The organism is Marinomonas atlantica (genome assembly GCF_001639725.1).
Taxonomy (GTDB): Bacteria; Pseudomonadota; Gammaproteobacteria; order Pseudomonadales; family Marinomonadaceae; genus Marinomonas; species Marinomonas atlantica.
In genome coordinates this window covers 57,672-115,342 of the sequence record NZ_LTAW01000009.1, presented here as the reverse complement: position 1 = coordinate 115,342, position 57,671 = coordinate 57,672, and the positions used below count along the sequence as shown (strand labels likewise).

Below are 57,671 nucleotides of genomic sequence, written 5' to 3'. Positions count from 1 at the left end.
GAATTTAGCCGCGGCGTTCAGTATTTTGATTGTACTGCCGGTGGGTATCTTACTGTTCTCATTCATCTGGTCTCGTATGCCAGCTGGCATACGTTGGATGGTACCTGAGGGGTGGCAACCATTGCTTCTTATTCCAGTCATTGTATTGCTTGGCTGGTTCTGTGTAGCAATGAGTCCAGTGATTGAGCTGAACTTCTTTGACGGTAACATTCGTGGCTTCATTACCAATGACCTCGGTATCACTTTCGACCAACGTAACGCGCTGGTAGTCGGCTTTGCCATGGGCTTTGCGGTGATTCCAACGATCTTCTCGATCACCGAAGATGCGATTTTCTCTGTGCCAAAAGCGTTAACTCAAGGCTCTCTAGCATTGGGTGCAACCTACTGGCAAACCATGACACGTGTGGTACTGCCTACGGCGAGCCCTGGTATTTTCTCGGCCATTATGATCGGTATGGGTCGTGCGGTCGGTGAAACCATGATCGTATTGATGGCAACAGGTAACACGCCAATCATGGACTTCAACATCTTCGAAGGCATGCGTACGCTGGCGGCCAACCTTGCGGTGGAAGTACCAGAGTCCGAAGTGGGCAGTTCTCACTACCGTATCTTGTTCTTAGCGGCGTTTGTGTTGTTCGTCTTTACCTTTGTTGTGAACACCATCGCAGAAACCGTGCGTCAGCACCTACGTAAGAAATACGGGTCGTTGTAATGAGTACAGAATTGAAGCAAAAGAAACAAACCGTATCCCAGTGGGTCAAGTCTGGTGATCCATGGGTATGGCTAAACGCCGGTGCTGTTGCGATCTCTGTGATCATGGTGCTGGGGTTACTGGCACTGATCGCCGTACGTGGTCTGGGCCACTTCTGGCCGGCTGATATTAACCAAGGGACGTACAGCTTACCGAGTTCTCAGCCGTACACTTTGATTGCTGAGCGTGTTGAGTCAACTGAAGTACCAGCGGCTCAGCTTCGCGAAGCGGGCATTGATGTGGCGGATCATCATGATTTGATGATGCGTTCACTGATGAAAACCGGTAACCGTGATGTTTATGGCTCGGACTTCCGTTGGATCATTGATGAATACTTCACTGATGTAACGAAGCCTGAAATGCTGTTTGCTGCAGAGCGTCATGAATGGGGTAACTTATATGGCTACCTTCAAGCGGTGAAAGAAGACGGCCAAGTGGTTGCCTCGACGACTGATCTAACGCCGACGGAGTCTGCTTTAGCAACTTGGGCGACATTCGAGCGCAGTATCGAACGTGCAACGACGATCTATGATGACATCCACGAAGTGGAAAAAGACGAAATTGGCGCTATTAACCACACGCTTGAACGTCTTCGTCTAGAGCAGCGTCGCCTTGAGTTAAACGATAAACTAACACCAGCGAAACAAGCAGACATTGATGCACAGCGTGCAGCAGAAGATGCTAAATACCAAGCTTTGCAACAGCGTCTGATTGATCTGTATGCAGAAATCAACCGGGATACGTTTGTGGTTCAAGTGATGGACGGCAGCGTTCACGAACTACAAGTAGCTAAAGTGGTTCGTGCTTACCGACCGAACTCGATGGGTATCGCGCAGAAGATGAGTTTTTACGGTTCGAAAGTGTGGGAATTCCTAAGCGCAGAACCACGTGAAGCCAACACGGAAGGGGGTGTCTTCCCTGCGATCTTCGGTACCGTAATGATGGTGTTGTTGATGACTGTGCTCGTGACACCGTTTGGTGTGGTGGCGGCGGTTTACCTACGTGAATACGCATCACAAGGTTTTGTAACGCGTACGATCCGAATCGCGGTAAACAACTTAGCCGGCGTACCGTCGATCGTGTACGGTGTCTTTGGTTTAGGTTTCTTCATTTACTTCTTAGGTTCTGGTATCGATCAAGCGTTCTTCCCAGAAGCATTACCATCACCAACCTTTGGTACCGGTGGTCTAATGTGGGCATCGATTACGCTGGCATTACTGACAGTCCCTGTGGTGATTGTGGCAACGGAAGAAGGTTTATCGCGTATCCCACGTAATGTACGTGAAGGTTCATTAGCCTTAGGCGCAACGAAAGCGGAAACCTTATGGCGTGTTGTATTACCAATGGCCAGCCCAGCGATCATGACAGGTGTCATTCTAGCCGTGGCTCGTGCCGCGGGTGAAGTAGCACCGTTGATGTTGGTAGGTGTCGTAAAATTGGCGCCGTCATTACCATTAGACGGTAATTATCCGTACCTACATTTGGATCAGAAGTTCATGCACTTGGGCTTCCATATTTATGACGTGGGCTTCCAGAGCCCGAACGTAGAGGCAGCGCGCCCACTGGTATACGCGACTGCACTATTATTGGTAATCGTGATTGCAACACTTAACTTAGCAGCCGTTACTATCCGTAACCACCTACGTGAAAAATACAAATCGCTGGAAATGTAAGACGGCGGAGAGAGACGATTATGAGCGAAACAAGCACACACTCAATTGATATTTCAGCAATGCAACGTAGCCATCAGGCGCTGCGCATTGAAGACGAAAACGTTTGTCTTTCCGTTAAAGACTTACACCTTTACTACGGCGAAAAAGAAGCGTTGAAAGGGATTGATATGATCATTCCTGAGAAAAAAGTCACGGCGTTTATCGGACCTTCTGGCTGTGGTAAATCGACGTTACTACGCTGCTTTAACCGTATGAATGATTTAGTGGATGGCTGTCGTATTACAGGTGAAATTAACCTGCATGACAATAACATCTACGCTAAGGGCACTGACGTAGCTGAGCTGCGTCGTCGTGTCGGTATGGTGTTCCAGAAGCCAAACCCGTTTCCGAAAAGTATCTATGAAAACGTTGCCTACGGTCTGCGTATTCAAGGCATTAACAAAAAGCGCGTGATCGACGAAACGGTTGAGTGGGCATTGCGCTCAGCCGCTCTGTGGGACGAAGTAAAAGATCGTCTACACGAAAGTGCACTAGGCATGTCGGGTGGTCAGCAACAACGCTTGGTCATCGCACGTACGGTTGCTGTGAAACCAGAAGTTTTGTTGCTGGATGAGCCAGCGTCAGCACTTGACCCAATCTCCACTCTGAAGATTGAAGAACTGATTCATGAACTTAAAAATGAGTTCACGATTGCCATCGTAACGCACAACATGCAGCAGGCCGCGCGAGTATCGGACTATACTGCGTTTATGTACATGGGAGATATGGTGGAATTTGGTGATACCAATAGCCTATTTACGAACCCATCAAAACAACAAACCGAAGACTATATTACGGGTCGTTACGGTTAGGATAAGGAACTGCCATTATGCGAGAACTTACTACGGACCATATCTCTCAACAGTTTAACGCGGAACTAGAAACACTGCGTCAGCACTTTCTAACCATGGGCGGTGTGGTTGAGAAACAAGTATCGGATGCGATTCAATCGTTGCTTGAAGGCCAAGGCGACTTAGCAGAAGAAGTGAAAGCCAAAGACAAAACCGTTAACCAATTGGACGCATTGATTGACGAAGAATGTACCCGCATTCTCGCAAAACGCCAGCCTGCGGCAACAGACTTGCGAATGATTCTGTCGATTGGTAAAGCCGTTTCTGAGCTAGAGCGCATGGGTGATGAAGCGAAGAAAATTGCCAATCACGCATTGAAATTGATCAATGAAGGTGAATCACCACGTGGCTATGTGGAAATCAGCCGCATTGGTCAAATGGTGACAAGCATGGTACGTGAAAGCTTAGATGCGTATGCTCGTTTAGACATCGACCTAGCGGTGAGTGTTGCCAAAGCGGACCGTAAGGTCGACCTTGAGTACAAAACAGCGATCCGCTCTTTGATCACTTATATGATGGAAGATCCGCGCTCGATTGGCCCAGTATTCAACGTGATTTGGATTCTACGTTCTTTGGAGCGTATCGGAGATCATTCACGTCATCTTTGTCAGCATCTAGTATACTTAATCAATGGTGTGAACGTGCGTCACGTACCGACTGAAGAGTTGGAAGCGTTGGCAACGGAAGATAAAAAAGTGTAATACTGTATTACATGTCAAAAGGGGCTAAGTTGATGACTTCGCCCCTTTTTTTGTGTCTGTGTTGGCTCAAATAAGCGTATCGATCTCCGCAACAGCTTGCTCATACTCATCTACTGCACTTAGATATAGGTTGCTCAAGTTTTCTGCTTGACCTTGAGAAGCATCCGATTCCATGTGTGCAAACACGCTTGCTAAGGTCGCGAGTGCAAGGTTAGAGCTAGAGGACTTTAAGGAATGACTGAGCTGTTCTACTTGGTGCAAATCGTTTGCTTCAATAGCCGTTTTTAGGTTGACTAGCTTTGTCTGGCTGTCACTAAAATAGCTTTGCTTTACGCGGCTCAGAGTATCGCGACCAATAATATCCATTAGCGTTTTTAGCTGTGCATGGTCTACTGACATAGTAAGGAACTCCTCATCCTAAGAAAGTAACAGGGCTTCAAGTTGGGTCGAGGTAACAGGGTAATAGTAGGTCTTATCCGTCTTAATGTCCGGAAAATTTTGTCTAACGGAGGCAGCGACAATAACTTGACTGCCGAGAGCATGTAGTTGCTCAATGAGCTCTATCTGCTCATCATCAATGACACTTTTATCGGTGATCACAATGCACTCAAAGGGGAGTGCCCGAAGGTTTTTCTGCTGCAACAGACGTACAAGATCCCCTTCAGTGAACAGGGTAACTTGATAATTAAGTTGTTGCAGTAGCGTTATAAACGGTTGATCTAGTAAACTGTCTGACTGCCATAAGGCCACCTTAGCCAGATAACTAGTTTTTTCGGTGGAAGGCGGATTCGTAGAGTCGTCTAACCCCATTGGCAGGTCGATCCAGATCTCGGTACCGGTTCCATAAGAGCTGGAAAAATGCAGTTCTCCACCTAATGCACGTATCAAGTAATGACAAAATGTAAAGCCCATACCCATTTGGTGAATCTGTCCAATGATCGTATTAGTTGGATTATAGGGGTTCTTACGCAAGCCGACTTGAACTTTGTTGGGTAGACCTTCACCAGAGTCGCGTAAGCTAATTTGAACCATCTTGATTGCTTTATTGCCGTGTTTTTCTGGTAAGTTGAAAATAGGTAAAGTCGATGGGCGTACCTGAATCAGCAGCTCAGCATGGTGACAGTAGGGAGCTAAGTTAGAAATTAAGGTGATTAGAATTTCATGCAAACGCTTGAAGTCAGTCTCTACAAACTCGGGCAGTCGTGAGTCAATTTGCGTGATGCCCCGAACCTGATGAGTCAAAAAAATATGTTCTAATGAGCTGATAGCAGAATTGATGCGCTCTCTTAGGTTCCCTTCACTAGTTACTGGAGACATGAGATCGGCCTCGATTAATGTGAGGTCATAATAGCAGTCAAGTTGATTTAGCAACTGATGATTTTGAGTACTTATATGCCCTAAGTGTTCTTGTATCTTTGTGTCTAATGCTATGTGTTTAAATGTGTTTATGTCGCTTATAACATTAGTAAGAACAGGCTTCATATCGTTCACAATGCGACTAATAATATCGACCTTACCAGCCTGTACATCATCGATTCGCTTTCCAAGCCGAGTATTGCGTGACAATGTTTGACGCAGTTCTTTAGAGACGTTGTAAGTAATGTATAACAAGGTCGAAGAGATAACGAAAAGTACCAATGAAACCATCTGGATATACTCCAGATGGATGTCTAAGTCATGCCGGGTTTCTGTGGCCAAATCATTTGCGCCTTGGTTCACAATGACGACAAAATCAGTGATTTGTGAATCCAGAGAACGCAAACGATCCATAATGATTTCTGTTTGATCCAACTGACCCTGTTCAAGACGTTGAATATTGAGACTGATCAGCTCAAGTTCTCCAGCAATAATATTGAGCAGTCGTACTGCTCGGCCATTAGCAAAGTTACGAATGTCACTGCCCAAATCCCCTTTACGTAATAGGTCCACGCGACTGAGTAGTAAGTCGTATTGAAAGTAAGCATTACCTGTGACGGGTAGGTCTGCTTCAGACAGGTCTGATAAATAGTTCATCAGGCGGTAGGTTTGCAATTGCAGTTGCAGTGAGTGCCAACGGGAGTTTTCAAAAACTTGCTGTGAGTTAAGGGTTGAACTGCTGTCAGAGAGAGGAATCAGAGCAAACGTCAGTAATGATGTGATCATCATAAAAACGATCAGCAAGTTTGCTAACCAACGTTTAAACCAAGGTCGTTTGGACTCTGAATCGACGTCCATAATCAGTGTTCTACTCGCATTACTTGAAGCTTATACACTTGCCAAATAGAGCGGCCATAGAAAGCTTCATTGGTTAATGCAGGGTTGTCATCAAAGTTATAAATAACCATTAATGGACCTTTACTACGCACAGGTATAGGTTGCCCATCCATTTCATAGGCAATGATGGCGCCTAATTGAGTAAAGTCTTCCAATGGTATTTCAGTGATGTACTGGTTAAAGGCTGTCAAACGAAGGACACTCCCTTCAATATTCTGCTGTTCAAACAGATCACTCGGTTTAAACCCTTTGAAGTGATGAGCACCTTCTTCCCAAGGGTTATGGGTCGTGATGCTGTGAGATGGTAGCTGTTTAAGTGCGGCTAAATCGAATGTTAATGTATCCTGATCATCGCTGAGATGATTCATGACAGTGAGAAGCGTATTGCCTAGCCTAGCATCACTGGCAGCAAGCGCCATTGTTGTTGTAAGAGTGATGCATAATGAGAATGACCACATGAAAAGACGCTTCATATTCATACCTGTCTTGAGCGAGTAAACGGTTATCAGCTCTGAGTGTATCAAATTTGCTTATAGTGAATAGGGTAAATAGCGTACTAGGCTGTATCTCAAGCGAACTATAGTCACATAGCGTAAGTAATTCGAGGCTTCTCTGGTGTAGCGAAGACATTTTTTTCTTTAAAAATATGCTTAAATAGGCGTCAATTATTCGTGCTACAAGCGTTGATCTTTATACAGGGGTTCAGTCAGTGATCACTCATCCATTTATCGCCGTAGGTTCATATATAGAGGCATTTCCGCTGCTTTTATCGAGTCGCCTACGTTTATTTCTACTCGCGCCTATTGTGGCTAATATTGCTTTAATGGCTCTGCTATATACAGTGGCATTGAGCTACATGTCGGTCGCCGTGGACGAAATGATGGGATACGTCCCTGACTGGATGTCTTTCCTAAACTGGCTTTTTTATCTACTGCTGAACATTGTCATAGGTTTGATGGTGTTTTATAGCTTCTCTGTTGGGGTCAACATCCTTGCTGCGCCCTTTATGGCATTTTTAGCGGAAAAGGTAGAGCAACAGCAAACGGGCAAAGTGTTCGATGAAGACATGAGCTTTACCGGATTGATGGCGATTACTGGGCGAAGTTTAAAACGTGAAATGCAAAAATTGGGATACTTCTTACCACGCTTTATTGCATTGCTACTACTGTCATTTATTCCAGTAGTGAACGTGGTTACCTCAGTACTGCTTGTGCTTTTTTCTGCTTGGATGCTGTCTTTGCAGTACATGGATTATGCATTTGATAACAATAAAGTCAGCTTTCATGAAATGCGTGCTTCTCTACGAGAAAAGCCGCTGTTATGTTGGGCGTTTGGCTTTATCGTGATGCTTGGTGTCACCATCCCTTTCTTAAACCTGTTTGTTATGCCTATTGCAGTAGTAGCTGCGACACTGTTGTGGATTAAGGTATTTAGTGAGCGCTTTGTGAATTACGCCGATCTTTTGTCACAGACTCGATAGGATTACATTTTGAAAATACTGGTTGTTGATGATGCGTCGTTTACGCGAGATTTGATTAAACGTACGTTGCGTAAAAGTTTTCCTGCTGTGACAGTCGAGGAAGCGGTAAATGGTCGCAAGGCACAGCAAATGCTACAAAAATCAACATTTGATATGGTGCTATGTGACTGGGAGATGCCTGAAATGACAGGTGTGGAGCTTCTGCAATGGTGCCGAGAGCAATCGCAATATAAGAAAGAAACACTGCCTTTTGTCATGATTACCAGTCGTGGTGATAAGTCTCATGTGGTTGAAGCTGTGCAGTCTGGCGTGACCGATTATTTAGGTAAACCCTTTTCAGCGGAACAGTTAGTACAGAAAGTAGTGACGGCGGCCAAACGTAATGGCATCGAGAAGAAGTTAGGTGAAGCGCCTAAAAAACCAACCGCTTCAAGTGGCGGCATTGCTTCTGGTTCACTGGATGTGTTGATGGCGACGACGGTTGCACCGAAAGCGACTTCGCCTAAAATCACGAACCCAACGGTGTCGGTCAAAGACGTCAAGATACCGACCAAAGTTCGTTTTGCCGGCAAAGAATTTCGTTGCATGGTGGTGCATTTCGCGAAAGACGAAGCCACGATGTTGATAAAAAGTGACGATGTGATTCCGACGGTGCTTGATCAAGCGGTGTTAGATTTGACGTTTGAGCAGAAGGTGAACCGTTTAAATTATTACGTGCAATCTGTCGCCACGACCGAGAAGAAGCCGGACTCTGCTTTTTTAACAGTCACTCTGCTATTGATTGACCAAGATGCTGAAAAAGAAGCGTTTATAAAAGTGTTGTTTGATTCATTATAAAGCGACGACATGATTATAAAAATGCCCACCATACAATTGTATGGTGGGCATTTTTTTGTAACCAAACGGAGGTTCTCTAGGAGGTCGAAGAGGTTTCGGTGATCGCGTCTTCTTGTTCTTGTGTATGCGCTAGCGGCTTAACTGGGGCTTCAATACTGTCGGCTTCCGTCGCCACCGTTGCGAGAAGTGCCTCTTGGCGAACACGGTCGGTTGGGAAGTGACACGAGAACGTGCTGCCAAAGCCAGGCTGGCTTCGAATTTGTAGCTTCGCATTATGGTGAATCAGTACGTGCTTAACGATGGCTAGACCTAAGCCAGTCCCCCCAGTATTTGAACCACGTCCTTTATCGACGCGGAAGAAGCGTTCGGTCAATCGAGGAATATGGCGAGGGTCGATACCTAAACCTTGATCTTCAACTGAGAATACGCCACTGAACTCATTCTGAACCCATTTAACGTGAATATCTCCGCCTTCAGGTGAGTACTTTATGGCGTTTACCACTAGGTTTGAGAACGCGCTGTAGAGCTCGCTGCTAGCACCATAAAGATAACTGTCTTCTGGCAAGTCAAAGCTAATCTGATGATCATCAGACATCATTGGTAGGGCGGTTTTTTTGACGGTTTCACAAATGTCATCAATTTTGAGCCACTGATGCGCTTCACGCCTATCATTGGTCTCTAAACGTGATAATAGCAGCAGATCTTCAATCAAATGCTCCATGCGCAATGACTGATCTGACATATTCACAATGCCACGTTGCATTGATGGTGGAAGGTTATCTTTAAACATAGCCAGTGTTTCGAGATAGCCCTTAATCACCGTAAGCGGGGTTTTTAGCTCGTGTGAAGCATTGGCAACGAAGTCTTTACGCATTTGTTCTAATAGGTGTAAGCGGGTGACATCACGAACAAAAATTAGGTGATCATTTTGATCGTACAAAGTAGTTTGTACTTCTAGATAGATACCATCTTTTGAGGGAGATTTGATGACCAAAGGCTCACCAAATCGCTTTTGCGAAAAATAACGAAAGAATTCTGGGTTTCGTAAAATGTTGGTGATCGGCTGACCCCGATCCGTAGGGCGCTGTAAACCAAGCAATAAGCCTGCAGAGTTATTCCACCATTCTAAATTGCCGTTGCTGTCCGCCATGATGACACCTTCTTTAAGGGCGGCGGTAGAGTTTTCAATGCGGTTGAGCGCTTGACGCATACGGCGTTTAGATTTGCGCTGTTTCTTTTGTAAACGATACACCGCATCAAAAATTTCACCCCAAATGCCTGAGGCTTCAGGGGGGGAAGCTTTACCGGAGCGGCGCAACCAACAGTGAAATTGATACAGCTGGTACAGCTGCCAGTAGAGAGTGCCCAGTACATATAGCAAGGCGAGTGCGAGAATATGGCCCAATACGAAACCTATGGCGATTACCGCCATAAGTCCACTCATCCATGTAATAAAAGCTCGTTGCCAAGTTCGCTTCATAAATATTAAGCCGTTCGTTTTGCAGAAAAACGGTATCCCGTACCGCGAACCGTTTGAATTAAGAAGTCATGTGATTCACCGATCGCTTTGCGCAAGCGGCGGATATGTACGTCTACAGTACGTTCTTCAACATAGACATTACCACCCCAAACTTGGTCCAATAGCTGTGCTCGAGAGTAAGCTCGCTCTTGGTGAGTCATTAAAAACTTCAACAAGCGATACTCCGTTGGTCCCATTTCAATGGGAGATGTGCCAATTGAAACACGTTGGCTAATCGGGTCAAGCAGCAAACCTTCAACTTCGATTGGATCATCAACACCTTGTGGCGTGGCACGACGTAGCACTGCCTTTAGGCGAGCCACCAATTCACGCGGTGAAAATGGTTTGGTGATGTAATCATCCGCACCCACTTCTAATCCTTGGATTTTATTGTCTTCTTCGCTTTTCGCCGTCAACATAATCACAGGGATTTCAGCCGTGGTTGGGTCTTTCTTAAGGCGACGAGTTAACTCGACACCGCTACCACCGGGCATCATCCAATCCACAAGTACCAAATCAGGTCGATGATCGACGATCATCTCATGAGCCTGTTGGCTATTTTCAGCTTCCATGTATTCGTAGCCTGCCATTTCCAGCGCGACAGCAATCATCTCGCGGATTGGGGCTTCATCATCAATAATTAAAACTTTTTTACCGGTCACAGGATTTATCCTCATCTCAGGAACGGTAGATATTAAAGCCTCTAAATGTGACAGCTGTGTTAAATTGTCACATCAGTGCCACATTCAAATGTAATACCCTAGTAATATTCCTGCAAATATACAGTAGCCGACGCGGTTATTATCTAGGAAAGAACGAAAACACGCTTGGCGATCTCGATCTTTCGCTTGTTGGTATTGCTGGTAAAACAGATACACAGCACCGAGTAAGCTGACAAAGTACAGCACGCCTAACTGAGCAATCACACCGATCCACATCATCAAGGATAGGGTTAATCCCTGTAAAATCAAAATCACTAGTAAGTCGTAGCGACCAAATAAAATCGCTGTGGATTTGATGCCTATTTTTAGGTCATCTGGACGATCAGTCATGGCATAGTAGGTATCGTAAGCGATGGTCCAGAGACAGTTTGCTACGAACAGCATCCACAGTTGCGGATCAAGTAAACTACCGCCTTGAGCACTGTAGGCCATTGGAATCGCCCAAGAAAAAGCCAGCCCTAAAAACAACTGCGGTAAATGCGTGTAACGTTTCATAAAAGGGTATAGCGCCGCTAAGAACAACGCCACTCCCGACAGCAGAATGGTTTTCCAATCAGTCAACAGGACTAGAATAAAGCTGAGTACAACCAACCCTGCAAATAAACCCAGTGCTTCTAGCTCGGAAACTCGGCCTGAAGGCAGAGGACGGTTTTTAGTACGCTCGACAAAACCGTCTACTTTGCGGTCAGCAAAATCATTAATCACACATCCGGCTGAGCGCATACTGAACACACCCAACACAAAAATTACGATTAAGTGCCACTCAGGCCAGCCATCAGCGGCTAACCATAGCGCCCACAAGGTTGGCCACATTAACAAGAGGGAGCCAATGGGGCGGTTAAAACGGGTTAAATCGGCGTAATCTTTTAGTTTACTCATGGTTGTAATCGCTTTATTTATAGTTGGCCTGCCGCTTGAGTAAAGCGGGTAATAGCAGGGTAGAACGCTTCATTGACTAGTATTCCCGGACCATATTCCATGAATACTGAGCGTCTTGCCCACAAGGGCTCTGCGCAGTTTAGAATCAATCCGGCGGGCAGTTTAACCACTTCAGTCTTACTGCGGCGCAATGCTTTAGATTTATACACGTAGCCACCTAGTGGACGGTTGTCTAAATACGGCAAATACCGCCAAGTACCTTTCAAAGAGCGAGCAGGAATAATAGAGCGAGCATAGACCACAGGTTCGTTATCGACAAATAAAATGACGCTACGAACCCTCGCCATCTCACGCGACTTTAGCCCTAAACGTATGCGTTCTCGCGGAGAAGGTGACTGCCAGGTATCTTCTAGTACCTCCACTCTCAGATGTCCTGCTTGGCGTAATTTAGCTGTAATCGAAAAGCGTGTCGTTAACCAAGGGTAAATACCTTTGGGAATACGTGTACGACGTACTTGAGCAACTGAGTGCCAACGGTAATCAAACTGTTTAGTGATTTTGTGATTCAACAGAGTCATTTGCTACCGCTTATTAAATCAACCATCTTGGTCAGTTCACTAGATGAACTTATGACTTTATTGTGGCAGTGCTTAGCTTCGTCTGCAGATAAACTAAGCGTCTTTAGTATGCTTTCGTCGAGCGGCTCGTCATTAAACAGCTGATGGCACAGTTGTAGTAAATGGGCTAATTTACTGTATTGGCCTTCATAATTTGTGGTTTTACTGTAGCGTACCGCGGTGTAAATGCTTTCTGGTAAGCCCCAGTGTTTGAGTAACCAAGCTCCCAGCTGTTCTTTAGTGAAGTTTAATGTTTGCATCTCGATGATATCAGATGCTAAATGCGCATTGGCTTCGATGTAGCGCGATAAAATACCAAAGTGCGGAGGCAATACAACAGCAATGGCAAGATAGCCAAAATTATGCAGCAGCCCAGATAAATAGGCATGTCCTAGGCGGGGACGACCGCCGGATGGCATTTTACGGACCAGTTCCTCCATCAAAACTGCATGCGATACGGCATTGAACCAAAAGTCTTCATAATGGCGAGGGCCATTTTTTGGCAATTGGAAGGCACTTCCCATTGATAAACCCAGTGCTAAGTTCATCACCATATCAAAGCCTAGTACGCGGATAATCGCATCTTCGACGGAATCAATCTCACCTTGCACACCATAGTAAGGTGAGGAGGCCCAACTGATGACTTGAGCAGACAAAGAGGGATCGATACTGATTACATCACATAGGTCATCTGTGCCGGCATTTTCGTTAGAACATAGTTGAATGATTCGATGAGATGATGCTGGCAGAGGAGGAACCTCAAGGGTCTCTTCTAAGCGTTGCTGTAGACGCATGGATTGGAATTTGCCCAGAGCCGATTGCATTTGCGCTGCATCTTGCGTCAGGTCTTCTACAGGGCGCCCAATCTTATCGACTGGAATAGCTATGTGTTCATAGCGCGCTAACGGGCCTCTGAAGCGAGATGTAAACTCTTCTTGAGTGTAGCTTTTATAACTTTGGGTTGCGCTGGAGCGTAGCTCTATGGCCTCACTAATGAGTAATGATGAATCAATAATGGTCGAGCAAGCATTCGGTTTGACGAGAGGGTCGCCTTCAATGTTGTAATTGGCCACTGGATCAAAACGGCGTTTGGTTAGACGAGACAACGCGGCCATATCCAACATGCTGTCGTACGGAAAAATCACCTGAAGTTTGCCAGTATGATCGGCTAGGTGAACGATACGTACACGAGTGCTTGTATTGGTCTCTATTGATTGTTCAGACACTCTACATCCCCAAATAAAACAATAATCTGTATTAGCGCATTATTATACAAACTAAAAAAGCCCCAGTAGGGGCTTTTTAGAGTTCATTTGTTCAAATAGCAAGGTTAGTGGTTCAAAATCTGGCTCAAGAACAACTGCGTACGGTCATGTTGCGGGTTATCGAAGAATTCATGTGGTGTATTCGCTTCTACAATCTCTCCGGCATCCATGAACACCACGCGATCGGCAACGGTTTTAGCAAAGCCCATTTCGTGTGTCACACACACCATGGTCATGCCTTCGTCGGCCAGTTGAATCATTACATCCAGTACTTCTTTAATCATCTCGGGGTCAAGTGCTGAGGTAGGCTCATCAAATAACATGATCCGCGGTTTCATGCACAAACCGCGAGCGATGGCGACACGTTGCTGCTGACCACCAGAAAGCTGGCCTGGGTATTTCAGTGCTTGGTTGGCGATTTTTACGCGTTCCAAGTAATGCATGGCCATCTCTTCCGCTTCTTTCTTAGGCGTTTTACGAACCCAGATCGGTGCTAGCGTTAAGTTCTCCAGAATGGTCAAATGTGGAAACAAGTTAAAGTGCTGAAACACCATGCCCACATCCTTACGGATTGCTTCGATGTTTTTCAGGTTATCGTTCATTTCGATCCCGTCTACCAAAATTTGTCCTTTTTGGTGTTCTTCAAGACGGTTAATACAACGAGTCATGGTGGATTTACCTGAACCTGACGGCCCACAAACCACGATACGTTCGCCTTTCTTGATACTGAAATCGATGTTTTTAAGAACGTGGAAATCACCGTACCACTTGTTAACGTCTTTGAACTCAATGATTGCTTCTTCGCCCGGCTCAAGTTGGGCAAGTGCCATATTTTGTTGTGTCATAATTAAGGCCTCAAATTCTCTTATTAATTCCGCTTATGTCCAGTATCTAACTTACGCTCAACCGCCATCGAGTAGCGGGACATACCGAAGCAGATCGCCCAATAAATTAAGCCAGCGAAGGCATAGCCTTCTGTGGTAGTACCTAGCCAATCACCATCGTGAGTGGCTGATTGAATACGTCCTAGCAAATCAAACATACCAACGATGTAGACCAGAGTGGTGTCTTTAAATAAGCCGATGAAGGTATTTACTATCCCTGGAATGACCAACTTCAATGCTTGAGGTAAAATCACAAGCAACATGGATTGCCAATAGGTTAATCCCATCGCGTCAGCGGCTTCGTATTGGCCTTTAGGGATGGCTTGTAAGCCACCACGAATAACCTCTGCCATATAAGCAGCGGAGAACAAGGTAATACCAATTAAGACACGTAGTAGCTTATTGAAGTTTAGGCCATCAGGTAGAAACAGAGGAATCATCACCGACGCCATGAACAGAATAGTGATCAGCGGTACCGCACGGACGGTTTCAATGAATACTACACAAACCGATTTTACGATCGGCATGTTGGAGCGACGCCCTAATGCGAGCACAACACCCAATGGCAAAGAAGCGACAATCCCAACAACACCTAATAACGTTGTTAGAAATAGGCCACCCCACAGTGATGTTTCCACCACTTCAAGACCAAAGATACCACCCGCAAACAGGAAGTAAGCAACGACTGGGTAGATCACCAAGATGACGATCGACAGAAACAGCTTATTGATGGATTTGATGGCAAACATACCAATCAGCACCGCCAGCATGATCGCCGCTAGGTTAATACGCCAATACTCTGATTGAGGGTAAAGCCCATACATAAACTGATCAAAATAGGCGACGATAAACGCCCAACATGCGCCACCTGCAGTACAGGCATCTTTGTTTTCGCCAGTCCATGTCGCATCTATGAATGCCCATTCAATAGTAGGTGGCACTAATAAATACAGAATGTATAAGCTAAATATGGTGAGAAAAATATTCAGCGGTGAAGAGAAAAAGTTTTTGCGTATCCAAGCAACTGCACCGACCGCGTTACTCGGAGGCGGCAGACTTGGAGAGGGTTTAAATTCAATAGCCATGTGTTTCTCCTAGCGCTCTACCAAAGACATTTTCTTGTTGTACCAGTTCATAAAAAATGAAATGGACAAACTTAGAGAGCCGTAAACCAACATACACAATCCAATGGTCTCGATTGCTTGGCCAGTTTGGTTAAGCGTTGTTCCCATTACCACTGCCACTAATTCTGGGTAAGCGATTGCGGCACCAAGAGATGAGTTTTTCGCTAAATTTAGATATTGGCTGGTCAAAGGCGGAATGATAACCCGCAATGCTTGTGGTAAGACGATCAGGCGTTGAGTGATGCTGTCTCGCATACCCAATGAGCGTGCTGCCTCGGTTTGTCCCCAGCTAACAGATAAAATCCCGGCACGGACGATTTCGGCGATAAACGCACCTGTGTAGGTTGATAACGCGACTAATACGGCAACGAATTCAGGCACCAGTACCATACCGCCCTTTACGTTAAAGCGACTGGCTTCTGGTAGATCAAAAGTAACAGGTGACCCCGCTAGTAGGTAACAGATAATCGTACCAAATATGATGATAGCAAAGGATGTCCAATAGGCAGGAAACCACTCCCCAGTTCGTGTTTGACGCTTTTTCGCCCACACTATTAAGGCAATTGCCGCAACGACACAGGCTAAAAAGCCAAATATGACAACGCCAAAGCCATCTTCAAAAATAGGATTAGGGGAATAAATGCCACGCTTATTTAAGAAGAAGTCACCAAAAATAATGCTATCACGTGGGTGAGGTAATGCCGCCAATACAGCGAAGTACCAAAAGAACATTTGTAACAGTAATGGGATGTTTCTCAGCGTTTCGATGTATACCGTGGCAAGTTTTGCAACCAGCCAATTTTGGGACAGTCGTGCTAAGCCCATAACTACGCCAATGATCGTGGCTAATGCAATGCCGATGAATGAAATTAACATCGTATTGATAAGGGCTACTAAGAATGCGCGTCCGTACGTGCCAGCTTCCGTGTATTCAATTAGGTGAATTAGGATCGGAAAGCCCGCAGGTTCATTTAAGAATGCGAAGCCTGTCGATATGCCTTGGTCTTGTAAATTTGCTTGTAGGTTATGAAAAAGATAATAACCAATAGCGACCACGGCCGTAAGAAGAACCACTTGAAACAATAGGGCGCGATTACCCGCATCGTTAAAAAAGCTCGTGTTAGTTGTCGTTTTTTCGCTCATCTTGGTTCAGGCAATGAATGCTCGTCAGATAGATATTCAGGCAGGAGATTCCCAGCGGCGAGTAGCCGCTGGGATCAGTCCCTAGGGTAGGTCAGGGAAAAATGTACGTATTAACGTACTGGTGGCGCGTAAAGTACGCCGCCTTCAGTCCATAGGTTGTTTACGCCACGAGGCAGGCCAACGCGAGTGTCAGGGCCAACGTTACGTTCGAAGACTTCGCCGTAGTTACCGACTTCAGCAATGATGTTGTAAGCCCAATCAGAGCCTAGACCAAGTGCTTCGCCCATTTTGCCTTCGGCACCAACAAGACGACGAATACCTGGATCGGTAGATTCCGCCTTGATTTTGGCAACGTTTTCAGAGCTAATGCCCATTTCTTCAGCATTGATTTGCACGAAAAGTGACCAAGTAACGATATCTTTCCATTGGTTATCACCGTGGCGAACAACTGGGCCCAGTGGCTCTTTAGAAATAGTTTCAGTTAGGATCACGTGCTCGTTTGGATCAGATAGTTTTGAACGGTGTGCTGCAAGACCTGATTTGTCCGTTGTGTATACATCACAACGACCAGATGCGTAAGCAGAAAGAGCCTCGTCCGCTTTCTGTACAACAACAGGAACATACTCCAATTTATGCTTACGGAAGAAGTCGGCCATATTTAATTCGGTCGTTGTACCTTGCTCAGTACAAACCGTAGCGCCATCAAGCTCCATTGCAGAAGACACACCTAGATCTTTACGCACCATGAAACCTTGGCCGTCATAGAAGTTTGTTGTTGTGAAATCTAAACCAAGAGAAGCGTCTCGGGTATAAGTCCAAGTTGTGTTACGTGACAAGATATCGATCTCACCAGATTGAAGTGCAGTGAAACGCTCTTTAGCTGAAAGGGGAGTATACTTTACCTTGTCTGCGTCACCGAAAATTGCGGCGGAAACGGCACGACATGCATCAACGTCAATGCCCGACCATTTGCCATTACTGTCTGCATTTGAGAAGCCAGGTACACCTGTACTAACCCCACATTGGATAAAACCTTTTGATTTCACATCGTCTAAGGTTGCTGCCGCAGCACCAGTACTGATTGTCGCAGCAATCGCAGCGGTAGATAGAATTTTCCCAACGTTCGATTTCATAATTCTGCCTCCAGGCATTACTAGTTGTTATGTGTGCAAAAAATTGATCCTGCTTTGAAGATCCTTTCATTTAAGAATCAAAGCAATTTTCTTGCCAACACTGTTAATTGTTTTTGTTGTTTCTCTAGTCTAGTGCAATCTTCTGAAATAGCACGGAACTCCCCTATGGAATTACTGTTATGCCCCTCTCGTCAAGGTTAAATCACTGTGTTCATGCTACTTTTTTCCTTTTTTAGTATGTTTAATAAATAAATTTGAGCTATATTGTTTTTTCAATAGTTTATAGCTATTGTGAGCTTGTTTTGTGCAGGATAAACAAGATTTGCACGCTATTGATGCAGAAAATAACTAGTTTCTGGTGGATAAATACACAAAATGACGCTTTTTGTTTTTATTTGGTGCTATCTGTTGCTTTTGGTTTTCATTTGGTGCGATGTTAAGGTGATATGTTGCAAAGCATACTGATCAGTTTTTAAAGAGGATTTAATAGGTTAATTTTTCCTAAGCTATTTGCCCCGTGGTAGAATCGCGTTAAATTAGATGACAGTTACCTTCGGAGAGAGTCTATTGATGGAAACGTCTGCAAAGCCTTTAGACAGGTTGGATAAGAAGATCCTGCGTGAGCTGCAAATTAATGGACGCTTATCAAATGTTGAGCTCGCCAGTCGCGTTGGTTTGAGTGCAACGCCTTGCTTAGAGCGAGTACGTCGGCTTGAGCGTAATGGCTACATTACTGGATATTGCGCGTTGGTAGACCCAAGTAAAGTGGATGCTGGCTTGCTTGTGTTTGTGGAGATTCGTTTGAAAACTACATCTCCCGAAGGCTTTAATGAATTTAAAGAAGCTGTTTCAGAGATTCCTGAAGTGCTGGAGTGTCATCTAATCGCGGGTGACTTTGAATATTTATTGAAGGCACGTGTATCGAATATGGATGCGTATCGTCACTTACTGGGTGACACTCTGCTGACATTGCCTCACGTAAGAGAGTCTCGTACTTACGTGGCGATGGAAGAAGTTAAAAATACAACTGTTGTGCAGATTTCTTAGTGCGCGATGATCTGAGCTGTTATTTCGTATTTAAAACCACGCTAATGCGTGGTTTTTTGTGTCTCACTATCGAGTTAGTTTAGCTTTAAACCATTGCGTAGCTTTTTTAGTAGCTTTGGCCCCATTCCCTTGATTAATAATACGGTATCCCAGGACGAGAAAGGGCGCTGTTCAATCATCTCGTTCACCACCTTCTTTGGGACCCCTTTAACGTTCAGCAATTCTTCTTTAGAGCCTTTATTGATGCTGACCTTAGTTTTTTTCTGAGAACCTTTCTTTTCAGTTGTCTTTTTTTCAGTGGGTATTTTCGGAGTTTTGGGACTAACAGGCGTACTTTTGGCATTAATGTTTACTTGGTCAACCGATGCGTCAGTTAACGGAATCTCCTCGTTCAGCGGAGTGGTGGAGCCTGAAGGGCTTGCCTCAGAAGAGCAAGGCGCTTCTTCGGGGATGTAATAGGGCTGAGCGAAGAACTGCTGGTCCATTAAACCGTACTGCTCACCCTCCCATTCATGAACTTCCAGAGCGAGCAGCCATGACCCAGCAGGAGGCATTTGGAAGACTAAGTCATAGTGACAATCGGCTAGCAAATGCTGCCCTGTCAGTTGACCAATCGTAGTACTGGCCAACACAAGATAGTGGCCGTCCGGATGATAGCCTCTAAGCTCAATCGCTAGCGTACCGCTAATGTTGTAAAGCGGACGATGGTTGGTAATCTGCGAGATGCTAAGGGTGACTCGGTCGTCTTGGATCTTGTAACTGTATTGGCCAGAGCAGGCGATGTCTCTGGATAGTTCATTGTTAGTCGTCACAGGCGATTCCTCTTATGTCCTTATGATAGCGCAGTTGAGTATCTTTCAGTCATCATGTGACAACTAGGTTAAAAAACCAACACTAACTTTAGGAATTATGATCAGACGTTGAGATACTGTTGGTGCTGAGGCAGCCATCGCGACAGCAAAGGCGAGACATGCTCCGGGTAATGCTGATAAAGAATCGCGGCGGCTTTTTGAACATCGTCTAGCAAAGACTTATCGCGTTGCAAATCGGCCACTTTGAATTCAAGCAACCCTGTTTGACGTGAACCAAGCAGCTCACCTGGTCCGCGTAATTCTAAATCTTTCTCTGCGATCTTAAAGCCATCGGTGGTTTCACGCATCGTCGATAAACGCGCTTTGCCTTGCTGACCTAAAGGGGCATGGTACAAGAGCACACAATGACTGGCGGTTTGCCCTCGACCCACGCGCCCGCGTAACTGGTGTAGCTGAGCTAACCCCAAACGTTCAGGGTTCTCGATGACCATCAAACTTGCATTGGGTACGTCGACACCGACCTCGATCACGGTCGTCGCGACTAGAAGCTGAATCTCACCGGCTTTAAAGCGTGCCATGATGTCGGCTTTTTCTTGTGCTTTGAGCCGGCCATGAACCAAGCCGATGGTTAACCCCGATAAATGCTCTTGCAATAAAATGGCGGCGTCTTCTGCGGCTTGGCATTGTAACGCTTCAGATTCTTCAATCAGTGTACACACCCAGTAGGCTTGTTTCCCTTCGGCACAGGCATGTTGCACTCGCTGAATGACTTCATCCCGACGTTGATCGGAGACCACGATGGTATTTACGGGTGTGCGCCCAGGTGGCAGCTCGTCAATCACCGAGCAGTCTAAGTCCGCGTACGCAGACATGGCTAACGTACGAGGAATCGGTGTGGCGGTCATAATCAGCTGATGGGGCTGGAAGCCTGCTTGTAGGCCTTTCTCACGCAGGGCCATGCGCTGATGTACACCAAAGCGGTGTTGTTCATCGATGATGGCCAGAGCCAGGCCTTTGAACACGACGGTTTCTTGGAATAGGGCATGTGTGCCCACGACAACCCCTGCGCTGCCAGAGGCAATCCGCTCCAACTCTGCTTCGCGCTGTTTGCCTTTAAGTTTGCCGATCATCCAAGCGACCTCGATGCCAAGGGGCTCAAACCATTGCTTGAAGTTAATGTAGTGTTGCTCGGCCAGAATCTCGGTCGGTGCCATGACGGCCACTTGATAGCCTTGTTGGACCACAGCAGCGGCGGCAAGCGCAGCGACCAGTGTTTTTCCTGAGCCCACATCCCCTTGCACTAAACGTAGCATTGGGTGGCCTGCACCAAGATCTTGTAAGATTTCTTGGGTCACGCGTTGTTGCGCACCAGTCGGCGAAAACGGCAAAGCTTCAATCAGTTGCTGCCCCAGCGCGCCCATATCCGGTACTTTGACTGCGACATCGTGTTTGGCCAATTGGCGTTTGCCGATTAAAGACAGTTGGTGCGCCATCAGCTCTTCGAATGATAAACGATACTGCGCTGGGTGAGCGCCACGCTTAAGCTGTTCTAAGTCAGTGCCCTTGGTCGGATGGTGCAAAAAATGTATTGCGTCCGAGAGGGGAGGCAAACTAAATTGCTGACGCATAGTATCCGGTAACCATTCGCGCAGATTGTGTGGTGTTAGACGTTCTAACGCTTGCTCACAAATTTGGCGTATCTTGGTTTGAGTAACCCCTTCCGTTAGTGGGTAGATCGGGGTCAGTTGGTCGGTGCCTTCGTGTGGCTCATCGTCGTTTAGAATGCTGTACTCTGGATGATAGACCTCAAATCCGGTACTGCCACGCCGGATTTCACCAAAGCAACGTACACGCCCCGATTGTTCCAACTGTTTTTTTTGTGCCGCAGAAAAATGGAAAAAACGCAGACATAGGGAGCCTGAGTGATCGCGCAATCGACAGATTAAACTGCGTCGTTTACCCATCTTGATTTCACAGCCACTGACTTCGCCTTCAATCACGGCTTCATCGCCAAACCTCAGCTGCCCAATAGGCACCACACTGGTTCGATCTTGGTAGCGAATGGGCAAATGAAACAGTGCATCTTGGACGGTGTGGATGTTTAGTTTGGCGAGTTTGTCTGCCATCGCTTGTCCGACACCTTTGATCTCCTTGATGTCTTGCATTTCCAATGTGTCGACCATGGTTATCCCAGATCCAATTTCTGACAGGCCTCTTTAATGGACTGACTGAGGGATTCGATCGCCTTAGGGCGAGGAAAGCTGGCACGCCATGCCAGAGCAACGGTACGTTTTGGCGCAGGGCTTTTAAAGGGACGCACGGCCAACATACTTTCATCCAGATGTCTGACCGCCGACTTAGGCAGCACGGTGACCCCCAAACCAGAAGACACCATATAACGAATGGTTTCCAGTGAGCTGCCATTCACAATGGTATGCCCATCGTTTAATTCATCTTCGCCTACCAAGGGACAGGCTTCCATCACTTGGTCACTGAAGCAGTGACCTTTGCCGAGCAGTAGCAGATTGTCTGTCGTCAACTGATCGGTACTAATATGGTCTAGAGAAGTCCACGGATGATCTTTTGGCATGAGCACCACAAACTCTTCTTCGTAGATGGGGCGTGTGACGACATCAGGCTCACGAAAAGGGAGAGCGACAATGATCGCGTCCAGCGCACCATTACGCAGTTTGGGGCGCAAGTTTTCGGTGAGGTCTTCCTCGATCGACAATGGCATGCCTTCGGCAATACGCTTTAGTTCAGGAATCATAGAAGGAAAGAGGTAAGGAGCAATCGTATATATCGCACCGACTTTAAGAGGCCCATTGAGCTGGTTTTTGCCAGATGACGCCAGCTCTTTAATCATGCTAGCCTGCTCAAGCACGCGTTTGGCTTGGCCGATGATTTGCTCGCCCAGTGGAGTAATGTACACAGAGCTTTTACTGCGCTCAAAAATGGCCGCACCGAGTTCGTCTTCCAGCTTTTTAACCGCTACACTGAGCGTTGGCTGAGACACGTGACAGCGCTCTGCAGCTCGGCCAAAGTGTTTCTCTTCTGCTAGCATAACGATGTATTTGAGTTCTGTTAGCGTCATAGTCATTACCCTTATAATTGGTATTAACTATGATAATACATAATTTGATAAAGTGTACTGCTTATGAGTATATACGCTTTTATTGCAATGATTGAGGGTGTTATGGCAAAGGTTTTAATAGCAGGATGCGGTGACCTAGGACAAGGCGTAGCACGTCATTTTGTTGCGAAGGGAGCTGAAGTAACCGGCATTCGCCGTTCAGGAACTGAGTTTCCGGAAGGGGTAAAAGGTATCACCCAAGACATTACGACACTGTTGGCAAAGGACTGGCCCGAGGCGGACTTGGTGTATTTAATTATGACACCGTCAGGACGCACGGCAGAGGCTTATCAAGCCGCTTATGTCGACACAGCTCAGGCCGTCGTTGACGGATTTAAAGGTCGAACGACACCTCCCAAAGTTATTTTTGTCTCCAGTACCAGTGTCTATGGCGAAAGTCGTGGTGAATGGATTGATGACACCAGCACTGCGCAGGCGGCATCCTCCACGGCTGATAAAATATTACAAGCCGAAGCCATACTGATAGAGAATTTCTCAGCTACAGCTGTGCGTTGCTCCGGTATTTATGGCCCTGGCCGTTATCGCCTGATCGAAGGTGTACATCGTGGCGAGGCTTGGTCGCTGAACCAGTGGACCAACCGCATTCATCGGGACGATGTAGTGAACGCCTTGTGTATTACAGGTGAGCACATGCTAGCAGATCAAACTTTACCCGCTCATATTATTGCCAGTGACGGGCATCCCGCGTCTATGTGGGAAGTGAAGCTTTGGTTATCAGCTCGTCTGCAGGTACCACCACCGTTACCAGATACGATTAGCATTACCGATTATTTACCCAGCCGCGGTAAGCGTATCGTCGGGCAGACACTGAAAACGCTCGGATGGCGCCCAGACTATCCCTCTTATATTTCGGGTTATGACAGTATGTTGCCGGACTACCAAGCCTGGTTAGCACAAAGAAACACCCAGTTATAAACACAAAAAAGGCGCTTAGATCACTCTAAGCGCCTTTTTTAATGGATTGGGATTAGTCTTCTAGAACCAATACACCTTCGATTTCAACGGCAACGCCTTTTGGCAATGCGCGAACGCCTAACGCGGCACGCGCAGGGTAAGGTTCGACAAAGAACTTAGTCATGACTTCGTTTACTAGAGCGAAGTTGCCTAGGTCAGTCATGTAGATGTTGAGTTTAACGATGTCTTTTAGAGAGCCACCCGCCGCTTCACATACAGCTTGTAGGTTTTTGAATACCTGAGTCGTTTGCTCAGCGACATCATCGCTGATCACTTCCATTGTTTCTGGAACCAATGGGATCTGGCCAGAAAGGTAAACAGTATTGCCGGCACGAACTGCTTGAGAGTATGGGCCGATCGCTGCAGGAGCGTTTTCAGAGAAGATCACTTGTTTAGCCATGATTTGAAGTCCTTAAAGAATAATTCAATGAACGTTGTCTGATTAGTGTCCTACGAGTGTTTCGCGGGTCACTTTTTCAACACAGCGTATCGCTTTAATACGACGCATCACATCGGCCAAGCCTACGCGGCTTGAAATAGCGATGTTCAAACGTAATCGAGAAATCTTACCGCGCTCAATGATGTCTAAGTTTGATACTTGGAAATCTGTGTCAGTAATGGCGCTGGCGATTTGCGCGACCGCACCACGCTCATTTATATAAGAAATAATAAGGCTGACTTTGAGCTCTTCTTCGATCTCCTTGCCCCAACTCATGCGAATATAACGCTCTGGGTTGGCAAGGTGGTCTTGGATATTCGGGCAGTTTTGATGATGAATGATAACGCCTTTGTCGACTTGCACGTAGCCGACAATAGGGTCACCTGGAATCGGCGAACAGCACTTCGCGAACGACATTAGCATGCCTTCGGAGCCATTCACTTTGAAAGATTTAGGCGTGACCAGTTCTTCTTCTTTGAAATCAGGGAATAATTGTCGTGCCACCACGTAACCGACATGACAACCTTTACCGATGGACTCTAGTAAGTCGTCTAAGATTTCAAATTGGTAATGATCCAGCACCTGCTGAACTTGTTCTTGGGACAGTTCTTCGATCGTTGTGCTAAAGGCGTTCAAAGATCGGGTCAGCAAGCGGTAACCAAAGGAGATCGCATTTTCACGCTGCTTTGTTTTCAAGTAATGACGAATATTTGTGCGTGCTTTACCAGTGATCGCAAAGCTTAACCAAGCGACATTTGGTTGGGCGCTTTTCGCGGTGATAACTTCCACGGTTTGACCGCTTTCCAATTGCGTACTGAGCGGCGCTAAGCGTCGGTTAATACGACAAGAGATACAGGTGTTACCGATCTCTGTGTGAACACCGTAAGCGAAGTCGACCGGTGTTGCCCCAGAAGGCAGCTCAATGATTTCGCCTTTTGGCGTAAACACGTAGACTTCGTCGGGGAAGAGGTCACTCTTAACGTTATCAATGAACTCCATTGGATTGTGTGCTTTCTCTTGAATTTCAAGTAAGCTTTTCACCCATTTCGTCGCACGTTCATGGTTGGTTGCTGTAACGCCAGATTGGCCCTGAGACTTATAGGTCCAATGAGCCGCAATACCTTGAACTGCGACCACGTCCATTTCTTTAGTGCGAATCTGGACTTCTAACGGTAAGCCATTATTACCTAAAACAGTGGTGTGTATAGACTGGTAGCCGTTCGACTTGGGTACTGCAATGTAATCTTTAAAACGACCATCAATTGGCTTAAACAGAGCGTGAATCACTCCAAGAATTCGGTAACAGCTATCCGGGCGATCGGTGACAATGCGCACACCCATAACATCCATGATTTCTTCCAGAGAGCGACGTTTATTATGCATCTTCTGGTAAATACTGTAGGTGTGCTTCTCACGTACACTGATGGACGAATCGATGTATTCGGCCGCAAGTTCAGAGCGGATATAGTCTTCTAGCTTCTCCATCGCTTTGTCACGCTGCCCATAGCGTTTATTGATTGCACGCTTGAGCATACGTGAACGCATTGGGTAATAGGCTTGAAATGCTAAGGACTCAAGGTCAACTTTGACATTGTACATACCTAAACGGTTAGCGATGGGCGCATAAATATCGAGGGTTTCTTTGGCAATACGGCGCTTTTTATGACCCGGCATGGCGTCTAGAGTGCGCATGTTATGGAGTCGGTCGGCCAGTTTTACCATGATGACACGAATGTCATCGGCCATGGCCATGGCCATTTTTTGGAAGTTGTGTGCTTGTTTTTCGAGTTGGCTGTTGAACTCTAGGTGCGTCAGTTTACTAACGCCGTCCACAAGGCTTGCGACACCCTCGCCAAATTGTTCGGCAAGGGATTCGCGAGATATGCCAGTATCTTCAATGACGTCGTGCAAAAGCGCCGCCGTCAAGCCTTCGCAATCCATACGAAGGTCGGCCAAAATAAACGCAACCGCAAGTGGGTGAGTGACATAATGCTCACCACTTTTACGTTTTTGGCCGTCATGGGCTTGTTCAGCGTAGTAATACGCGCGCTTAACCGTTGCTACCTGTTCATTAGGTAGATATTGGCTGAGCGTTTGAGCTAATACTTCAATAGTAGACACCGCTCACCTCACATCAGGAAAAGCTAAACCAGAACATCGTGCGTTGAGCGATGTAAACCATAAAGAATTAAAACTCTGTAGTAGGCTTAGCGTGGAAGTCGACGTTTTTCGCATTGACTAGATCTTCTGCGATTTCGCGTAGTGCCACTACGGTCATTTTGTCTTCTTCTAATGCTACTTTAGCTTCTGCACCACCTGTCGCAAGTTGACGGGCGCGCTTTGCTGCCACCATTACCAACTCAAAACGGTTATCTACGTTTTCAAGACAATCTTCAACTGTAACTCGAGCCATGTTTGACCTCTATATAGGGTAAGGATTAATCACTAATTAGTAATGTCGATTTTACTTAACGGACGATCACTATGACAAGAGATCATTGATGAGTTCGCTGTGAATCTCTTGGATTAATGATGTTCTTGTGCGGTTCGCTGCAAAAACAGCCGTTAATTGTGTCAGAGCTTGCTCAAAATCATCGTTGATAATGACATATTCGTACTCTTCATAATGCGACATTTCGTTGACAGCTTTCGACATACGACGAGCAATGACTTCTTCTGAGTCAGTGCCTCGGCCAGTTAAGCGCTCTTCCAGGGCTTTTAAAGAGGGCGGTAAGATGAAGATACCGATCGCTTCTGGGTACAACTCGCGTACTTGACGCGCGCCCTGCCAATCGATTTCTAAAATAACATCTAGACCTTGGTCTAACATGTCAAAAATAGCTTGTTTAGATGTGCCATAGTAGTTATCAAACACTTGAGCATGCTCAAAGAATGCATTGTCAGCAATCATGTCTAAAAAAGAGTCTACATCGACAAAAAAATACTCACGTCCATGTTCTTCGCCGGAACGAGGCGCACGGGTAGTGTGAGATACTGAAATGCGAACGTTAGAGTCTGCTTTTAGTAATGCTTTGTATAGAGAGGACTTACCAGCACCGGATGGCGCGGACAGTATGAATAGATTGCCTTTTTGCTTTGTCATGATCCTACCTTGCTGAGCAAGATTGTGAATGAAGAAACGGACACTATAGCACACTTACTTTCATAAACAGGCAGAGTGACTATAGTAAGTATTAGAACCGCCTAAAAAACCTATATATGAGATTTGAATGATTACAAATCTCTACAACTTTTTTTAGCTAAATTAACCTGATTGTTAGTAAACCAATACTACTATCTGATGAATAAAGTTAAATAAAATTGCGAGTAACTTATGAGTGCAAAAAGGAATATGCCACAGCCTAAAGAAGCTAAGTTATGTAAGATACTTTCTGTTGAAGACGATACTACCTATCAAGGTACATTACTTCTAACGCTTAAAGCACTGAATTATGGTGATCGTAAAATTGAGCTTCTGACCGCAAACAGTGCACAAGAAGCTTCGACAGTTATTGCTCAGCATCCTGATGTCTGTTTGGTGCTGCTAGATGTGGTCATGGAAACCGACGATGCCGGTTTACGTTTGGTAAAATCGATTCGAGATGGATTAGGTAATCAGCTGATCAGAATTGTGTTGCTGACAGGTCAGCCTGGCATGATGCCGCCGGGTGATTTAATGATCAGCTATGATATTGATGATTACTGGAATAAAAGCGATCTGACGCACGAGCATCTGCAGTCCGTTGTACTGGGCAACATTCGTACATGGGAACACATGACGTCTATGCAGCAAGCCCGTCAAGGACTGCAATTGTTGATTGAATCCAGTCAGCGCATCAGCAGCAAACTTGACTTAAAGGCCTACACTCAGTCGATTCTTGAAGAGCTGGCCCGGGTATTTAATCTTGATGCAGGCGGTATTGTCTGTATCGCCCACGAAAACGATCAGATGCCTGAACGTGCTTTAGTGTTTGCTGCGGCTGGCAGCTATAAAAGTTGGGCCAACCAATATCTTGGTAGTATAGACTCTGAGCCAGCGATCACTCAATTAGTCGGTCAATGTATGTCTAATCAAGGTCATGTTTTAGACACACCGCTGTCGGCACTGTATTTCTCCAGCAAAGATGTGGATCAAAGAGATTATATTGTTGCGGTTAAATGCGAGCATGCGTTAACGGAATACGAAGTCGATTTACTGCAAATCTTTGGGGAAAATATCAATGCAGGTTTCAGTAATGTCGCGCTGCATAATCGGTTGTCTGAATTGGCTTATTACGACACGATTACAGGGCTACACAACAAAAATTGGCTAATTCGTCAAATCAAGAACTTATCTTCGCAAGAACGTCTAAACACTAAATTATTTATGCTTCATGTAGAAGAGTTAACCTATAGCGAAGTGCTATTTGGTGTGAAATTTGGGCGTTCGCTCATGCGTCATTTAGCAGCCCATCTAAAAGCGTGTTTTGTCAAAGCGATTGATGTGGTGCTGTATGAACGCGACACCCTAATTTTGATGGTGTATGACAACCAACAAGATTATTCACGTGAAGAGCTTGAACATGTTTTGCATCCACAGCTAGAAATAAAAGGCACGACGCATACTATTGATTTAACGGGGGCATTAATCAAACTAGCTGACATTGATGAGCAAGGGCCGAGTCAGATATTGGGCATAGCCAAAGCGTTTTTGGAGCAGGTGAAGCATCAACAGAAGGTCTTTAGTGTTTTCGATGGCTCAGAGCTTAGTGATCTGCAAGAGCGTTATGAGTTGATGAAAAAAATGCGCATAGCGTTACAGAACAATAAATTTTTCATTCATCTTCAGCCAAAAATTTCGTTAGTCGACCATTCTCTGATTGGCTATGAAGTATTAGTTCGGTGGCAGGACGATGATGGAAGCATGATTGCGCCAGACCGTTTTATTCCGTTGGCGGAAACATCCGGCTTAATTGATAAACTGGATGAATATGTCACCATTCGTGCTTGTAAAGCAGTTAAACAGCTACAGCAGGCCAATATCAATGTTCCTTTATCGGTCAATGTTGCAGGCTCTGAGGTCACCCGAACGGACTTTGTAAAACGCTTTCAGCATTGCTTATGCGAGCAAGGTGTCGATGCCCAAAATATAACTATTGAAGTTACTGAAACTCAGCTAATTGAAGTATTGAGAATCGCCTCCGATTATTTAGAAAAGCTACGTGACGTCGGCATTAAAATCAGCATCGATGACTTTGGGGCTGGCTATTCGTCATTATCCTATCTTTCCATGCTTAATGCCGACGAGCTGAAAATCGACCGTCAGTTTGTCGATCGTATGGATAAAACAGAACAAGATCGCAAAATTGTTCAAATGATTATTGAACTCGGCAAAACGCTCAACATGTCAGTGATCGCAGAAGGCATTGAAACCCAGCAGCAGCTCGATATGTTGCGCGAAATGGGCTGTGATTCTGGTCAAGGTTACTTTATCGGACGGCCAATGCTTTTAGAAGATGCACTGATCTGGGCCCAAAAGAAACTTCCATTAAGCCCATCTAAATGAATTTAAAACAGATTTCGATTTTTGTCCTACCTCTGGTGATCATAGTGGTATTAGGAGTAGGGACTTTTCGGCTATGGCAAACACAGTACAGTGAGCAGCTACATATTGAACAAACAGAATTGGTAAACCGTGGTTCTGTTTTGATGTCCCGAGAACTGGGGCATATTCAGCAGATCGTGTCCTATGTTGGAAAAGTACTTGAAGGCTATATTACCCCTGAACAATTCGAGTCTGAGCAACTATGGCGACAACAAGTAGCGCAGTATTTTACTCGTGCGCATGCATTGTCGACGTACATATCTCAGCTTCGCTGGATTGGTCCTACAGGTCGTGAACTCGTGCGTGTTAATACATTCAATGATGATGCTGACATTGTTGCCAGTTCTGAACTGCAAGATAAATCTAATCGCTATTATTTTATTCAAGGGATGGCATTTGATAATGATGATGTTTTGCTGACACCGATTGATTTGAATATCGAGCAGGGTGCGATTGTTGAGCCTTATGAAATCACGATTCGTGCCAGCTATAAATTGCATAATACAGCGGGCAAAGAGCTAGGACTTCTTGTCGTCAACTATAACTTAAACTATCTGTTCGCTCGTCTGCGGGCAATACAAAGCAACAGTAATTCGTTAGAAATGATCAATGCTAAAGGGCAATGGTTACTGTCTGAGCATCCTGAGTTAGAGTGGACGCACCTCTATGGCGATATATTATCTTCGTTTACCAATACCTTCCCTGAGACGTGGGCAGAGGTAGAAAAAAGCCAATCGCTTGGAGTCTCTAGGCTTTCTGATAGTCGTCCTTTCACTTCATTACCGAGCTACTTTAATGAAGAATTATCGGGGCAGCCAAACCACTACTTTTTATCGATTGTTAAGCAAGACGTTTGGCAAAATAAAAAGAATCAAATGTTGTTTTTTATCGTCTTTGCGGGCGTTATAGGATATAGCTTTTTAACAACGGTTGGGGTGCTGCTGTGGCGTTTAGAAGTACAGCGTCGTCAGCATCTTCAGCAAATAGAAGCGGAGAAAAAGCAGCTTGAAATAGCGCATGAGCAACTGAAAGAAAGTAATAATAACTTAGTGATGCTGCAAAATGAGCTTGTGGAACAAGGCAAGCTTAATTCGTTGGGGCTCATGGTTGCAGGTGTGGGGCATGAATTAAATACCCCTTTGGGCGGCATTCGCTTGAGCTTATCGTCACTGCAAAATGTGATTAAGCGCGCAGCTCATGACACGAAGGCAGCGGATATAGACGTTTGCAACGATATGATTGATTTGGCGATGCAGAACCTTACCCGTGCAACGGATACCGTGGCGCAATTTAAGCGTATTACGACAAATCAAATGAACCCAGAGCCAGAGTCATTTAATGTTTTAAATATGCTGGAAGACACGTTATCTCCGCTTTCCTCAGTACTTAAAAAGTACCCATCTATCGATACTAAGTTGAAAGTGGAGCCGAGTTTAATCGTAACATCGTCTCAAGGTGTGATGTCTCAAGTGATCCAAAATCTTTTACTCAATGCGTTGGAACATGCTTTTGATAAAGGGCAACCCGGTACCATTACGATTGCTGCGAAACAAGAAGAAGACTTTGTGATTGAAGTATCGGATAACGGGAAAGGGATACGTGACGATATGTTAGCGACGATTTGGGAGCCTTTTGTCACGTCAGGTCGAGGCGAACAACATACTGGTTTGGGGTTATTTATGGTGCATCAGTGGGTTACTCAACTGCTCAATGGCCACATAGAGATCGCCAATCACAAGCATGGAGTGCGTTTTACGATTACCGTTCCCAATGCAAAAAATCCGACATAAACTTAGAGCGCTAAGGCTAAGTCTCCTTAGCGCTGACGAACCAGCCAATCACAGCCCAAACTATAACCATGGCAATGAGAACATAAAGGGGGTACTGCCAACTTTGTGTCCAGTCGAATAAGGCTCCAATAGAAACTGGTCCACAGGCCGCCATGAGATAGCCTGCGAGCTGAGCCATACCGGATAAAGCCGCCGCCTCACGTACAGAGTGAGTCTTTAAGCTGATCAGAGACAGGCCAATCACAAAGCCGAGTGTGCCACCAAAACCAAACATAAAGGACCAAATTGCTGAAAAAGCAGGTGCAAAGGTGTAGCCGATCAAGCTGAGCAACATGGCAACGACAGCCATGCCTGTTAGCTGGCGTGGACGACCAAAATAGCGCTTGAGCATGGGCAGCACGAAAGCTGGAGCCATGCCTGCGATTTGTATGTAACTGTGATACAAGCCGGCCATAGCAGCGTCGTAACCCTTGGCCGCTAGAATGGTTGGTATCCAAGCATTGACGATGTAGTTCATCACTGAGTTTAGAGCCAGGAATGCAGTGACTAACCAAGCTAATGGAGAGCGCCACATAGGTGTTGTTGCCGTGCTATTGGGCACGGCAGCACTGTCATGTTTAGGTATAAAAAACCACAGTAGAATAGCGGGTAGAATAAACATGAGCTGACCTAATAAGGCCACTGACCAGCCTGCCATTTGCGGGAGCAGTGTAGGCGACCATTGGGCAATAGGGACAGCAAAGCCAGTCATAAAAGCGCCGCCAACACTCATCATCAACACATAGACAGACGTCAGTTGTAAAATTTGGTTGGGAAAGTCGCGTTTTAATAGAATGGGCAACAGTACATTACCAACCGCAATACCAACGCCAACCAATGCCATACCAAAATACAGGTTAGGTAGAGTGCCGACACTGCGTAATACCATTCCCATGGCAATGCTGACAGACCCCAGTAACAGTGCTAGTTCAAGCCCGTAGCGACGACCTAAAAAAGTTGCCAATGGTGCGCATAAAGCAAAGGCTAGAATAGGTAACGTTGTTAAGAGCCCTGACATTGAGCTGCTGAGCGACAAATCAGCTTCAATATTAGCAATCAGCGGAGCAATGCCGACAACGGGGCCTCTTAGGCTCAGCGCCATGACAAAAATAAACGCCAGCAAAAGCCAATGGTGTGATTTTGATGGATGGAGCATTGGCGTTACTTCCTATAGTGGGTTTTGATCAGCGCATAGCCAGTGACATAGCATAAGCTGCTAATGGATATCTATTTGCCGTTAGCAGCTTAGCTTAAACTGTTGAGTTATCGTGATCGGTTGCGTGGCTTTCCGTTGCCTGCTGGAGCACCACCTTTGCCTTTGCCAGCACCGGATGGCATTGGTTTGCTGCGACCGGCGGGTGTCGGTTTACCGCCTTTACCATTGGCTGGGCGGCCTTTACTGTTGCCTGAAGTCCCTGCGCTGCCGCGACCGGCTGGCGCGGGTTTACCTTTACCGCCTGCAGCAGGTTTGCCATTAGCAGGGCGCCCAGAACCACTTTTTCCGTTGGCATTCGGTTTGCCTGAGCGTTGTTCGTTGCGACCTTGTCCACCACGAGCCCCCGAGCCAGCGTTACCTTGATGGTTTTTGGGCTTGGGCTTGCGTGGATTACTGGCTTTCGGCGCGGCATTGCCGTCTGAATCTTTGGTGAGTTCTGCAATACCATTGATTTCTTTTTGCGTGAGGTCGCGCCAATCGCCAAGAGCAACACCTTTCAGTGATACGTTCATGATGCGAATACGCTCAAGCTGCACGACTTCGTAGCCAAAATGCTCCGCCATACGGCGAATTTGGCGGTTCAAGCCTTGCACTAAAGTGATATTGAAAACGAAGGTCGATTCTTTCTTCACCTTACACTTCTTGGTCATCTGCCCCAAGATCGGCACACCGTTACTCATGCCATCGATAAAGGCGTCGCTGATCGGTTTGTTGACCGTTACCAGATACTCTTTTTCATGGTTGTTCGACGCCCGTAGAATCTTATTTACCAAGTCGCCATTGTTGGTCATAAAGATCAGACCTTGAGAGTCTTTGTCTAAGCGACCAATCGGGAAAATACGCGCGCCGTGTTTGACAAAACTGACGATGTTGTTTGGCTCGCTGGATTCGGTGGTGCTAACAATGCCGACGGGCTTGTTGACGGCGATAAAGATCAGATCTTCAGCTTCCATTGGCTCAATGGTTTGGCCATTGACCTTTACCAAGTCACCTGGAGTAACTTGGTCGCCAATGCCAGCGCGTTTGCCATTGATGAACACGCTGCCTTGCTCAATGAAACGGTCGGCTTCACGACGTGAACACAGACCACTTTCACTGATGTATTTATTGAGACGAATGGAGGTTTTTAATTGCATCGAATTAGCCTTTAAAGCCGCGGCCGACTAGGTACACTTCACGGGAACGAGCACGTGAAGACTCAGGTTTACGTACCACAACGCTGTCGAAGTTGGGGCGCATTTGTTTGACGAACTCTTCGTAGCCTTCCCCTTGGAACACCTTAACGGCAAAAAAACCTTTCGGTTTCAGCGTTTGCATCGCCATGTCCAAAGCTAACTCGACCAAATACATGGACGACGCTTGGTCAACAGTTGAGACGCCGCTCATATTGGGGGCCATATCTGAAATCACCACGTCCACGGGCGCACCGTCGACGGCGGTCATGATTTGATCGAAAACGTCCTGTTCGGTGAAATCCCCTTGAATGAACTCCACGCCCGCAATGCTATCCATCGGTAAAATATCAGAAGCGATGACTTTGCCTTTATCGCCCACCAGCTTAGAGGCAACCTGCGACCAACCGCCAGGTGCAGACCCTAAATCAAGCACCAGGTTGCCTGGTTTGATCAGTCGATCTTTCTCGTTCAGCGTCAGCAGTTTGTAACTGGCACGGGAGCGATAGCCGTCCATTTGAGCCTTTTTTACATAGGGATCGTTGACGTGTTCATCGAGCCAACGGTTACTGCTTTTTGATCGAGCCATGGTGATGGGTACCAGATAGAGAAGAAAACGCTATTGTACCTGCCTCGTGACCATCAGCAAAGAACCGTCGGCTTAGACCGCCATTGAACTGGCTGAGAACAGGATTTTTACGGCGAGAGCGATCAACACCAAACCCGACAAGCGATCAATGGTCACCGCATGGCGGCGCAGCTTGTCCAAGATGTGTGAGTTGGACAGCATCAACGTGATAAAGGTGTACCACAAACCGTCTACTAAAAATGGCGTTGCGACCATCAGCATCTGACCTTCGACCGCATTCACGGCGGCCACAAAAGGACTAAACAGTGCAGCGAAGAACAGCGCAATTTTCGGGCTCAACAGGGAAATCAGTAACCCTTCTTTGGCCGATTGCCAAACGCTGACGGTTTGGCCCGCGCCCAATTTAGCCGCGATGCCACCTTTGGAGCGTAACGCATTAAAACCGAGATAGGCCAGATAGGCTGCACCTGCATAGCTGATGATTAGAAACAGCCACGGTAATTGATGAAAAATCACCGCCAAACCGAGCATGGAAATCAACGCATACACACCAATGCCAAATGCGTGGGCCCACGCAGCGGCGAAGCCGTTCGGTTTACCTCCGGCTAAACTGTGTTTGGTCACAGTAACAAGGCTTGGCCCTGGTGACATGGCGCCGAGCAAACAAACGGTAAACAGTGATAGCCAAATCGTTAGAGTCATGATGTTCTCCCTTAAAGTGTTCTGCACCTTAGCAAGGCGACATCATTTAATGAAATCATGAATTCTCAATGGAGCTATGATTTTAAATCATACCCAACTGAGGCTTTGACATCCGTCATAACCTGCCTCACGAGATTACGTACCCATATATGTGATGGGTCTTTATCGTACTTCTCGTGCCATACCAGCCAATATTTATCCAACGGCGTTGGGATGGGCAGCGATTTGTAAGTCAGCTCATGCTCGACCGCCAAATGTCGAGCGATGTGCTCGGGTGTCACCAGTAAAAGCGGCTGCTTACACAGCGCTTGGGCAGCGGCTGAGAAAAACGGCACATTCAAGGTAATACGTCGCGCGAGCCCCAGTTTGCTAAGCTCTTGCTCAACAAAACTGTCTTTATCGCCACCGGCGTGAATTTTGATGTGCGCATAGGCCAGTAAGTCGTCCACGCAAAGAGTGGTTTGCTTTGCCAGAGGATGGTGCTGGCTCATCAAACAAACGCAACGGTCTTCGCCAATGGGCAACGAAGAGACGCCCTCTGGGCGAGCCAATGACATGCTGGACGCGAGATGAATGCCGGACGAATTCAGTTGGTCGATTAAGTGTGGATGCCAAAGTTGGTAGTTGAGCGTCAGGTGGGGCGATTGTTCCGCGAAGACGTTGACCAGCTCGGGCAAGATATATTGCGCCACGTAATCACTCGAGGACAACACAAACTCGCCGTGCCACAGGCTCGGCTCAAACACTTCCTCCGTCATCATGTTGTCTAATGCCACAAACCACGTGGCGAGCTGCTGTTGTAATTGCAGTGCTTTCGGCGTCGGCACCAACAGATTGCTATCACGAATTAACAAGGGATCTGCAAACAGTTCTCTAAGCTGGCTAAGGTGGCGGCTGACAGCGGATTGCGTCAAGTTAAGGCGCGCGGCGGCGTGACTGACGTGGCATTCTTCGAGGAGAACTTTCAACGATCTTAAGAGGTTTAAGTTTACGTGTTTCGTCATCGACGTTGCTCAATAATCAGAATGAATAGTGTGGTGCGTGAAACCGATCTTGTTAGGCCGACGATAGCAGTTTTTGAATGGCTTTAGCATGGTGATTTGGTTAATTGTTTTTGCTGCTGTGTGCTTGGATCGACTGACTTGTGCGTTCGTCCAGCGTATAATAACGGCCTCATATAATCTTTACTGCACTACCTTTTGCCGGAGACACCGGCCGGGACCTCTCCATGATTCGTTTATCTGAACTTTCCTTACCGCTTGACCATCCTGAATCTGCTGTACGTGAGGCGATCATCGAACGCCTACAGTTGGTCGACGAAACCTTGCTGGACTTCTTTGTTTTCAAACGCAGCTACGACGCGCGTAAGAAAAACACAGAGATTACCTTTGTGTACATCATCCACCTAAACACCAGCAATGATGAAGCGGTTTTGGCGCGTTTTGAAGACGATGTGCATGTGAAGGCCGCACCGGATATCGAATACCACCCTGTTGCAACCGCACCAGCCAGCTTAACCGAACGCCCGGTTGTTGTTGGCTTTGGCCCTTGCGGTTTGTTTGCTGCGCTAACGCTTGCGCAAATGGGGTTTAAACCGATTGTCTTAGAACGCGGGCGCAACGTACGCCAACGTACCAAAGATACGTGGGCTTTGTGGCGTAATCATAAGCTCGATACCGAGTCCAACGTGCAATATGGCGAAGGCGGTGCGGGTTTGTTTTCCGACGGCAAACTGTACAGCCAAGTGAAAGACCCTAAGTTTTACGGTCGTAAAGTGATGAGTGAATTCGTCCGTGCCGGTGCGCCGGAAGAGATTATGTTCGTTAACAAGCCACACATTGGTACGTTCCGTTTAACCGGCGTTGTCGCCAAAATGCGTGAAGAAATCATTGAACTGGGCGGCGAAATTCGCTTCGAAGCCAAAGTAACGGATTTGTTGTTAGACCAGCAAAAAGTTACCGGTGTGGCCTTGTCGGATGGCAGTGAAATACATAGCCAACACATCGTGTTAGCGTTGGGCCACAGTGCTCGTGACACGTTCCGTATGCTGCATGAAAAAGAGGTCTTTATTGAACCGAAGCCTTTTGCGGTGGGTTTTCGTATTGAGCATCCACAGTCATTGATCGACAAAGCTCGCTTGGGTAAATACGCCGGACATCCAGAGCTTGGCGCGGCGGACTATAAATTGATCCACCATGCTAAAAACGGCCGTGCCGTCTACAGTTTTTGTATGTGCCCAGGTGGCACAGTCGTGGCGGCAACGTCTGAAGAAGGTCGCGTGGTGACCAATGGTATGAGTCAGTATTCACGTAACGAGCGCAATGCCAACTCTGGTATTGTGGTAGGCATTAACCCTGAGCAAGATTACCCTGAGGGCATCTTGGCGGGTATCGAACTGCAAGAGCGGTTAGAAGAAGTGGCGTATAAGCTGGGTGGCTCAGACTACAAAGCCCCAGCGCAGCTGGTTGGCGACTTTATCAAAGGTAAGGCCTCAACTGAGCTTGGCGAAGTAGAACCGTCTTACAAACCTGGTGTGCAATTATGCGACCTAGCCGATGCACTGCCTGATTTTATTATCGAAGCGGTTCGTGAAGCATTGCCTGCCTTTGCTAAGAAAATTCGCGGTTTTGATCGTGACGATGCAATCTTAACGGGTATTGAAACACGTACGTCATCGCCGATTCGTATTACCCGTGACAACAAGAATTTACAAAGCCTAAACACGCAAGGCTTGTACCCTGCAGGGGAAGGTGCGGGTTACGCAGGTGGCATCTTATCGGCCGGTATCGATGGCATCAAAGTGGCGGAAGCCGTTGCGCTGGACATGTTGCAACAACAGGGTGCTTAATCAATGAAAATTGACCAGATCAAGAAACTGCAGCAGAAAAAATACCGTCAAGAGCTAGGTCATTGCCTAGTGGAAGGTGAGCATCTGGTGTTGGAGCTAGAAAGTGCGTCACAGCGTAATCCTAAGCTAGCGGCAGCAACGCTTTATGTCACATCGGAGTATGCCGATTGGTCGACGCAATTTGATAAGGTTGAAGTCACTACCAAACAAATGGCGAGCATGTCGGATACCAAGAGCCCGCAAGGGATCTTGGCCGTGGTGCCGATGGAGGCGATATCGCCTGCAAGTAACGATCAGTTAACCGCCATTTATCTGCATGAAATTCAAGACCCCGGTAACTTAGGTACGATTTTACGCACGCTGGCGTGGTTTGGCGGTTTTCGCTTGTTGTTGAGTGCTGGCAGTGTCGACCCGTTCAACCCCAAAGTGATTCGCTCCAGCATGGGCGCATTGTTCCATGTGCCGATGGAATTGGATGTGGACATCACGACCTTGCCTCAACGTTTTAACGCGATTGGCTGCTTGGACATGCAAGGTGCGCCGTTGAGTTCACCAGAATTTAGAGTCTGTGACTGCTATATCTTTGGTAACGAAGCCCGCGGTGTGCCGCGCGAACATCTTGAAAGCTTAAACGCTCAGGCGTTTACGATTCCCGGTGTTGGCCTGATCGAGTCATTGAATCTTGCAACGGCTGTTAACTTGAGCGTTTACGAACGTCAGCGTTAGCGACGCCCACGTTAAAATGCCTCTAAGAGGGAGAAAAATTGCGACACTTTCTCTCTTTTTTCATACAGTTTTGGAACAGCCTCACCATTATCTGCTTCTACACTCCTTACGTTATATTAGCAAAAGCCTTATGTTCTTTGGTGTTTGGCCGATACTTTAGTTAGTATTGAGTGGTAGGGACTGCCTGGTATTTAAACATGAGACAAGGTTGGGGTCGCATGAAGCAGATTTCATTATGGGGACTAATCGTGATCCCTTTTGCTCTATTAGCAACGCTTGGCGGCGTCACAGTGTATCTGTTTTCGACGGTCACTATTTCCAACGTTTCCGATAATGTCGGTACGCATTACATGCAAGAAATTGAAATGCGTGTTTATGACCGTGTTGTCGAATTTATGGAGCCGCTGGACACTATTGTTCAGATTAACCGCAATGCTTTTTCTCACCACCCAGAGCTGCTCGAAGACCTTGATTTTGTTGGAGGAAGGCTCTATGAGCAAGCGGTGCCTTATCCTTATATGACGTTTATTTCATTGGCAACATCTGATGGCCGTTATGTGAACTCGACTCGCGACCCCTTTGGTAATCTGGATGACCATCATCTAGCCAACAACTATATGAGCGAGCCTCGCACTCTAAGGGCTTATGAGTACGACCCTGTTCACTATTTGGGCGGGCATATTACCAGTGAGCCTGAGTACCCGAACTACGACCCAAGAAAACGACCGTTCTATCAAGATGCGCTTAAACAGCAGGGCATGACATGGAGTAGGATTAATCCTTACTATGGATATAAATCTCTAGGTGTGGGCTTATCCACACCAGTCTATGATGCAAAAGGGACATTATTAGGGGTCACTGCGACCAGCGTGGCATTGGTATCACTGGATAAATACTTGCAGTCGATCGAGCTGGTTGATAACTCTTATGTGTTCTTAACTGAGCAAAATGGCAACTTAATTGCCACATCAAACAATGAACAGCTCTACAGTAAAACGAATGGTACGGCTGAACGAACGTCTCTGAGTTCACATTCTAACAATATCTTTCAAAGCGCAGGGCAGCAATTAACGGAAGGCTCACATCACCTTGAAGTGGATGGCGAACGTTTCCTTTATAACGTACGACCGATTGAGTTACCTTACGGTGAGACATGGTACGTAGGCGTGTTAATCCCTGAGTCTTACTACAAAAATATTCTGCATGAATACTCGCAAGCTGTGATTTTTATCGTACTTGTCATCTTTGTCAGCATCGCATTGGCTGGTTCTTTGATTGCACGCTTCATTGGCCAACCAATTTTACAATTGAACGATGCAGTGAACTCTAATTCTCTTGAACGTATTCGCACCATTCCGCAACCTTTGAGCCCAGTCCGAGAGGTTCAAACGCTCGCGAAAGGGTTACAAAATATGGCGTTTAAGTTGTCCGATATTATGCAAAATCTCGAGCAGAAAGTGGCGCAACGAACGTCTCATTTAAAAGATGAAAACGATATTTTGCATGAGCAAAGCACCACCGATGAACTGACTGCATTGTATAATCGTCGCGGCTTTAACCTAGTGTCAGAACAAGCTTTGTTTTACGCCAAGCAGAACCAACAGCCATTTTGTATCGTGCTGTGTGACATTGACCACTTTAAATTAGTAAACGATACACTCGGTCACACAGTGGGTGACCAAGTTTTGGTAAACGTTGCGCACGTCTTAAAACAGCACTTTAGAGGGCATGATATCGTTGCCCGCTATGGTGGCGAAGAGTTTATGATGATCACCGTCGGTATGAATCAACAGGACGTGATTGCACGCCTCCATCAAGTTCGACAAACCCTCATAGATCAACCTGCTCATCCAGAGGTCGTCCTTACGTTAAGCTATGGTGTCACGTATCTGAATGATGCTCATGGCATAACGCTAGATGAACTGATCCACGGTGTGGATGGCAAACTGTATCAAGCTAAGAATACAGGGCGAGATAAAATCGTCGAATGAGTTTTAGGAGATCTGGGTTTCGATAATGGTTTTACCTAAGTACGCGCATAACGTCGTTATGCGCGTGATCATGCAAGCTTAGATATTAGAATAACTACTCTGTAGCATCATGGATTGTTTCTTTAGTGTCGTTCCAAATGTCAGAGGAGTCATTCTTTACGCCTTCCCAAGTACTTGAGCAGCCACTTAGGAAAAGTGTCAACATAATGGCTATTAGGGGATATTTCATGACATACCTCTCTATTATCAACTTTTGACACTACCAAAGTTAACACATCTTATCTGCTAGTCAGTGTTTATTCGTTGGTTAGCTTAAACGTTTGATCAGTGCTTCTGCTACGGCTTTGGAGCTAGCAGGGTTTTGGCCAGTGATCAGTTGGCCATCTTCGACAATAAACGTTTCCCAATCGGAGCTCTTTTGATAATTGGCGCCGAGTTGCTTGAGCTCATCCTCTAAAAGGAATGGCACGATGTCGGTCAGGCCGACACCTTCTTCCTCTGAGTTAGTAAACCCTGTGACCTTACGACCCTTAACTAATGGCTCGCCATTTTCAGCACTCACATGACGAAGTACGCCCGGGGCGTGGCAAACAAAACTAATGTTCTTGCCCGCGCGGTAAAATGCTTCGATCAAATTAATCGAGTCTTGAGAGTGGGCAAGATCCCATAGTGGGCCATGACCACCTGGGTAAAATACAGCATCGTAATCTTCAGCGTTAACTGTCTCAAGCATCACTGTACTGCCTAAAGCTTTTTGTGCCTCAGAATCATCTTTATAACGTTTTGTTGCCTCTGTCTGGGCGTCATCAGAGTCACTTTTTGGGTCAAGTGGCGGAAGCCCACCAGCAGGAGATGCCAATGTAACGTCTGCCCCAGCATCAAGGAAGGTGTAGTAAGGTGATGCAAACTCTTCTAGCCAAAAACCAGTCTTTTCACCAGTATCGCCAAGTTGGTTATGAGACGTTAAAACCATCAAAATTTTCATTGTTTTCTTACCTCTTCGTATTCTTTGATTTTTTACAGCTTGGTTGCTTCGAACAATCGTCGCAACAGGCAACAGTACAAAACATGAGAATTAACGCATTTACTGCAACTTAGTAGAAACACGACATAACTATGTAACCTAATGATTCACTCTAGTTCAGAAACAACAAACCCGCTTTTAAAGGGAATAAAAGCGGATTTGCTTCAACTGGTCGTGTCGAGTGACTTACTCAGTCGCCTCATGAACCGTTTCTTTCGACTCATTATAAATTTCAGATGAGTCGTCCTTCACACCTTCCCAAGTATTTGAGCAGCCACCTAAGAAAAGCGCTGCAACCATCGCTAATAATGGAAGTTTCATAGTCATCACTCCTTTATGTTTTGGGTGAATTAACCCTAGCAGAAGTTTTATCGAAGAAAACACGATGTGAATTTTTTGCTGCGTTAAACCACAATGGTGACAGAAGTGAAGGTTTTTTAAAGTGAAGCCTGGTTTTTAAAAGCGATTGAATTATACTGTTTTTATATACAGTCTATTTTGCAGGAACAACATATGGAAAGGTTAAAACTTGGATTCAATTCTGACGATTTATCCGTAGAACTAACGAGCAATACATCACCAAACGATGTTTGTGCTTCGTTCTACTTTCAACAAGAGGATGCTTACTATCTACTTTGGGTGGAACACCAAGATCCACAACTGCGAGAGAATGAAGACTCCCCACGGTACGCGATCAGCTATGCGATAAACGAGGGGGATGATGAGTCGCCGGAAATTTACAGCGACTCATCAAAAGCTGATATTTTTCAATCAGAGCAGGTCAGTGAGCTAATAGAGTACTTTTCTTGATTGAACATATTTCAGATATATATAGAAAAGCGAAAAATCTATACATGTCTGGCTCTATACGTATAGAAAACAATGAAATCTTTCGATATGAGCCCCATTTTCTATGTAAAGTTGTCTCGTTTTCTCTAACGAGTATGATGTGGCGATTTGTGATAAGAAGCTGTTGAGCAAATGAAGACTAATGAAGCACTAGTTATTGACCTTTTTGCAGGCCCTGGCGGACTTGGGGAGGGCTTTTCATCGGTAAAAGATGAAAATGATAACCCATTTTTCAATATAGGTGTTTCAGTAGAGAAAGAGCCCTCCGCTCACAAAACCCTTACGACTCGTGCTTTTTATCGCAAAATTAAAGACCTGCGTGGCGGGTTAGATAGTTACAATGAGTACCTATGCGGGAGAATTACGCGCCAGCAACTATTCGACCTATTTCCCGAACAAGCTGAAGACGCTGCTGTTGAAACACTCCACGGCCCTAAAGCTCTAGGCGATGATAATGAAGTCATTCATCAACGTATTGCCGAGTTAGTTAAAGCGCATGGTGACGGCCCTAAAGTCGTTATTGGTGGTCCACCATGCCAAGCTTACTCATTGGCTGGTCGTTCCCGAAACGCAGGGAATAAAAGTTATAAAGCCGAAGATGATCATCGTAACTTCCTATATCGAGAGTACCTTAAAGTACTTTCGATCGCGCAGCCTGACGTCTTTGTCATGGAAAATGTGAGAGGCATCCTTTCTGCTAAAGTCGATGGTGAGGTGATGTTTCCAAGCATTCTTGATGATCTAAGAAAGCCTGAGCGCGCGACTAACATTGCTAGCCCTGAATACAAAATTTACTCATTGGTTGTTGAAGCGACAGATCCTCATAATCCTGTTTATCAAGACTCAAGCGATTACCTTATAAAAGCCGAAAAATATGGCGTACCTCAAGCCCGTCATCGTGTCATTTTATTAGGTGTTCGCAGCGATATTGAAAAAGTACCGAATATATTGGCTCGTCCTAATGAGCAAGTATCCGTTAAACAAGTCATCGATGACCTACCCAAGCTACGTAGTGGTTTCTCTAAGCGTAAAGATGAACTTGCTGCTTGGGAAAAAGTCGTTTCCCAAAACTCGGCAAAGATCAAAGCCTTGTTAAAAAAGCGATTTGATGGAGCAAAAAGCTTAGATTTAAAGCCATTTACGAACTTGGCCCGATCCGCCACTCAGCCTACTGAGTCGCTTGCCCTAGTGCCAAAAGGCCTTACTGATTGGTATCGAAATAACGCACCAAGCTGCGTACTCAATCACGAAACTCGGGGTCATATGGACAGTGATTTACTCCGATACGCTTACAGTGCAGCCTTCACACAACTAAGCGGTGGCGTATCGCCAAAATCTCGCGACTTTCCAGAAGCATTAGCACCTAAACACGAAAACTGGAGATCAGGTAGTCACGCGGATCGCTTTAGAACCCAAGCCGCCAACAAATGTGCCACGACCGTAACAAGCCACATTTCTAAAGACGGGCATTACTTTATTCACTATGACCCAAAACAGTGTCGTAGCTTAACAGTACGAGAAGCTGCACGTTTGCAGACATTCCCAGATAACTACCTATTTGAAGGCAATAGAACGCAGCAATATGTGCAGGTGGGAAATGCTGTGCCGCCGTATTTGGCACAGCAGATTGGTAAGGTCGCTCTAGAGTTACTTAGTCAAAACGAATGATGCCCGGTCTAGCTGCATGTTGCGAGGCTTTAAAGCTAATGTCGGATAAGATCTGATCTTTTAATCGGAATACAGGCTTTCCTAGCCACTTGCTAGAGTTTGGGACGGCTCCAACTTGATACATAAAGCTAATCTTCACAATATATTCTTGCCCATCAACAATTAAGTTTGGTAAGCGATAAATACCAGTGTGAGCGGTATTACTTTTCCCTTCCCTGAAGAAAGTAAAATCTTCATACTCTTTGGGTATCATTGCAGATAAAAAGTATCGATGCATTTTAGTTTTTCGTTGAGCTTGATCGCACTCGGCTGATAGCTCAAGAAAACCAAGCTTTATTTTTGAGTAAACCTCGTCTCTTTTATCAGAGTCAACGGGGGAGATATTAAAGAATTCTTCATTTATAAGAGATTTAACTTTTTTTCCAAAGTTCTTTTTTATATTTCTAGTATTTTTTTCATCTTCGAAATATTCAGATTTAAATTCTAACCAACTGCCACGCTTATTTTTTGGCGAGTTCTCTTTTAGGTTTTCTATATGGAGAAATGAGTTAAGTTGAGCTTTTACATCATTGTACATAGCATCTTCTAGACGAGTACCGATTCCCTGAGCAGCATCTCTCCATATGGAAGAACTAGAGGCTTCATTGATTGTCCGAATATGACTATGTAAAACTGGCTCTAACCCAAGTTCAATAGCAGTATTAGGCTCTTCTCTAGCATTTTGGATACCGAGTGTCTCGTTACCTATAGCAGCTATCATTGTCTGTAGTTTAGTTGTTGTTTTCTCTTTAAAATCAGAAATGCCTTGTGATGTAGAAGGTTTTGCTAAATTAAAAAGAGAATCTGTAGTTGCTTGTGCTGCGGTATAGATTTTATTTTCCCAGTTAAATAAAGAGTAAAACATTTTGTTATCTTCAATAAGCCTTGAAACTCTTATATTTAAGCTTTCATTATCGTTCATGAATTCGGATTTACTTAAAATCCCCCAATCCAAGGGTAATTTTAGGTCAGTGAATCGGCTGGTCAATACTTCCATAACTCCTTCGGCATCTTTTTCATTTTTTGACCAAAAGTATAATATATAAGGACCATCTTTAATGATTTTATATAAGATTTCGGCGATTGGTCCAGCTAATAATTTCGGGTCAATTTTTGAATTTTCATACAGATTTAAATCAGTTAATACAATTCTTGGGTTTAGAAAGTCCAGTTTAACATGATTTATGCCTGAATCGTTTTCATTATCATCGTTAATAAAATTTATTGGAAAACAAGGGTAGCCGGCTTTAATAAAGCTTTTGTGTAATTGATCTAGCTCAGATTCATTATCATCTATTAGAACAATTCCTGGTAAGCTGATCATTACTTACGTCCTTTTTTGAATAACATTACTACTGCTGCACCTTTATATGCCTCTGGTAGCTCTAGATCGTCTGGATGACAGATCAAAAGAGTTCCACCAAGAGACTCCATAACTTTATCTGAGTAATAAAGACCAACTCCCATTCCTCCAGGTCTAGATGTTTTAAAAGGTTGTATTGCCTCCTCAGGAGTTAGGCTAAAGCCTGGGCCGTTATCCATGACCACTAACGCAGGCCCTTCCTCGAACCAATTTGGAAGGCTATCTATGCGTATGGCTGGCTTATAGTCACCACCTTCTCTTTCAGCTTTTAAACTGGTCCAATGAATAGAGTTATCAATCAAGTTCGTTAGTGTTGCTTGTATTAGGCCAACAGGTGCTGTTACTTCAAAAGATTCCGATTCGTCCGTATTTATCGGGCATGAGCAGGTGATTTTATGATGCTCAAAGCGATGAGTATTTAGTTTTATAATTTTTTGAGTAAGTGTTTTTATATTAAATGTTTTTTGTTCATTACGGCGTAGTAGCGGAGCAAAACCTTCAAGTAAAGCGGCTAGATGCTCAGCACGCTTTAGAAGAGTGTCATAATCATCGGACTGGCGTATTGAAGTGTTAAGATCATCCACACCTCTTTCGACTTCATGGAAGATAACCGCTAGATTAATACCTGCAATTCCTGAGCTTAGTGTAACCTCGCGCATTTGGCGATAATCGGATTCTATTTGCGCAACTTTACCGCCCATTTCATCTTCAAGTTTGTGCTTCTTAATTGCGTTCTTAATATCCTCAATACTCTCTTCAAATCTGGTTGTAGCAGGGGCTGCATCTTCTACATCTCCTTTGAGATAGTTATCAAGCTTTTTTCGGTCTTCTTCATGCTTCATGTGAAAGTCTTCAATTACACTAGCAACTACCCAGCGATAACGTTTGTATGTGTTATTCTCATCGAAGCCTTCTCTGTTAGTTTTTTCTTTAAGCCCATTGCTATCTTCAAGGCTCAGATCAATACTACCAATTACCATGTTGGTGGCGATTTTTTTACCTGGTCTATTTACGCGACTGGCGTTTAATCCGAGCCAATCATCATTGCCTTCGCCATAGTTAAATACACGGATACCGTCTCTATAAATACGGACACCGGATTGTTCTCTTAAGTATTCTTTGATTAATTGAGGTGAACCTATGGCGTTTAGTACAGCATGAGATTGCATGAAAACGTAAAATGTGCCAGATATTGGCCCAATTCCTTTTAGATCTTCTTGAGTTAGCAGTAATGACTCACGAATTGCTTTATCTCGAGCCAAGCCTTCTTCCTTACTTGGTTTTATAAGCTGTAATTTCTCGTCTTCAGAATCAGAACTAGAAGGTGTCAGCTCTTTAAATATCCTTGGTGGGTTGAAAGCATAGGTGGTCGAAAATTTGCCGTTTTCATCGATAATAAAATCATACGTCCACATTGCTTTATCAAGGATATCTCGCGCTTCAAGAACATCAGAGATATCCTTTTCCCTTCCTGGAACACTAAGCTTTACATCAAAGTCAGATACAGATTTAAATGGAGATATAAGGCTAGTTAATAGGCGCTTTAATCGCCTTAAATCGCCACGAGTCCAATTTGTATTATTGAGATCTCCAATTTCAATTCTAGTTCCTGTTTCTGACTCAAAGTATTTAGGTGTGATCAGAGGTGTAATGGTCACTTTGGTATCTTCGATGTATTGAGCTTCTCCAATTAATTTTGGCCAATCAATAGTGATCTGGTGCTCTTGAGAGTCTTTTGCTCTTGTGTTGATTGTGAGTTTTTTTCCAAGCTTATGTACAGCTAAACGCCCCACGCCTTTTTCACCTAAAGGGAGGCGGTTTAGGTCAGGAGTTCTAACTCTGTTCTTACTACGTTTACTGTTTGTGCCAATTTCCATCCATTTATTAAGAATATCATCTTCGGTCATTCCTGAACCATGATGATCCCAAATAATGATATTAGGGTCATCATTTTCTAGGTTTAACGTGACATCTACTTTTGTAGCATTGGCATCATAAGCATTCTTTACTAGTTCGAATACTGCTAAGCGATCATCACCGATCAACTCATCGCCAAGTAGTTTGAGCAAATGGGCATTTGCTCTAAATGGCTTGATTAATGACTTAGTATCTTCCATTTATACCCCTCGAAATCGAGTTTCTTGTCATGTGTAGAGTAGGCCATTATGACTTGTTCTATGAGTTGCATAGCAAACTACACTTTATTAATTTAAAAGTATCACTTTAAAAAGCCTGAATTATATTCTCTGTTAAAGTTGATTAGCCCTTAAGCTTTTTAACGGTATCAACAAACTCTTCAAAATCCCTCAAACGTTGCTCAACCACATACTTCACTATATCAAGGTTTAGTGTCTGGTAGTCATGGACTGCCACATTGCGAAGACCGATCATTTTTTGCAAGTTCAATGCGAGTGGGGCTGAGATCAGCCCTGCTTTTTTAAGCAGTTCAAAGCTGTCGCGGCTGCTTTGCGGAATGCCTGTTTGATGCTGTTTGTTGAGGATGTTTGCGGCATCAATGCTCGCCTCGCAGGCACGCTGTAAATTCAAAACGATCGAATCTTGGCTGGTGTAGTCTGTGTCGAAGTTGCCTTTTGCTAAGGCGTAGACGTCTCGAATACGTTTCAAGCAGCGAGCAATCGTTGCTAGCTTATTGAGAATTGAATCGTTCATTTCAAATACTCCTGCAAAATATCCGCACGCTCTTCGTTCAAATGCTGGTACATCGACATGATCTGCATTTCAAATTTCGTTTGCTCGTTTTCACTGCCGAAAAGTAGCTCGCCTTTCATGATGATTTGGTTTTGTAAAACAGTCGATGCGGCTAGCAGATCGACTAGATCAACGTCTTGATCGAACTCGATGGCGAGGGTTTGTTCCAAGTCGAAGCGTACTACGGAGTCTAACTTCTTCTCCAGTAGCACAGCTACATCAATATCACTTGAAGGCGTAGCACTGCCATCTGCTTGAGAGCCAAACAGGTAAATCAATTTAACATCCGGCATAAGTTGCTGGATTGATTGGATTAAACTCTTTTTATCTAACATGGCTACACCTTCACTATTCAGTTTACTCAATATTCTGAATCTGCTCTCGCATCTGTTCAATCAAGACTTTCAATTCGACGGCGCTTTGCGTCGTTTCCACCACAATCGATTTAGACGATAGGGTGTTGGCTTCGCGGTTGAGTTCTTGCATGAGGAAGTCTAGGCGGCGGCCGATGGGGCCTTTTTCATTCAGTTGGCGGCGCACTTCTTTTGTGTGTGTGGCTAGGCGATCGACTTCTTCGGCGACGTCGGCTTTTTGTGCCAGCATGACGATTTCAGCTTCGACGCGCATTGGGTCAAGTTCGACTTGGGCCGCGTCGAGTTTGTCTTTGAGGTTTTGCTTTTGCGCGGCGATGATGGTCGGTAGCTTTTCTTTTACTTCAGCGACGATGGCGTCAATGGCGTCTAAGCGCTCAATAATGATGGTGTCTAGTTGTTCGCCTTCACGTTGACGTACTTGGATCATTTCGTCGACGGCTTTGTTGAATAGGGCGATGACGGCCTTTTTCATGTCGTCGGCATCAACACTGTCATCGCTTAAAATGCCTGGCCATTGCAGAATCTGCAAAGGTGATGGTGTTTTAATGCCATCGAACCACGTGCCTAGCTCGCTTACGGCGTTGGCAAGGGCTTGAGCGTTTTCAGCATTGATCTTTAGACCTGTCGCAGCGGTATCTACGGCATGTATGCGTAGTTGGCATTCCACTTTGCCGCGGTTCAGTTTTTTACGTAGCACGTCGCGGAAGCTGAATTCCAATTCACGAAATTGTTCAGGAAGACGAAAGTGTGGCTCAAGGTAGCGTTGGTTTACTGAGCGGATTTCCCAGCTAATGGTGCCCCAGTCGTATACGGCTTCTTGGCGCGAAAAGGCGGTCATGCTTGCAGTCATATCAATCCCTAGCAGCTAAATAAAAGTGATTCGTAGTGTAACCCATGTATGACTTTCACGTCAGGATAGGCAGGCATTTTGTTCAAGGTTCGTTATAATCACCCCTTTGAAACGAATGACAGAGAGACAACTATGCGTCCAAGTGGTAGAGCAGCCGATCAATTACGTCCGATGAAGTTTACGCGTAACTTTACCAAGCATGCGGAAGGCTCCGTGTTAGTGGAATGCGGCGATACCAAAGTGATTTGTACTGCGACGGTCGTAAAAGGCGTGCCACGTTTTCTAAAGGGCAAAGGCCAAGGTTGGATCACGGCCGAATACGGCATGTTGCCACGCTCCACGCACAATCGTGTCGATCGTGAAGCGGCACGTGGTAAGCAAAGTGGTCGTACGGTTGAGATTCAGCGTTTGATTGGTCGCTCGTTGCGTGCCGCGCTTGATCTTAAAAAATTAGGTGAGCACACCATCACCATCGACTGTGATGTGCTTCAAGCGGATGGCGGCACTCGCACCGCATCGATTTCGGGCGGTTTCGTTGCATTGGCTGACGCCGTCAAGACCTTGGTCGACGCGAAGAAGGTCAAGGAAAACCCCATCGTGTCGCAGATCGGCGCGATCTCAGTCGGGGTGTATCAAGGCACGCCCGTACTGGATCTGGACTACCCAGAAGACTCAAGCGCAGAGACGGATATGAATGTGATCATGAACGATAAAGGTGGCTTTATCGAGATACAGGGCACCGCCGAAGGTGAAGCCTTTAGTGATGAGCACATGGTGGGCATGCTGGCAGTGGCTCGCAAAGGCATTAATGAAATCCTAGAAATGCAGCGCCAGGTATTGGCTGACGACGCAGAGTAAGCAGTGATGTGATCTATAAGGGGGAGCCAATTGGCTCCCCTTTTTCATGTCGGACCTTTTATTAGGTGACGGAATTTGTTACTGCAATCGACGGCTTCTGGTTGCTATTTGAACAATTGGCTGTGTCATGATGCGAGTTGTTTTAAAGGAGAATGCGATATGAATAACAATAAAATCGTCGCGCTGCTATTAGCAACGGGCTTATCGAGTGCGGTTTCTGCTGAATCAGTGGTATCTGGAATATGGGAATTAGAAACCCCAGCGTCTGCTCAAGGGGTAATTGACGACGCGATCGATGGCGTTGTGAAAGAGATGAATTTCTTTGTTCGCAGCATTGCCCGATCACGTTTGGAAGACGAGGCGACGGTATGTCGGCAGTGGACATTAACAGAAAGCGCTGAGACATTTACTTTTCAATGTGCTCAGCAGCCATCTTGGCAAGTAGCCGTGAGTACAACCCCTACGAATCTTAAAGGGGAGGATGGTCGCGATATTACCGCACAGTACGAAGCGACGGATACTAGCCGTCAAGCCACGCTAACCTCGGAACGAGGGGAGCGCCGTCATCGATGGGAGCGACAAGACGAACGCTTAGTCTACCGTGCGACTATCGTTTCAGAGAAGCTGCCTAAACCGCTGCAGTGGACATTGGTGTACGAGAAAGTAGCGCCCTAAAAAAAGCGAGCACGTAGCTCGCTTTGTCTTGGTGATCAGACCGTTACTTTTTTAACTTACAGGTGTTGATGCCGAGTAAGGTGTACAGTGCACAGAAGTTAAATACGCCAGTTGCTAGGGGAATCACACCAATGTAGCCCCACGCTCCGATGACACCTGTGAGCGCTAAAGCAATCAACAGAACCCCTACAACAATGCGTAAGATTTTATCTAGTCCGCCTACATTTGCTTTCATGATGATTCCCTCTTAACTGTCTCGATGAATAGCATCAGTATAGAAAGTCATTGAATATTAGTAAAACCTAAAATTAATAGGGTTGGACATAGATCAAGAAACGCCCAAGATACTGTGTACCTTGGGCGTTATTTTTAGTATCGGTTGTTATGCAGCGATTAACGGATGACGGCACCTGTTGGTGCATAATCGGTAATCATGATAGGCGAGTAATCTTTGATGTAGCCCATGAGTACATCCGCGTCCACATAGCCTGAGTTCACGTAGTTCGCATGATCCGTGATTTTTGGGTAGCCATCACCACCTGTTGCCGTATAGCTGTTCATTGCAATACGGTAGCTTTCGCCTTGTTTAAGTGGTTTGCCAGCGACTTTAATATCCGTTGCTTTACCATCAACGAGTACCAGAGAGACGCCTTGGAATTGAGCAAAAGCGCCAGAACCGGCTTCTTTGCTGGCCACGGCCGATAGGTAGTCGGTTAGCTCATCAGCGTTTAAATCTACGTACGATAATGCGTTGCCAAAAGGCTGTACTTGCAGAACCGATTTGTATGTGATGGTGCCCGCAGGAATGTCATCACGAATGCCACCAGCGTTCATGACGGCAACGTCTGCATTGACTTTTTTCATCATCGCTTTGGCGATTAGGTTACCAAGGTTGGTTTCCTCAGAGCGGACAATGCCGCGCTCGCCAACTAGCTTGCCATCGGTAAAGCCGATCTCTACGTTTAGCTTATCTTGACCAATGTTTTGGTACGGTTGCAGCATTGCCAGCATGGTTGGATCTTGTTCGATCTCTTTGTCGATAAAGACACGTTCGCTGGTGCCGTCGTCTTTCTTCACTTTTTTCTTCAGGTTGACAGGGATCAACTCGTAGTCCGAGTATTTGATTTCGCCGTCGACGATGGTCATATCCAAACGACCTACGTATTTGCCCCATTCATGCGCCTGTAGAATCAGCGTGCCACTCTGTTCATCTGGCTCAAACAATGGGTTTTGTGAATGGCCGCCGACGATGACATCAATGCCCGGTACTGTGCGAGCTAGAGTGACGTCGCCAGGTGCATTACCTCCGTGGTTGCCATTGTCGTAATGGCCCATGTGGGTGACAGCAACAATGAGATCGGCTTTGTCTTCCAGTGCTGGAATGAGATCTTGTGCGACTTCGATAGGCGATTTGATGGTTAAGCCACCAAGGTATTCTGGATTACCAATTTTGATGGTGTCATCGGTGGTAAAGCCGACGACCGCCACACGTAGGTCATCAACGGTGAAAATTTTGTAGGCATCAAACAGCGGCTTGCCGGTTTTATTGTCTATGATGTTGGCAGACAAAAACGGAAAGCCCGCCCAGTCATGCTGCTTTTTCAATACATCAATTGGATTATCGAATTCGTGGTTGCCCAGTGCCATCGCATCGTATTGCAGCATGTTCATGCCTTTGAAATCAGGCTCGGCATCTTGTAGGTCCGATTCAGGTACGCCGGTATTGATGTCACCGCCAGACAATAGCAAGGTGTTGCCGTCTTTAAGCATGACTTCTTCACGGATGTTATCGATCAGCGTCTTGCGAGCGGCCATGCCGTACTCACCATTGTTGTTTTCCCAGAAGCGGCCATGATGGTCGTTGGTATGCAGTATTGTTAAGTGATATTCCTGACCGGCTTGCCACATTGGGGCCGTCGATGCAGGCTCGCTGTTCATGGTTGAACAGCCCGCTAGGGCAATAACAACGCCCGAAAGCGCAAATTGCGCGGCATAGCGTTTTGCGTTCATTTTGTTGTCCTTTCTTGTGATACCAGAGTTCATTCAGCGAAGCTAGGCTTCAAGGTTCCATGGTGAGACTAGCGCTCACTTATAAAATAATGTAACCCAACAAGATGACAACTGCGAGACGAAAGTGGACCAATTGAACAAAACAATAGTAAAGGGTAGTTTAATTTATATGCTTAGTTAACGGTTGGCACGAACTCCAAGATAATCATTATGCTTGGTACTGTAGTTATTATAAGGGTATTTATACACAATATATAAAGAGGAGTTTTGTACCACAAAGGCATAACTTTCCCACAATCTTCAAACTGTCTTTTCTTTGTAGAAAATGGACGTGTAATGGCATAGCCAAAAATAATAGTACGCCAGAGAGTATAGTGGCATAGTGAATCTGGCCACCTGACTAGAGGGGTGATACACACACCTCATAGATAAAACAGGTAAACCAATGACTAAACTAAGACGACCGAACTTTAGCCTCGTGTTTCGTTTAGATTCAGCAAAGCTAGTCTTAGAACAAAACTACAGTGTTGTTAAAGCAGCTGCAGCCAAGCGAGCAATTACAAATTACATAGTCGGATACTTCAGTCCAATAAGAAGACTGCATCAGCACAACAAAATGTCGCCACCTAATAGAGCGGAAGAACAGTACTGGAAAACTATAAAACCGCGGACAGTTTTACTTGACCACTACAACCTTCGTAGATCTCATAAGGGATAAAAATATGTCTACGTATTTGTCTTTCATCACTTCCTTCTTTTTCTAAGTCCTATAAACGATGTTCTTACTTCCACATCGGAATTAAGAAGTGAGGATAGATTTAGCGATGAGACAAATAAAAGATCAGCCTTCTTCAAACAACGTTACCTGATCTCTACCGTTACGTTTCGAGGTATATAGAGCCCGATCCGCAGTCTCATAGAATTTTTCAAAATCGGTGCTACTCGTGTGAACAGACACCCCAACTGATATAGTAATAGGAATCAATTGACCATCTATTTCATAGGGATTGTCTTTGACCAAATTCTTCATCTCAACACCAAAATCAAACGCTCTGTCTTTATTTGTTTCCTTCATAAAAACAACAAATTCTTCACCGCCGACTCGACCAAAAACATCCGATTCTGATAAGTTTTCTTTAATTAATTGAACAACATGCATTAAAACATCATCGCCTTTTTGATGACCGTATTTGTCATTAATATTCTTAAAAAAATCAAAATCAATAATCAGAAACGCCACTTCTGTGTCAGGCCTAGTACACATTTTCAATTCATCGTTTATTTGAGTAATGAGCCCTCTTCTATTATTTATAGACGTTAGCTCATCAATCATGGCCATGTTTTTATATTGCATAAGTTCTGAATTGAGTTGATTGGTGTTCACCTTACTTTTCGTCATATCTTGAAGTGTCATGATCAAGTAACCATCATCACTCGTATATTCAGAAACCGAAAACCAACGACCATCAATGTAATCGGCTTCAAAGGATCTATACTGTATTGAACGGCGCACTTTTTTAACATATTCAACAAACTCTTCGAGATTATTCGAATCTATCTTAATTCCTTTTTTTTGATGGAACTGATTACGAATAATGTCGCTGAAATTGACTACCCCTATATCCTCTTCCTGAACACACATATTTTCTTGAAAGGAAGGGTTACAAAAAATTAGAACATCATCTTCATCAAAAATACCACAACAATCCTTCGTAGAACTTATAAGTGATAAAAATACGTCTACGTACTGGCCTTTCATCACCTCCTCCTACGTTCTCTAAACGATACATTCTTTTGCACATCACTCTTTGTAGAGCCAAGCATTAGTAGTCAAACGAAATACTGAATACGTAATGTTTATTTATACTTTACATCAAAGTAAGAGATCGGCAAACCACACCTGAAGGTGTTTTTCTGATCTAACGTCATCTTTCAGTTTTTTTGAAGATGCAAGGATGTCACTGTATCGTTAAAGCGCAAATTCAGATAAAAAGTGCACCACTCATGGTTGATTAGGTGGCGAGAGATCAACTGCCTACAGGTGGCTTTCTAACGTTGTCAAACAATTAGAGTATTACTATGAGTTACAAGCAGTTGATTGAAGGACAACGATACAAGATTCAAGCCTATCCGAGCCAACATTTAAGTTATAGAAAGATCGGCAGACGACTCAATGCTAGCCATAAATGGATTTATGGTAATGTGCAAAGAGACAAGCGCCAAGGCGGTAAGCTCTATAAGCATTTGCGACATAGCGGCATACGATACCGAAAAGGAAGCCGTGTCAAACGGGTCATTATTCCTAATCGAATGTTTATCTCGCTTTTCTTTCACGAAGGTCTATGGTTTCACCTGAACGATTACGTCAGCAAGCGACCTCGCTGCGGGAGCAGATTGGCTCAGGAGGCGCTATGGCCTACACTCGGTATTCGGTCAAAAAAACAACCTGATTGACGATCTGAGTAAACCCGAAATGGCTTCGATAGTACGCAGGAATCGGGTCAGGAGCTGAGGTGTCCCCAAAAATTTTCAATATAGATCATAACGTTAGCGTAAGAAGGGAACGTTCATGACATTTGGCGATCAATAATTTCGCCAAAAACAACTCATCACCAAAGCCATGAACGCGACCGCTATATTGAACAAAATCCTTCCGATTGTCAGCCCCAACATGCATAAAACTCGACGCAACGCGCTATCAGCTTGTGTACTCAGCTTAGCCCAAGGAAACCTTTGCACTGTGACCAGTATCGGTCGAGGCATTCAATCAAAAGCATACGAGAAGCACCGTATTAAACGCTCAGACCGATTGCTTACGCCGCGAAGCTTTATCGATTTATGCTTATATCTGCCGACTCTTTGTGATTCAAACGCGTCCAATCATTAGCGTGGATTGGTCTGATTTAGGTGCTCGTGGACAGCACTTTCTAATTCGTGCCAGTACGGCTTTTGAGGGGGGATCTATTACGCTTTATGAAGAAGTACATGACAAGCTCACAAAAGAAAAGCCTAAAGCACATCGACAATTTTTAAGCGTTTTAAAAGCACTGCTTCCAAGCAAAGCAAAGCCCATCATTGTAACAGACGCTGGATTTAAGACACCTTGGTTAGATGAAGTTGTGAAACAGGGCTGGGATTATGTCGGACGAGTCAGAAGGCCTCGTAAGTACTATGACAACTCGCTTCACGCCTGGTGCTGCATATCCACTTTGTTCTCTAGTGCTAATCAAAAACCTAAGCATCTAGAGCTTAAACATCGTCAATCTGATCCGATCACCAATCAATTTGTACTTTATAAGAGCTCACCTAAAGGACGCCACTCCATCAATCAAAGAGGAAAAAGACGGACTTCGTTGTCTTTCCATCCCGTGAACCGTCTTTATGCGAAGCGTTGCGTCAAAGCTTATGAAACAAGAATGCAAATTGAAGAAGGTTTTCGCGATATAAAAAAGCAGCCGATTCGGCTTGAGATTTGAGCTAAGTTATACATTCAAAATACAGCGGCTGAGCAACTTTATGCAAACCGCTTCCAAGTCAATACACTACGCAAGCGAAGAGTTTTATCACACTTTTACCTTGGGAAACGAGCTGTTATGACACGTTTCCAAATATCAAAACAGGATTCGAGGAATGTAATCTGACAACTCGTCCAAAAGTTATCGAAGGGGGTCTAAGCATGCGTAATTTTGTGGGGATACCTCAGGGTCAGGAGCGGAATGAGGTCGTATTTTTAATGAGAGTCGCTAGTTTTGGCGAAATCGTGGATGAAGCCACTGATTCAGGCATACATTTATCCCGCTTGCTTTCCAGCGCGTCAAAAAAAAGCCGGCCCTAGGGCCGGCAAACTTTCTCTTAAACAACGGTTAAAAGCTACTGATCGATACGTTCGCCAGTGTCTTTATCAAACGCGACGGCTTTGGAGGTATCAAGCATCATGGCGATGGTTTCACCGGCTTTAGTTGGGTAAACAGGATTACAGCGGCAGTTGACTTCGGCTTCTGAAATACGGGTTAACACCATGGTGTCGGCACCCATTGGTTCGGTGACTTCGACATCAATGTCCGCAGTGACGACAAACGCAGCGCCTTCTTTGTGTGGCTGCGGCTCGGTAATCATTTCAGGGCGCAGTCCCAATAGGATCTCTTTGCCTAAGTAGGGTTTCAGGCTTTCTTGATCTGAGAAGGGGACAATGGTTGGCTTGCTGGCTTGCAGTTCCAATGCGAATGCACCGTTCTGCTCAACCACTTTCGCTGGGACGAAGTTCATTGCTGGAGAACCCATGAAGCCTGCTACGAACAAATTAGTTGGGTTGTCGTAG

52 protein-coding genes and 2 pseudogenes (2 of these 54 cut by a window edge) are annotated in these 57,671 nt (G+C 45.4%); 19 read left to right on the top strand and 35 right to left on the bottom strand.

The window, feature by feature from the left end; genetic code table 11:
* The 4 genes in view from AYW75_RS15600 to phoU are tightly spaced (at most 20 nt apart) and all read left to right on the top strand, a layout consistent with a single transcriptional unit that may run on beyond the window.
* Positions 1-712, top strand: the 3' portion of a protein-coding gene (locus AYW75_RS15600; protein ID WP_067101403.1) for an ABC transporter permease subunit. Its footprint begins 1,541 nt before the window's first position; only the last 712 of its 2,253 coding nucleotides appear in the window; the start codon falls outside the window, past its left edge; it ends in the stop codon at positions 710-712.
* The gene (gene pstA / locus AYW75_RS15595) at positions 712-2,424 is read left to right on the top strand and encodes a phosphate ABC transporter permease PstA (protein WP_197478965.1); all 1,713 of its coding nucleotides are present in this window, start codon (positions 712-714) and stop codon (positions 2,422-2,424) included. The genes AYW75_RS15600 and pstA overlap by 1 nt, the downstream gene beginning before the upstream one ends.
* A 20-nt stretch (positions 2,425-2,444) precedes the next feature.
* Positions 2,445-3,275 carry a phosphate ABC transporter ATP-binding protein PstB gene (pstB, locus tag AYW75_RS15590; protein WP_067101400.1) on the top strand — a complete coding sequence of 277 codons (831 nt, stop codon included), beginning with the start codon at positions 2,445-2,447 and terminating at the stop codon, positions 3,273-3,275.
* Positions 3,276-3,292: 17 nt separating this feature from the next.
* Positions 3,293-4,015, top strand: a complete 723-nt coding sequence (gene phoU, locus AYW75_RS15585; RefSeq protein WP_067101397.1) for a phosphate signaling complex protein PhoU — start codon at positions 3,293-3,295, stop codon at positions 4,013-4,015.
* Between the two features lie 66 nt (positions 4,016-4,081).
* On the opposite strand, the gene AYW75_RS15580 is transcribed toward phoU, so the two are convergent.
* The 3 genes from AYW75_RS15580 to AYW75_RS15570 are packed head-to-tail and all read right to left on the bottom strand — an operon-like array spanning position 4,082 to position 6,741.
* Positions 4,082-4,414, bottom strand: coding sequence for an Hpt domain-containing protein (locus tag AYW75_RS15580; RefSeq protein WP_067101395.1), 333 nt, complete (start codon positions 4,412-4,414; stop codon positions 4,082-4,084).
* 18 nt (positions 4,415-4,432) lie between these two features.
* Complete coding sequence (locus tag AYW75_RS15575) at positions 4,433-6,229, bottom strand: sensor histidine kinase (RefSeq protein ID WP_067101392.1); 1,797 nt, start codon at positions 6,227-6,229, stop codon at positions 4,433-4,435.
* A 2-nt stretch (positions 6,230-6,231) separates the two neighbouring features.
* On the bottom strand, positions 6,232-6,741 hold the full coding sequence (locus AYW75_RS15570) for a molybdopterin-dependent oxidoreductase (protein WP_082856559.1): 510 nt from the start codon (positions 6,739-6,741) through the stop codon (positions 6,232-6,234).
* A gap of 236 nt (positions 6,742-6,977) precedes the next feature.
* On the opposite strand from AYW75_RS15570, the gene cysZ reads away from it, so the two are divergent.
* Together cysZ and AYW75_RS15560 are read left to right on the top strand one after the other, a co-directional pair.
* Positions 6,978-7,748: a sulfate transporter CysZ gene (cysZ, locus tag AYW75_RS15565; protein ID WP_067101386.1), complete on the top strand. Its 771-nt coding sequence runs from the start codon at positions 6,978-6,980 to the stop codon at positions 7,746-7,748.
* A gap of 9 nt (positions 7,749-7,757) precedes the next feature.
* Complete coding sequence (locus AYW75_RS15560) at positions 7,758-8,585, top strand: response regulator (RefSeq protein ID WP_231886228.1); 828 nt, start codon at positions 7,758-7,760, stop codon at positions 8,583-8,585.
* A gap of 76 nt (positions 8,586-8,661) precedes the next feature.
* On the opposite strand, the gene phoR is transcribed toward AYW75_RS15560, so the two are convergent.
* The 9 genes from phoR to AYW75_RS15515 form a co-directional block, all read right to left on the bottom strand.
* Positions 8,662-10,065, bottom strand: a complete 1,404-nt coding sequence (phoR, locus tag AYW75_RS15555; RefSeq protein ID WP_082856558.1) for a phosphate regulon sensor histidine kinase PhoR — start codon at positions 10,063-10,065, stop codon at positions 8,662-8,664.
* Positions 10,066-10,070: 5 nt separating this feature from the next.
* Positions 10,071-10,766, bottom strand: coding sequence for a phosphate regulon transcriptional regulator PhoB (gene phoB, locus AYW75_RS15550; protein ID WP_067101380.1), 696 nt, complete (start codon positions 10,764-10,766; stop codon positions 10,071-10,073).
* An 84-nt stretch (positions 10,767-10,850) separates the two neighbouring features.
* Positions 10,851-11,705 (bottom strand): 4-hydroxybenzoate octaprenyltransferase, encoded by an 855-nt coding sequence (ubiA, locus tag AYW75_RS15545; RefSeq protein ID WP_067101377.1) that lies wholly within the window; start codon positions 11,703-11,705, stop codon positions 10,851-10,853.
* 17 nt (positions 11,706-11,722) lie between these two features.
* Positions 11,723-12,283: a chorismate--pyruvate lyase family protein gene (locus AYW75_RS15540; RefSeq protein ID WP_067101374.1), complete on the bottom strand. Its 561-nt coding sequence runs from the start codon at positions 12,281-12,283 to the stop codon at positions 11,723-11,725.
* Positions 12,280-13,548 carry an HDOD domain-containing protein gene (locus AYW75_RS15535; protein WP_067101370.1) on the bottom strand — a complete coding sequence of 423 codons (1,269 nt, stop codon included), beginning with the start codon at positions 13,546-13,548 and terminating at the stop codon, positions 12,280-12,282. Before AYW75_RS15535 ends, AYW75_RS15540 begins: the two co-directional genes overlap by 4 nt.
* A 104-nt stretch (positions 13,549-13,652) precedes the next feature.
* Complete coding sequence (locus tag AYW75_RS15530) at positions 13,653-14,432, bottom strand: amino acid ABC transporter ATP-binding protein (RefSeq protein ID WP_067101367.1); 780 nt, start codon at positions 14,430-14,432, stop codon at positions 13,653-13,655.
* Positions 14,433-14,455: 23 nt separating this feature from the next.
* Positions 14,456-15,556, bottom strand: a complete 1,101-nt coding sequence (locus tag AYW75_RS15525; protein WP_067101365.1) for an amino acid ABC transporter permease — start codon at positions 15,554-15,556, stop codon at positions 14,456-14,458.
* Between the two features lie 9 nt (positions 15,557-15,565).
* On the bottom strand, positions 15,566-16,738 hold the full coding sequence (locus AYW75_RS15520; protein WP_067101363.1) for an amino acid ABC transporter permease: 1,173 nt from the start codon (positions 16,736-16,738) through the stop codon (positions 15,566-15,568).
* A gap of 110 nt (positions 16,739-16,848) precedes the next feature.
* The gene (locus AYW75_RS15515) at positions 16,849-17,871 is read right to left on the bottom strand and encodes an amino acid ABC transporter substrate-binding protein (RefSeq protein ID WP_067101360.1); all 1,023 of its coding nucleotides are present in this window, start codon (positions 17,869-17,871) and stop codon (positions 16,849-16,851) included.
* Between the two features lie 570 nt (positions 17,872-18,441).
* Here AYW75_RS15515 and lrp point away from each other — a divergent pair.
* Positions 18,442-18,918, top strand: coding sequence for a leucine-responsive transcriptional regulator Lrp (lrp, locus tag AYW75_RS15510; RefSeq protein ID WP_067101357.1), 477 nt, complete (start codon positions 18,442-18,444; stop codon positions 18,916-18,918).
* 74 nt (positions 18,919-18,992) lie between these two features.
* Here the strand turns inward: lrp and AYW75_RS15505 are convergent, their stop codons facing one another.
* The 3 genes from AYW75_RS15505 to AYW75_RS15495 form a co-directional block, all read right to left on the bottom strand.
* The gene (locus AYW75_RS15505) at positions 18,993-19,730 is read right to left on the bottom strand and encodes a ComEA family DNA-binding protein (RefSeq protein ID WP_067101355.1); all 738 of its coding nucleotides are present in this window, start codon (positions 19,728-19,730) and stop codon (positions 18,993-18,995) included.
* A 101-nt stretch (positions 19,731-19,831) separates the two neighbouring features.
* On the bottom strand, positions 19,832-21,913 hold the full coding sequence (gene recG / locus AYW75_RS15500) for an ATP-dependent DNA helicase RecG (RefSeq protein ID WP_082856557.1): 2,082 nt from the start codon (positions 21,911-21,913) through the stop codon (positions 19,832-19,834).
* 2 nt (positions 21,914-21,915) lie between these two features.
* The gene (locus tag AYW75_RS15495) at positions 21,916-22,824 is read right to left on the bottom strand and encodes a hydrogen peroxide-inducible genes activator (protein ID WP_067034102.1); all 909 of its coding nucleotides are present in this window, start codon (positions 22,822-22,824) and stop codon (positions 21,916-21,918) included.
* A gap of 63 nt (positions 22,825-22,887) precedes the next feature.
* Between AYW75_RS15495 and AYW75_RS15490 the strand changes: the two genes are divergently transcribed.
* A complete protein-coding gene (locus AYW75_RS15490; RefSeq protein WP_231886227.1) occupies positions 22,888-23,799 on the top strand; it encodes an NAD-dependent epimerase/dehydratase family protein in 912 nt (303 codons plus the stop codon).
* A gap of 52 nt (positions 23,800-23,851) precedes the next feature.
* On the opposite strand, the gene AYW75_RS15485 is transcribed toward AYW75_RS15490, so the two are convergent.
* The 4 genes from AYW75_RS15485 to gmk form a co-directional block, all read right to left on the bottom strand.
* Complete coding sequence (locus AYW75_RS15485; RefSeq protein WP_067034096.1) at positions 23,852-24,238, bottom strand: RidA family protein; 387 nt, start codon at positions 24,236-24,238, stop codon at positions 23,852-23,854.
* 42 nt (positions 24,239-24,280) lie between these two features.
* Positions 24,281-26,398 carry a RelA/SpoT family protein gene (locus tag AYW75_RS15480; RefSeq protein WP_067101352.1) on the bottom strand — a complete coding sequence of 706 codons (2,118 nt, stop codon included), beginning with the start codon at positions 26,396-26,398 and terminating at the stop codon, positions 24,281-24,283.
* Between the two features lie 67 nt (positions 26,399-26,465).
* Complete coding sequence (gene rpoZ / locus AYW75_RS15475; protein ID WP_067101349.1) at positions 26,466-26,690, bottom strand: DNA-directed RNA polymerase subunit omega; 225 nt, start codon at positions 26,688-26,690, stop codon at positions 26,466-26,468.
* Between the two features lie 69 nt (positions 26,691-26,759).
* Positions 26,760-27,380 carry a guanylate kinase gene (gene gmk, locus AYW75_RS15470; RefSeq protein WP_067101346.1) on the bottom strand — a complete coding sequence of 207 codons (621 nt, stop codon included), beginning with the start codon at positions 27,378-27,380 and terminating at the stop codon, positions 26,760-26,762.
* 231 nt (positions 27,381-27,611) lie between these two features.
* Here gmk and AYW75_RS15465 point away from each other — a divergent pair, with 231 nt between their 5' ends.
* Both AYW75_RS15465 and AYW75_RS15460 read left to right on the top strand, forming a co-directional pair.
* Positions 27,612-29,822 (top strand): GGDEF/EAL domain-containing response regulator, encoded by a 2,211-nt coding sequence (locus tag AYW75_RS15465; RefSeq protein ID WP_067101343.1) that lies wholly within the window; start codon positions 27,612-27,614, stop codon positions 29,820-29,822.
* Positions 29,819-31,651, top strand: coding sequence for a sensor histidine kinase (locus tag AYW75_RS15460; RefSeq protein WP_067101340.1), 1,833 nt, complete (start codon positions 29,819-29,821; stop codon positions 31,649-31,651). Before AYW75_RS15465 ends, AYW75_RS15460 begins: the two co-directional genes overlap by 4 nt.
* Positions 31,652-31,667: 16 nt before the next feature.
* Here the strand turns inward: AYW75_RS15460 and AYW75_RS15455 are convergent, their stop codons facing one another.
* The 5 genes from AYW75_RS15455 to AYW75_RS15435 form a co-directional block, all read right to left on the bottom strand.
* Positions 31,668-32,846, bottom strand: a complete 1,179-nt coding sequence (locus tag AYW75_RS15455; protein WP_067101337.1) for an MFS transporter — start codon at positions 32,844-32,846, stop codon at positions 31,668-31,670.
* A gap of 107 nt (positions 32,847-32,953) precedes the next feature.
* A complete protein-coding gene (gene rluF / locus AYW75_RS15450) occupies positions 32,954-34,042 on the bottom strand; it encodes a 23S rRNA pseudouridine(2604) synthase RluF (protein ID WP_067101333.1) in 1,089 nt (362 codons plus the stop codon).
* A 4-nt stretch (positions 34,043-34,046) separates the two neighbouring features.
* Complete coding sequence (gene rlmE, locus AYW75_RS15445) at positions 34,047-34,667, bottom strand: 23S rRNA (uridine(2552)-2'-O)-methyltransferase RlmE (protein WP_067034073.1); 621 nt, start codon at positions 34,665-34,667, stop codon at positions 34,047-34,049.
* Between the two features lie 72 nt (positions 34,668-34,739).
* The gene (locus AYW75_RS15440) at positions 34,740-35,369 is read right to left on the bottom strand and encodes a LysE family translocator (RefSeq protein ID WP_067101330.1); all 630 of its coding nucleotides are present in this window, start codon (positions 35,367-35,369) and stop codon (positions 34,740-34,742) included.
* Positions 35,370-35,443: 74 nt separating this feature from the next.
* Complete coding sequence (locus tag AYW75_RS15435) at positions 35,444-36,373, bottom strand: LysR family transcriptional regulator (RefSeq protein WP_067101327.1); 930 nt, start codon at positions 36,371-36,373, stop codon at positions 35,444-35,446.
* Positions 36,374-36,597: 224 nt separating this feature from the next.
* Between AYW75_RS15435 and AYW75_RS15430 the strand changes: the two genes are divergently transcribed.
* From AYW75_RS15430 to AYW75_RS15420, 3 genes are all read left to right on the top strand, one after another.
* Positions 36,598-38,217: an NAD(P)/FAD-dependent oxidoreductase gene (locus AYW75_RS15430; RefSeq protein ID WP_067101324.1), complete on the top strand. Its 1,620-nt coding sequence runs from the start codon at positions 36,598-36,600 to the stop codon at positions 38,215-38,217.
* A 3-nt stretch (positions 38,218-38,220) separates the two neighbouring features.
* Entirely contained in the window at positions 38,221-38,943 is a 723-nt protein-coding gene (locus tag AYW75_RS15425; RefSeq protein ID WP_067101322.1) for a TrmH family RNA methyltransferase, read from the top strand.
* A 197-nt stretch (positions 38,944-39,140) separates the two neighbouring features.
* On the top strand, positions 39,141-40,934 hold the full coding sequence (locus AYW75_RS15420) for a sensor domain-containing diguanylate cyclase (protein WP_231886226.1): 1,794 nt from the start codon (positions 39,141-39,143) through the stop codon (positions 40,932-40,934).
* Between the two features lie 307 nt (positions 40,935-41,241).
* Here the strand turns inward: AYW75_RS15420 and AYW75_RS15415 are convergent, their stop codons facing one another.
* Together AYW75_RS15415 and AYW75_RS19145 are read right to left on the bottom strand one after the other, a co-directional pair.
* Positions 41,242-41,919: a type 1 glutamine amidotransferase domain-containing protein gene (locus AYW75_RS15415; protein WP_067101316.1), complete on the bottom strand. Its 678-nt coding sequence runs from the start codon at positions 41,917-41,919 to the stop codon at positions 41,242-41,244.
* Positions 41,920-42,144: 225 nt separating this feature from the next.
* Positions 42,145-42,279 (bottom strand): entericidin EcnAB, encoded by a 135-nt coding sequence (locus tag AYW75_RS19145; protein ID WP_067034048.1) that lies wholly within the window; start codon positions 42,277-42,279, stop codon positions 42,145-42,147.
* A gap of 192 nt (positions 42,280-42,471) precedes the next feature.
* Here AYW75_RS19145 and AYW75_RS15405 point away from each other — a divergent pair, with 192 nt between their 5' ends.
* Together AYW75_RS15405 and AYW75_RS15400 are read left to right on the top strand one after the other, a co-directional pair.
* Complete coding sequence (locus AYW75_RS15405; RefSeq protein WP_067101313.1) at positions 42,472-42,768, top strand: hypothetical protein; 297 nt, start codon at positions 42,472-42,474, stop codon at positions 42,766-42,768.
* A gap of 171 nt (positions 42,769-42,939) precedes the next feature.
* The gene (locus tag AYW75_RS15400) at positions 42,940-44,475 is read left to right on the top strand and encodes a DNA cytosine methyltransferase (RefSeq protein WP_067101311.1); all 1,536 of its coding nucleotides are present in this window, start codon (positions 42,940-42,942) and stop codon (positions 44,473-44,475) included.
* On the opposite strand, the gene AYW75_RS15395 is transcribed toward AYW75_RS15400, so the two are convergent.
* The 5 genes from AYW75_RS15395 to AYW75_RS15375 form a co-directional block, all read right to left on the bottom strand.
* The gene (locus AYW75_RS15395; RefSeq protein ID WP_067101308.1) at positions 44,459-45,838 is read right to left on the bottom strand and encodes a hypothetical protein; all 1,380 of its coding nucleotides are present in this window, start codon (positions 45,836-45,838) and stop codon (positions 44,459-44,461) included. The genes AYW75_RS15400 and AYW75_RS15395 overlap by 17 nt on opposite strands.
* The gene (locus AYW75_RS15390; RefSeq protein ID WP_067101305.1) at positions 45,838-47,994 is read right to left on the bottom strand and encodes an ATP-binding protein; all 2,157 of its coding nucleotides are present in this window, start codon (positions 47,992-47,994) and stop codon (positions 45,838-45,840) included. Before AYW75_RS15390 ends, AYW75_RS15395 begins: the two co-directional genes overlap by 1 nt.
* A gap of 142 nt (positions 47,995-48,136) precedes the next feature.
* Positions 48,137-48,547 carry a type VII toxin-antitoxin system HepT family RNase toxin gene (gene hepT, locus AYW75_RS15385; RefSeq protein WP_067101303.1) on the bottom strand — a complete coding sequence of 137 codons (411 nt, stop codon included), beginning with the start codon at positions 48,545-48,547 and terminating at the stop codon, positions 48,137-48,139.
* Positions 48,544-48,921 (bottom strand): type VII toxin-antitoxin system MntA family adenylyltransferase antitoxin, encoded by a 378-nt coding sequence (mntA, locus tag AYW75_RS15380; protein ID WP_067101301.1) that lies wholly within the window; start codon positions 48,919-48,921, stop codon positions 48,544-48,546. Before mntA ends, hepT begins: the two co-directional genes overlap by 4 nt.
* A 22-nt stretch (positions 48,922-48,943) precedes the next feature.
* Positions 48,944-49,810 carry a YicC/YloC family endoribonuclease gene (locus AYW75_RS15375; protein ID WP_067101298.1) on the bottom strand — a complete coding sequence of 289 codons (867 nt, stop codon included), beginning with the start codon at positions 49,808-49,810 and terminating at the stop codon, positions 48,944-48,946.
* Between the two features lie 132 nt (positions 49,811-49,942).
* Here AYW75_RS15375 and rph point away from each other — a divergent pair, with 132 nt between their 5' ends.
* Entirely contained in the window at positions 49,943-50,668 is a 726-nt protein-coding gene (rph, locus tag AYW75_RS15370; protein ID WP_067034038.1) for a ribonuclease PH, read from the top strand.
* Between the two features lie 159 nt (positions 50,669-50,827).
* On the top strand, positions 50,828-51,343 hold the full coding sequence (locus tag AYW75_RS15365; protein ID WP_067101295.1) for a hypothetical protein: 516 nt from the start codon (positions 50,828-50,830) through the stop codon (positions 51,341-51,343).
* 43 nt (positions 51,344-51,386) lie between these two features.
* On the opposite strand, the gene AYW75_RS15360 is transcribed toward AYW75_RS15365, so the two are convergent.
* The 3 genes from AYW75_RS15360 to AYW75_RS15350 form a co-directional block, all read right to left on the bottom strand.
* The gene (locus AYW75_RS15360; protein WP_067101292.1) at positions 51,387-51,578 is read right to left on the bottom strand and encodes a YgaP family membrane protein; all 192 of its coding nucleotides are present in this window, start codon (positions 51,576-51,578) and stop codon (positions 51,387-51,389) included.
* Positions 51,579-51,736: 158 nt separating this feature from the next.
* Positions 51,737-53,353, bottom strand: a complete 1,617-nt coding sequence (gene ushA / locus AYW75_RS15355; RefSeq protein WP_067101289.1) for a bifunctional UDP-sugar hydrolase/5'-nucleotidase UshA — start codon at positions 53,351-53,353, stop codon at positions 51,737-51,739.
* 841 nt (positions 53,354-54,194) lie between these two features.
* Positions 54,195-55,112 (bottom strand): sensor domain-containing diguanylate cyclase, encoded by a 918-nt coding sequence (locus AYW75_RS15350; RefSeq protein ID WP_067101286.1) that lies wholly within the window; start codon positions 55,110-55,112, stop codon positions 54,195-54,197.
* Positions 55,113-55,432: 320 nt separating this feature from the next.
* On the opposite strand from AYW75_RS15350, the pseudogene AYW75_RS19260 reads away from it, so the two are divergent.
* Together AYW75_RS19260 and AYW75_RS15340 are read left to right on the top strand one after the other, a co-directional pair.
* Positions 55,433-55,672, top strand: a pseudogene (locus tag AYW75_RS19260) (IS30 family transposase); the annotation flags it as partial.
* A 506-nt stretch (positions 55,673-56,178) separates the two neighbouring features.
* Positions 56,179-56,829, top strand: a pseudogene (locus tag AYW75_RS15340) (IS4 family transposase); the annotation flags it as partial.
* 394 nt (positions 56,830-57,223) lie between these two features.
* Here the strand turns inward: AYW75_RS15340 and AYW75_RS15335 are convergent.
* On the bottom strand, positions 57,224-57,671 hold the final stretch of the coding sequence (locus tag AYW75_RS15335; protein WP_067101275.1) for an ABC transporter ATP-binding protein. The gene runs 662 nt beyond the window's last position; 448 of the gene's 1,110 nt are visible here — the last part of the coding sequence; its start codon lies off the right edge, out of view — the gene reads right to left on this strand; the stop codon is at positions 57,224-57,226.

Excerpts from the sequence above, each read along its gene's own strand:
- AYW75_RS15435 (WP_067101327.1), bottom strand. The coding sequence starts at position 36,373 with ATGACGAAACACGTAAACTTAAACCTCTTAAGATCGTTGAAAGTTCTC.
- AYW75_RS15395 (WP_067101308.1), bottom strand. The coding sequence starts at position 45,838 with ATGATCAGCTTACCAGGAATTGTTCTAATAGATGATAATGAATCTGAG.
- AYW75_RS15525 (WP_067101365.1), bottom strand. The coding sequence starts at position 15,556 with ATGGCTATTGAATTTAAACCCTCTCCAAGTCTGCCGCCTCCGAGTAAC.
- AYW75_RS15520 (WP_067101363.1), bottom strand. The coding sequence starts at position 16,738 with ATGAGCGAAAAAACGACAACTAACACGAGCTTTTTTAACGATGCGGGT.
- gmk (WP_067101346.1), bottom strand. The coding sequence starts at position 27,380 with ATGACAAAGCAAAAAGGCAATCTATTCATACTGTCCGCGCCATCCGGT.
- AYW75_RS15420 (WP_231886226.1), top strand. The coding sequence starts at position 39,141 with ATGAGACAAGGTTGGGGTCGCATGAAGCAGATTTCATTATGGGGACTA.
- AYW75_RS15350 (WP_067101286.1), bottom strand. The coding sequence starts at position 55,112 with ATGAAAGGCCAGTACGTAGACGTATTTTTATCACTTATAAGTTCTACG.
- ubiA (WP_067101377.1), bottom strand. The coding sequence starts at position 11,705 with ATGAGTAAACTAAAAGATTACGCCGATTTAACCCGTTTTAACCGCCCC.
- recG (WP_082856557.1), bottom strand. The coding sequence starts at position 21,913 with ATGGTCGACACATTGGAAATGCAAGACATCAAGGAGATCAAAGGTGTC.
- AYW75_RS15540 (WP_067101374.1), bottom strand. The coding sequence starts at position 12,283 with ATGACTCTGTTGAATCACAAAATCACTAAACAGTTTGATTACCGTTGG.
- AYW75_RS15490 (WP_231886227.1), top strand. The coding sequence starts at position 22,888 with ATGAGTATATACGCTTTTATTGCAATGATTGAGGGTGTTATGGCAAAG.
- rph (WP_067034038.1), top strand. The coding sequence starts at position 49,943 with ATGCGTCCAAGTGGTAGAGCAGCCGATCAATTACGTCCGATGAAGTTT.
- AYW75_RS15575 (WP_067101392.1), bottom strand. The coding sequence starts at position 6,229 with ATGGACGTCGATTCAGAGTCCAAACGACCTTGGTTTAAACGTTGGTTA.
- AYW75_RS15360 (WP_067101292.1), bottom strand. The coding sequence starts at position 51,578 with ATGAAAGCAAATGTAGGCGGACTAGATAAAATCTTACGCATTGTTGTA.
- AYW75_RS19145 (WP_067034048.1), bottom strand. The coding sequence starts at position 42,279 with ATGAAACTTCCATTATTAGCGATGGTTGCAGCGCTTTTCTTAGGTGGC.
- lrp (WP_067101357.1), top strand. The coding sequence starts at position 18,442 with ATGGAAACGTCTGCAAAGCCTTTAGACAGGTTGGATAAGAAGATCCTG.
- mntA (WP_067101301.1), bottom strand. The coding sequence starts at position 48,921 with ATGTTAGATAAAAAGAGTTTAATCCAATCAATCCAGCAACTTATGCCG.
- AYW75_RS15430 (WP_067101324.1), top strand. The coding sequence starts at position 36,598 with ATGATTCGTTTATCTGAACTTTCCTTACCGCTTGACCATCCTGAATCT.
- AYW75_RS15375 (WP_067101298.1), bottom strand. The coding sequence starts at position 49,810 with ATGACTGCAAGCATGACCGCCTTTTCGCGCCAAGAAGCCGTATACGAC.
- ushA (WP_067101289.1), bottom strand. The coding sequence starts at position 53,353 with ATGAACGCAAAACGCTATGCCGCGCAATTTGCGCTTTCGGGCGTTGTT.
- AYW75_RS15530 (WP_067101367.1), bottom strand. The coding sequence starts at position 14,432 with ATGACACAACAAAATATGGCACTTGCCCAACTTGAGCCGGGCGAAGAA.
- AYW75_RS15485 (WP_067034096.1), bottom strand. The coding sequence starts at position 24,238 with ATGGCTAAACAAGTGATCTTCTCTGAAAACGCTCCTGCAGCGATCGGC.
- AYW75_RS15425 (WP_067101322.1), top strand. The coding sequence starts at position 38,221 with ATGAAAATTGACCAGATCAAGAAACTGCAGCAGAAAAAATACCGTCAA.
- AYW75_RS15495 (WP_067034102.1), bottom strand. The coding sequence starts at position 22,824 with ATGACGCTAACAGAACTCAAATACATCGTTATGCTAGCAGAAGAGAAA.
- AYW75_RS15515 (WP_067101360.1), bottom strand. The coding sequence starts at position 17,871 with ATGAAATCGAACGTTGGGAAAATTCTATCTACCGCTGCGATTGCTGCG.
- AYW75_RS15400 (WP_067101311.1), top strand. The coding sequence starts at position 42,940 with ATGAAGACTAATGAAGCACTAGTTATTGACCTTTTTGCAGGCCCTGGC.
- AYW75_RS15580 (WP_067101395.1), bottom strand. The coding sequence starts at position 4,414 with ATGTCAGTAGACCATGCACAGCTAAAAACGCTAATGGATATTATTGGT.
- AYW75_RS15455 (WP_067101337.1), bottom strand. The coding sequence starts at position 32,846 with ATGCTCCATCCATCAAAATCACACCATTGGCTTTTGCTGGCGTTTATT.
- AYW75_RS15405 (WP_067101313.1), top strand. The coding sequence starts at position 42,472 with ATGGAAAGGTTAAAACTTGGATTCAATTCTGACGATTTATCCGTAGAA.
- AYW75_RS15465 (WP_067101343.1), top strand. The coding sequence starts at position 27,612 with ATGAGTGCAAAAAGGAATATGCCACAGCCTAAAGAAGCTAAGTTATGT.
- pstB (WP_067101400.1), top strand. The coding sequence starts at position 2,445 with ATGAGCGAAACAAGCACACACTCAATTGATATTTCAGCAATGCAACGT.
- rpoZ (WP_067101349.1), bottom strand. The coding sequence starts at position 26,690 with ATGGCTCGAGTTACAGTTGAAGATTGTCTTGAAAACGTAGATAACCGT.
- hepT (WP_067101303.1), bottom strand. The coding sequence starts at position 48,547 with ATGAACGATTCAATTCTCAATAAGCTAGCAACGATTGCTCGCTGCTTG.
- pstA (WP_197478965.1), top strand. The coding sequence starts at position 712 with ATGAGTACAGAATTGAAGCAAAAGAAACAAACCGTATCCCAGTGGGTC.
- AYW75_RS15390 (WP_067101305.1), bottom strand. The coding sequence starts at position 47,994 with ATGGAAGATACTAAGTCATTAATCAAGCCATTTAGAGCAAATGCCCAT.
- phoU (WP_067101397.1), top strand. The coding sequence starts at position 3,293 with ATGCGAGAACTTACTACGGACCATATCTCTCAACAGTTTAACGCGGAA.
- AYW75_RS15570 (WP_082856559.1), bottom strand. The coding sequence starts at position 6,741 with ATGAAGCGTCTTTTCATGTGGTCATTCTCATTATGCATCACTCTTACA.
- AYW75_RS15415 (WP_067101316.1), bottom strand. The coding sequence starts at position 41,919 with ATGAAAATTTTGATGGTTTTAACGTCTCATAACCAACTTGGCGATACT.
- AYW75_RS15460 (WP_067101340.1), top strand. The coding sequence starts at position 29,819 with ATGAATTTAAAACAGATTTCGATTTTTGTCCTACCTCTGGTGATCATA.
- phoR (WP_082856558.1), bottom strand. The coding sequence starts at position 10,065 with ATGAAGCGAACTTGGCAACGAGCTTTTATTACATGGATGAGTGGACTT.
- AYW75_RS15440 (WP_067101330.1), bottom strand. The coding sequence starts at position 35,369 with ATGACTCTAACGATTTGGCTATCACTGTTTACCGTTTGTTTGCTCGGC.
- AYW75_RS15365 (WP_067101295.1), top strand. The coding sequence starts at position 50,828 with ATGAATAACAATAAAATCGTCGCGCTGCTATTAGCAACGGGCTTATCG.
- rlmE (WP_067034073.1), bottom strand. The coding sequence starts at position 34,667 with ATGGCTCGATCAAAAAGCAGTAACCGTTGGCTCGATGAACACGTCAAC.
- rluF (WP_067101333.1), bottom strand. The coding sequence starts at position 34,042 with ATGCAATTAAAAACCTCCATTCGTCTCAATAAATACATCAGTGAAAGT.